Consider the following 57671-nt stretch of genomic DNA (forward strand, 5'->3'; position numbering starts at 1 on the left):
GGGTTGCGGACAGTGTCTGGTGGGTAGTTTGACTGGGGCGGTCTCCTCCCAAAGAGTAACGGAGGAGCACGAAGGTTAGCTAATCCTGGTCGGACATCAGGAGGTTAGTGCAATGGCATAAGCTAGCTTGACTGCGAGAGTGACGGCTCGAGCAGGTGCGAAAGCAGGTCATAGTGATCCGGTGGTTCTGAATGGAAGGGCCATCGCTCAACGGATAAAAGGTACTCCGGGGATAACAGGCTGATACCGCCCAAGAGTTCATATCGACGGCGGTGTTTGGCACCTCGATGTCGGCTCATCACATCCTGGGGCTGAAGTAGGTCCCAAGGGTATGGCTGTTCGCCATTTAAAGTGGTACGCGAGCTGGGTTTAGAACGTCGTGAGACAGTTCGGTCCCTATCTGCCGTGGGCGCTGGAGAATTGAGGGGGGCTGCTCCTAGTACGAGAGGACCGGAGTGGACGCATCACTGGTGTTCGGGTTGTCATGCCAATGGCACTGCCCGGTAGCTAAATGCGGAAGAGATAAGTGCTGAAAGCATCTAAGCACGAAACTTGCCCCGAGATGAGTTCTCCCTGAGACTTTAAGTCTCCTGAAGGAACGTTGAAGACGACGACGTTGATAGGTCGGATGTGTAAGCGCAGCGATGCGTTGAGCTAACCGATACTAATGAACCGTGAGGCTTAACCTTACAACGCCGAAGGTGTTTTGGCGGTGAGAGACACAAACAATATTCAGCCTGATACAGATTAACAGAATTTGCCTGGCGGCTTTAGCGCGGTGGTCCCACCTGACCCCATGCCGAACTCAGAAGTGAAACGCCGTAGCGCCGATGGTAGTGTGGGGTCTCCCCATGTGAGAGTAGGGAACTGCCAGGCATCAATTAAGAAGAACCCCGTACCGTAAGGTGCGGGGTTTTTTGCTTTGTGCGTAGAAAAAACCAGTAGCGCTGCGGGCTTGGTAGGCCGGATAAGGCAAAGCCGCCATCCGGCAACGCAGGCCGCACGATCCCACGGCAAAGAGAAGCAAGAATATAAAGAAGGGATTTATAAACGCAGAAAAGCAAAAACCCAGCCATAGGCTGGGTTCTTTAAATAGTGGTGCCCGGACTCGGAATCGAACCAAGGACACGGGGATTTTCAATCCCCTGCTCTACCGACTGAGCTATCCGGGCAACGGAGCGCATTAAACCGCAATCGCGCCTTATCGTCAACATTATTTCAGGAAAAGCTGTTCAACTGCTTAAGTTTGCGGCAATCTGTTCGTTTTCGCCGTGAAAATGCACAAATCTTCCAGACAATACCAGCCTGTGAGGCAATGCTGATAACAACAGGAGGGCAGTATGGCAAAAGACTGGCTTGAGCTCCGTCAGCATGCGGATACCGGTATTGAAACGATTAAAGCGCACTTCGAAGGCCATGCCTTCGATCCCCACTGGCACGATAGCTATCTGGTGGGGATTACCCTTTCAGGCACCCAGCAGTTCCACTGTCGTCGCGAACGTCACCGCAGCTATCCGGGTGATGCGTTCTTACTGGAGCCGGGTGAAATTCACGACGGCGACGCGCCTGTGGAAGGGGGCTTTACCTATCTGACCTTCTATCTTGACGAGCAATGGCTGACGCGCACCCTCCGGGGATTATATGAAGCCACGCCGGACCGCTACTCGCTTCACTTTGCTCAAACGCTAACGCGAGAACCTCAGCTGGTCCGTTCTATCGGCGAGACGTTTAACGCGCTGCATAGCGATGAGATGAAAATTGTGCAGCAAAGCACAATGGATAACCTGCTCTCTCAGATCACCTCCCATTGCCACTGGCGTAAGAAACTCCCGTCGCAGCTACAGAGCGCTGCCGTGGCGCACCGCGCACGTGACTATCTTTATGCGCATATCGGCGAGAACGTGGGGCTGTCAGACCTTGCGCGCGAGACGGGCACGGATCGCTTTACGCTGACGCGCTGTTTTAAGCGTGAGTTCAACCTGGCGCCGCACGCCTGGCTTATTCAGCTGCGTCTGGCAAAGGCGCGACAGCTGCTGGCGCACGGCGAGCAGCCTGTTAATGTCGCTACAGCGCTCGGCTTTGCAGACCAGAGCCATCTGGGACGCTGGTTCCAGCGCGCATACCGCATTTCCCCCGCCCACTACCGCCGGTTGTGCACAAACCTTCCAGACGTTTCCAGAAAATAACGGCACAGTGATGGCTCTAAGAAAAAAGGAGCCCCCTGTGAGCCTGATGCCTTATCTGCTGTTTGCCTTTGTTGCGTCGATAACGCCCGGTCCGACGAATATTCTTGTTCTCACCAACAGCCAGCACTTTGGCGTGAAAAATACCGTCCCTGCCATTTTGGGGGGATGTATTACGGCGAGTCTGATTGTGCTGGTATCGGGCGCTGGCGCCGGGGAGGTGTTGCGCCAGTTTCCTCTGATACGCCAGGCAATGAGCTGGGCAGGCGTACTGTGGCTCACCTGGATGAGCTGGCAGCTGTATCGCGCACCTGCGGCGAATATTGCTGAGAAGGCGCCTCATCGTTTCACGGCGCAAGCCGCAGCGCTGCTGCAGCTGGTGAATCCGAAAACGTGGATGATGGCGCTGGCGGTAGTGAGTCTTTTTGCCCCCGCGAGCATTCACCCGTTAAGAGATATTGCGCTGATGGCGCTATGGTTCTTACTGATTTCTGTGATGTGTTTGATGTGCTGGGCGTGGCTGGGGAAGGCGGTAAGCCGGGTGTTTCGCACCACCGTGGCGATGGTGCGGTTTCAGCGCCTGATGGCGCTATGTCTTCTCATCTCTGCCTGGGCGGGCATGCTGGTCTAGGTCAACGCCCCACCCATACGACACTGGGCAAAGCGCAGAATGTCTTCCGCCAGACGGTGCGCCGTATCCACATCTGCCTGGCTACGGTTCACCAGCATGCGGCTCAAACAGCCCTCCAGTACGAGCTCCATCTGCTTAGCGACCATTGCCGGGTCATCCACTTCAAGCGTTGTCAGCAGTTCATGGGTGAAGTCATGCGCCGCACGTTTTTGCTGATCCGCCAGCTGGTGTATTGGATGGCCAGGATCGGGGTAAAACGTACAGGCAGCAATAAACAGGCAGCCCGGATAACGATTGTTGCTGACGCATTCTGTCAGGGCGGTGTAGCGCGCCAGCAGCTTTTGCTCAGCCGTCAGATCTTCATTCAACATTAGCTGCCTGCGCCAGATATCCACCTGCTGGCTAAGATAGCGTAGGGCATCATAAAGCAGCGCCTCTTTATCCGGCCAGAAGCGCTTTAGCTCATCCAGAGGGTAATCGATACGGTCGGCTACCATCTCAAGCGTGGTGCTGGCGATCCCTTGAATCTCAAGTAGTTGCAGGGCTTGTCCCAGTACGTCTTCGCGTTGCACGGTTGTCTCCTCCGCTATTCCCAACGGTATGTCCCGTCTAAAGTGTTGTTTACGGTTGGCGATTGCGCAAATGCGCGCTGAATGCCGTTGCATCCATAAACCCGGTTACACGCTGTTCTGGCTGCTCTTCCCCTTGTTCATTAAAGAACAGAATGGTCGGCAGCCCGAGCACGGTAAGGTGTTTAAGCAGGGCCTTATCCTGCGCATTGTTGGCCGTGACGTTTGCCTGGAGCAACACCGTTTCTTTCAGGGCATTTTGCACCTGAGGATCGCTAAAGGTGTATTTTTCAAACTCTTTGCAGGCGACACACCAGTCGGCATAGAGATCGAGCATCACCGGTTTGCCTTTTGCCTGCGCCAGCGCGCTGTTGAGCTCATCGACGTTCTTAACGTGTATAAAGTTTAAATGTGCCTGCGTCTGGCCCACCGGTGAGCCGAACGCCCAGTCCTGAAGCGGACGCACACTCACCAACGCGGCGGCGAGCAGGAGAATTTGCACCAGACGCATCCACGCTTTTGTGGCCCCCAGGCTGACGATAAACGCCCATGAGAAGAACGCCACGCCGAGCATGGCCCACAGGCGCAGACCCCACGTGTCACCAATAATACGCTCCAGCAGGAACACCGGGAGCGCCAGAATGACAAAGCCAAACGCGGTTTTCACCGTCTCCATCCACGGGCCGCTCTTCGGCAGCAGGCGGTTGCCAAATACCGTCACCAGAATCAGCGGCAGGCCCATACCGAGCGCATAGAGATACAGCGTACCGCCGCCGAGCCACATGTTGCCGCTCTGGGCAATGTACAGCAGGATAGCGCTGAGCGGCGCGGTGGTGCAGGGGGAGCAAATCAACCCGGCGATGGCACCCATTGCGAATACGCCGCCCGCAGAGCCACCCTGCTGGCGATTGCTCATCAGCGTTAAGCGGGTTTGCAGCGAAGAGGGCAGCTGCAGCGTGAACAGGCCAAACATCGACAGCGCCAGCAGGATAAATACGACGGACAGGCCAATAAGCACGTAAGGATGCTGGAGCGCCGCCTGGAACTGTAGCCCGGCCGCGGCGACCACGAGCCCGAGCGCCGTGTAGGTGAGCGCCATACCCTGCACGTAGATAAACGCCAGCAGCAGGGCGCGGGCGGTAGAAAGACGCTGTTTGCCGCCCAGCACAATCCCGGAGATAAGCGGATACATCGGCAGCACACACGGGGTAAAGGCAATGCCGATGCCAATCAGTAAGGCCCAAAGCGCTGAGAAAGGAAGGTCGGAAGCAGCTTCGCCTTCACCCCTCACCCTGGCCCTCTCCCCTGAGGGGAGAGGGGAGGCAGCCGCTTTAACTTCACTAAGCGGAACGACCTTCGTTTCAGGTGGGTAGCAGAAGCCCGCGTCGGCACAGCCCTGATAGGTCACCGTCAGCGTGGCGTCCTTATCCGCCTGATTCACCGTGACGGGCACGCTCAGGCGCTGGCGATAGATTTCACTTTTACCGTAGAATTCGTCCTCGTGCCACTCGCCAGCGGGCATCTGCAGCGCGCCGACGCTAGCCTTTGCAGGCGTGATGCTGACCTGCTTGCGGTAGAGATAGTAGCCCTCTTTCACCTGCCAGGTCAGATTGAGATCGTGCTGGTCCTGCTGAAAATCGAAAACAAACGCCTGGTCGGCAGGAATAAAGTTTGAACGGCCGGGTGCGTCAAACAACCCGGCAAATACTGACGTGCTGCACAGCAGCAGGATCAGCGTAAAGAAGCGTTGAGCCATGAGAGATAGTCGTTATCGCCGTGGACCACTGGCAGCACCAGCAGCTCCGGGGTTTGGTAAGGATGATGAGACTTGAGGCAGTCAAGGAGCGCCTGCTGATTCGCCAGATTAGTTTTAAGTAACATCTGGACTTCATACTCCTGCTCCAGCTTGCCTTCCCAGTAATAGAGGGAGGTCGCGCCGGGGAGCAGCGTTACGCAGGCTGCCAGTTTTTCGGCCAGCACTTTGGCGGCGAGATCCTGGGCAGAGGCTTCATCAGGGGCGGTACATAGTACAACAACAGCATCAGGCGTGTTCACAAGTCGACCTCCTCATCACGAAAGTCTTCACTATATCACGCAAGGCGATTGGTCATTAATGAAACGGGCCGCAGAGCGGCCCGATTTTAACTATTTTTACAACGGCTAACCGTTTACAGCACAATGCCGCCGATGATAAAGCCGAGGACGACGCAAAGCGTAATCGCCACCACACCCGGGATCAGGAACGCGTGGTTAAACACGTACTTACCGATGCGGGTTGAGCCAGTATCGTCCATCTCAACCGCCGCCAGCAGGGTTGGGTAGGTTGGCAGAACGAACAGCGCAGAAACGGCGGCAAAAGAGGCAATCGCCGTCAGCGGTGCGACGCCTAACATCAGTGCAGCAGGCATCAACGCTTTGGTGGTGGCGGCCTGGGAGTAAAGCAGCGTCGCGGCAAAGAACAGTACCACTGCCAGCAGCCACGGGTAGTTGTGCAGCAGGTCACCCGCCACGGTCTGGATATCGCTAATATGCGCTTTCACGAAGGTGTCACCGAGCCACGCCACGCCCAGTACGCACACGCAGGCGCTCATACCGGATTTGAAGGTGCTGGCGTTCAGCACTTCGCTGGTGTCGATTTTACAGGTGATGCTAATCAGCGTCGCAATGGTCAGCATGAACACCACAATCGCTTCGTTACGCGGCAGCACCGGGTTCTGAATCAGCCCCACAGTGTCGCTGATGGCGGTCGCGTAGAACATCACGGCGACAATACCGATCAGGAACAGCAGCACGGAGCGTTTCGCGTGCGGCTTCAGTTCGAAGACCTGGCTACCGCGCAGGCTCACTTCACCTTTTGCCAGACGCTCCTGGTAAACCGGATCGTCTTTCAGCTCGGCGCCGAGGAAGTTACACAGCACGGCGGTAATCATCACCGCAATCAGCGTAACCGGAATACAGATCGCCAGCAGCGTCAGGTAGCTCACGCCCATTGGCTCAAGGATACCCGCGAAGAAGACTACGGCGGCAGAGATTGGCGACGCGGTAATGGCAATCTGAGACGCCACTACAGCAATAGAGAGCGGACGAGACGGGCGAATACCCTGCTCTTTTGCCACTTCAGTAATCACCGGCAGCGTGGAAAATGCCGTGTGGCCGGTTCCCGCGAGAATGGTCATAAACCAGGTCACCAGCGGGGCAAGGAAGGTTATATATTTCGGATGGCGGCGCAGCATGCGCTCCGCCAGGCTCACCAGGTAGTCCATACCGCCTGCGACCTGCATGGCCGCAATAGCAGCAATAACCGCCATGATGATTTCAATAACGTCAAAAGGGATTGCGCCGGGTTTAATCTGAAAGATAAGGGTAAGCACGAGCACCCCGAGGCCGCCGGCAAAACCAATGCCGATACCCCCGAGTCGCGCGCCCAAATAAATCGCCAACAGGACGATGACGAGTTCTGCTCCAAACATAAAGACCTGCCTTGCTTATTAACAAGTTGATATTGAATTGTTGTATTTAGGTAACGCCTAAAAAGAAAAAAGGCACGTCACTTGTGACGTGCCTTTCGGAAGCCTAGCCTGAACTGTTACTGTTCGCTTTCATCGGTATATCGTTTCGCTTTATATGCCGGGTGCATCAGGTTCTGGGCCGAGAAGATATCGTCCAGCTCAGCTTCGGTCAACAGCCCGCGCTCCAGCACGACTTCACGAACGCTCTTACCGGTTTCGGCACAAATCTTACCAACGATGTCGCCGTTGTGGTGGCCGATGAACGGGTTGAGGTAAGTGACGATCCCGATGGAGTTATAGACATAGCCTTCGCAGACTTCTTTATTCGCCGTGATGCCGTTAATGCATTTTTCCAGCAGGTTGTAGCAGGCATTGGTCAGGATGTGAATAGATTCAAACATCGCCTGGCCAATTACCGGCTCCATCACGTTCAGCTGCAGCTGACCCGCTTCAGAGGCCATGGTCACGGTCGTATCGTTACCGATGACTTTGAAGCACACCTGGTTCACCACTTCTGGCACAACCGGGTTCACCTTAGCTGGCATGATGGATGAACCGGCCTGCAGTTCTGGCAGGTTTATTTCGTTCAGGCCAGCGCGCGGACCGGAAGAGAGCAGGCGCAGGTCGTTACAGATTTTGGACAGTTTCACCGCCAGACGTTTCAGGGCGCTGTGTACCATCACGTAGGCACCGCAGTCGGAGGTGGCTTCAATCAGGTCTTCCGCAGGCACAACCGGCAGGTTAGACACTTCCGCCAGCTTCTGAACCGCCAGCTGCTGATAGCCATCCGGGGTGTTCAGACGCGTACCGATGGCGGTTGCGCCCAGGTTCACTTCCAGCAGCAGCTCGGAGGTGCGCAGCAGGTTTTTAGTTTCTTCGTTCAGCAGCACGTTAAACGCGTGGAACTCCTGGCCCAGCGTCATTGGCACCGCGTCCTGCAGCTGGGTGCGACCCATTTTCAGGATGTCCTGGAACTCAACCGCTTTACGCTGGAAGCCATCACCCAGTTGGTTGATAGCATCTACCAGTTTCACTACAGAGGCATACACCGCGATACGGAAGCCGGTAGGGTAGGCGTCGTTGGTGGACTGGCATTTGTTAACGTGGTCGTTCGGGTTCAGGTACTGGTATTCACCTTTCTGGTGACCCATCAGCTCCAGGCCAATGTTTGCCAGCACTTCGTTCGTATTCATGTTGACTGAGGTACCCGCGCCGCCCTGATAGACGTCAACCGGGAACTGGTCCATACATTTGCCGTTGTTCAGCACTTCATCGCAGGCAGCGATAATCGCATTTGCCGCGCTTTTCGGAATGGTTTGCAGCTCTTTGTTCGCTAGCGCTGCGGCTTTCTTCACCATCACCATGCCACGGACAAACTCAGGGATGTCGCTGATTTTGCTGTTGCTGATGTAGAAGTTTTCAATCGCTCTCAGAGTGTGAACACCATAGTAGGCATCCGCTGGAACTTCCCTGGTACCCAACAAGTCTTCTTCGATACGAATGTTGTTTAACATGTGAACCTTCTTTTCAAGCTGCCGATGGATTGTACTAAACACACAGTATTTATGTGGTTTTGAATATTTTCTGGCCGACGATTATTCCCTCAATCAGCCAGATGTTCGAGATCATATGCTGATGATAGCGAATTGCCGTAAGCTGGATCACTTATTATCGAGCCGATTCCATGATAATTATTAATCTGTGAAATGGGTCACCGCTTTAATATTTCCAAAAAAAATATCCGTGCAAACCGATTGAATTTTCGCTAACCGTCACCATCTCATACAAACGCGCGTCGCGAACACATTCAGACAGGGGCCCGACGGCACCTGCCCAACAGGAGATGCCAGTGCGCTGGATACCGTTTATTGCCTTCTTTCTCTATGTTTACATTGAGATTTCAATTTTTATCCAGGTTGCCCACGTGCTGGGCGTCCTGCTGACGCTGATTCTGGTGATTTTCACCTCGGTGATTGGTATGTCACTGGTGCGTAACCAGGGTTTCAAAAATTTCCTGATAATGCAGCAGAAGATGGCCGCAGGCGAAAGCCCGGCAGAAGAGATGATCAAAAGCGTGTCGCTGATTATTGCGGGCCTGCTGCTGATCCTGCCGGGGTTCTTCACCGACTTCCTCGGCCTGCTGTTGCTGTTGCCGCCGGTTCAGAAGCACCTGACCATGAAGCTGCTGCCGCATCTGCGCTTTAGCCGCATGCCGGGCGGCGGGTTCAGCACAGGGCCAGGCGATACTTTCGAAGGGGAGTATCAGCGTAAGGATGACCAGCGCGATCGTTTAGATCATAAAGACGATCGTTGATTTTTTTGGCCCGGTGACGCGTCGGTATGACCGGATACAAAGGTGACAGATCAGACCGGGAACATAGGTAACACTTTTTAGTCTATCCGGAGCACACTCTGGGTTTTTCGGTCATAGTACGCAAGCGTTATTCCGTTAAAGATGATGGCCTCAAGGCCATCATCTTGTTCTTCCAGCATGATGTACTCATCAGTCAGCGCTTCACTCAGGAACACCGTCCCCTTTTTCCCCATATAGAGTGTCCCCCTCGATTTCACCCTGTAGACCGTACCTCCTTCCGGATAAGCATATTCAGGAACCCTGCCATCCCAGTGACGGCCTGAAGGCTTCCACACCGTTCCGGGCGTTGCACCCGCCAGGGCTTCATGCGGCCTTTCGTAGTTAAACTCTTCCCGGTAGTCACTGAACCACCGCTGTTGTTCTTCCATCGTCATGAAGGTGTTGCCCTGTTTCACTGCACTTTTCAGCGAGCGGTGCATTCGCTCATGACGGCCGTTTTCTTCCGGATGCCCCTTTCTGATACGTTCCGGTCTGATGCCCAGCTTTATCAGCCAGACTGCAAGGCGACTTAACCCGGCGATACCTGTTCCCGCGAACGGCTGACCATTATCCGTTCTCAGGACTTCCGGCAGACCGTACTCCAGGAACGCATCCGTCAGGCACTGCCTGACGAAGGGCTCGCTCTCCCGGTCCGTTCCCCGGCAGCTCAGAAGATACCGGCTGTGATTGTCGGTCAGGGTGAAGGGATGGCAGTATTCCCGGCTCAGCAGCCTGAACTTGCCTTTAAAATCAGCACTCCAGACCTGATTGTTCTCACTGATGATGGTCAGAGGCTGCCGATTACCCGGTGTTCTGCGTTTTCGCTTTTTATCCGGAACCAGGCCTTCACGCTTGAGGATATCGCCGATAGTGCTGGCAGCAGGTACGGTAAAATCGACGTGATGATTGAGCAGCCACATCCGCAGTTTTTTAGGGCCCCAGTCAGGGTGTTTTTGACGCAGGGCAGTCAGGTGTCCGGCAATATCATCAGGAACCGTCCGGGAGTGGGAGTGTGGTGCACGCGATCGGTCAGAGAGAGATGACAGGTCAGAGGGGTCAAAACGCTGAAGCCATTTATAGCCGGTTTTACGGCTGATGCCAAAAAGGCGGCAAAGAGCGGAGAATGAGTCCGTACCTGCATGGCAGGCACGGATAAAATCAAGGCGTTGCATAGGTCGGGTCTCAGTCCAGGGCATAGCGAGTCTCCTCTTCTATGCCAGTTATAACTGTTACCCATGTATCCGGTCTAAAGTGTTACCCATGTTTCCGGTTCATACCCGTCGCTTACCGGGCCTGCAGATTTTACCGCTTCGGTAAAAACGCCCACAGCCCCGCCAGCATGACGATGGCGTACACAATCTTCCATCCCACCATCGCCAGCAGCAGCAGGCAAAGCACACCCCCGAAAACCGCCAGTGCCTTATAGCGCCCTTTCAGCAGACGACAACCCGCCAGCATGCACAGCAGGTAGATCATGATGAAAATGCCGTTGGCGTAGACGATCAGCGCATCAAGGTTGATGTCGAGAATATAAATGCACAGCGAGCTCAGTACACAGCAGCCCAGCACGGCATTCAGCGCATTAACCGGGAGTCGACGTTTAGACAAACGTGCAAGACGGCTCTCCGGTTTGTAGAGTGCCTGCGACCACACCAGACGGGCGAAGCTCTGGATATAAATATTGAGGCTGGCGAAGCAGGCGAGATAGCCAATCACGCAGGCCACCCATAGCGCCTTCACACCGAACAGTTCAACCACGATACCCGGTAGCGAAGCGGCAGCGGCTTTATCTTCGCCGAACGCGTTGAAGTGCAGCACCAGCACGGTACAGGCCCAATATACGGTGCCCGCCAGCAGCAGGCCAATCATCAGGGCGCGGGGAAAATCACGCTCGGGCTGTTTAAACTCGGAGGCCAGGTGCGCGAACGCTTCAAGACCAACGAAACACCAGAACATGACGGATAACGCAGCGAAAAACTGAGAATGGTCGATATCGTTTATCGCAGGGAAAGGGATATCCGCCACGGTAATGTCACCCGCAAACCAGATGGCGACGATCAGCGCGACGATCAACACGGCAACCAGCGTTTGCAGATTCGCGCTTGAACTGGCCCCGCGCGAGCCCACCCACCAGACAATCGCCAGCGTACCCAGTTCAGCCAACAGCAGCTGTTCGTCGTGCCAGCCAAACAGCGCCTGTCCAAAGCCGGTGGCGATATGCAGGGCTGCCGGAAGGCCAACGGGTATGACCGACAAAAACAGCCAGCCGGTCACGCGCTCCATACGCGGACCAAACGCCATGCCGACAAAATGCGCCACGCCGCCTGCGCTGGGGAAATGTCGTCCAAGGATGGCAAACACAATCGCCACCGGGAACACCAGCAGGATCAGCACCGGCCATGCCCAAAGGCTATTATTTCCGGCGACCAGCGCCGCCAGTGCCGGTACGGCAAACACGCCCGTCCCTAACAAGGAGGTTGAAAGCAGGCCAACGCCCTGCGCCAGCCCCAGCTCCTGCCTGAGTCCACTCATTTACCCTGTCCTGCCGCCATCAAAAGAGAGTGGATGGTAACACTTTCGCAAATTTTTTTTCGATTCCCCCTTGAAGGGGTAAAAAGCTATCCCCATCTCTCAGGGCACTAGTCGGAAAACCGCATGCGGGCCGGCGTCATCCATAACTGATAATGACTTTCTCAAAGGAGAGCTATCAATGAGTATTCGTCCGTTACATGATCGTGTGATCGTCAAACGTAAAGAAGTTGAAACCAAGTCTGCTGGCGGCATCGTTCTGACCGGTTCTGCAGCAGCCAAATCAACGCGTGGCGAAATCATCGCTGTCGGTAAGGGCCGCATCCTGGAAAACGGAACTGTGCAGCCGCTGGACGTTAAAGTTGGTGACATCGTAATTTTCAACGATGGCTACGGCGTGAAATCCGAGAAGATCGACAATGAAGAAGTGTTGATCATGTCCGAGAGCGACATTCTGGCAATTGTTGAAGCGTAATTTACGCACGAGAATTTGAGGAAATAAGAACATGGCAGCTAAAGACGTAAAATTCGGTAACGACGCTCGTGTAAAAATGCTCCGCGGCGTAAACGTACTGGCAGATGCAGTTAAAGTGACCCTGGGCCCGAAAGGCCGTAACGTAGTGCTGGATAAATCCTTCGGCGCGCCAACCATCACTAAAGATGGTGTTTCTGTAGCACGTGAAATCGAGCTGGAAGACAAGTTCGAAAACATGGGCGCGCAGATGGTGAAAGAAGTTGCCTCCAAAGCGAACGACGCTGCGGGTGACGGTACCACCACCGCGACCGTTCTGGCGCAGGCAATCATCACCGAAGGTCTGAAAGCCGTTGCTGCGGGCATGAACCCAATGGATCTGAAACGTGGTATCGACAAAGCTGTCGCATCCGCTGTTGAAGAACTGAAAGCGCTGTCCGTACCTTGCTCTGACTCTAAAGCCATTGCACAGGTTGGTACCATCTCCGCTAACTCCGACGAAACCGTAGGTAAACTGATCGCTGAAGCGATGGATAAAGTCGGTAAAGAAGGCGTGATCACCGTTGAAGACGGTACCGGTCTGGAAGACGAACTGGACGTGGTTGAAGGTATGCAGTTCGACCGCGGTTACCTGTCCCCATACTTCATCAACAAGCCGGAAACTGGCGCTGTTGAGCTGGAAAGCCCGTTCATCCTGCTGGCTGACAAGAAAATCTCCAACATCCGCGAAATGCTGCCAGTGCTGGAAGCCGTTGCGAAAGCAGGCAAGCCGCTGGTTATCATCGCTGAAGACGTTGAAGGCGAAGCGCTGGCGACTCTGGTGGTTAACACCATGCGCGGCATCGTGAAGGTGGCTGCGGTTAAAGCACCTGGCTTCGGCGATCGCCGTAAAGCAATGCTGCAGGATATCGCTACCCTGACCGGCGGTACCGTGATCTCTGAAGAGATCGGTATGGAGCTGGAAAAAGCGACCCTGGAAGACCTGGGCCAGGCAAAACGCGTTGTGATCAACAAAGACACCACCACCATCATCGATGGTGTGGGTGAAGAAGCCGCTATTCAGGGCCGTGTTGGTCAGATCCGTAAGCAGATCGAAGAAGCCACTTCCGATTACGACCGTGAAAAACTGCAGGAGCGCGTAGCGAAACTGGCTGGTGGCGTTGCGGTAATCAAAGTCGGTGCGGCGACCGAAGTTGAAATGAAAGAGAAGAAAGCACGCGTTGACGATGCCCTGCACGCGACCCGTGCTGCGGTAGAAGAGGGCGTGGTTGCGGGTGGTGGTGTCGCGCTGGTGCGTGTAGCTGCTAAACTGGCTGGCCTGACCGCACAGAACGAAGATCAGAACGTGGGTATCAAAGTTGCGCTGCGCGCAATGGAAGCCCCTCTGCGTCAGATCGTGTCCAACGCCGGTGAAGAACCGTCTGTGGTTGCAAACAACGTGAAAGCGGGCGAAGGTAACTACGGTTACAACGCTGCAACTGAAGAATACGGCAACATGATCGACTTCGGTATCCTGGACCCAACTAAAGTGACCCGTTCTGCTCTGCAGTACGCGGCATCTGTAGCTGGCCTGATGATCACTACCGAGTGCATGGTGACCGACCTGCCAAAAGGCGACGCGCCTGACTTAGGTGCTGCTGGTATGGGCGGCATGGGTGGAATGGGCGGCATGATGTAATCATGTTGTTCTGAACCTCTCAGAACGAACCCCGGGCAGAAATGCCCGGGGTTTTTTATTGCCGCTACTCAAATGTTCCTTTCACACACGCTACGCCTTCGCGCACCATCTGGCGGCCTTTCGCCCAGACCTCGCGGATCTTCAGGTCATCCGTCAGCACCAGGAAATCGGCATCGCATCCGGGCGCGATCCGCCCCTTATGCTTCAGCCCGAGAAACTCCGCCACGTTACGCGTAAACGGCAGAAGCGCTTCCTCCAGCGGCAGTTGATACTGGCTGACCAGCTGCTGTAGGGTTTCGGGCAGGGACTCGAAGCCCGCTACGCCAATGCCCACCAGATTGCCGTTTGCATCAAAAATCGGCTGGCTGCCGTTACCGTCCGAGCTGAGCGTAAGCCGGTTAAACGGCACCTGCGCTTCACGGGCCGTCACGATGGCGGTGGCGGCATCAAGGGGCTCTCGGATGCTGGTGGTAATGTCGATATAACCCCCTTCGCGGGCATAGTTCAGCGCGGCGAGGAACAGCGTCTGGTCGCGGTTAACGTGGGTTGGCAGCAGCTTCGTGCGGGGAACGTCGGCGTTATCGAGGATGTTATACAGCGGCTCCAGCAGCCTCGGGCTGTTGCCGAGGTGAAACACGGATATGCCCGCTTTGGCACCCAGCAGCCCGCCGACGCGCGACTGGGCGGCCATATTCGCGAGCTGGTCATCCGTCGGTGCGGAGGAGCGATGGTCGGAAATCGCGCATTTCACGCCGATGATTTTATCAATCAGTGCCACATCCTTTTCGACACTGCCGGTAATCGTCGGAGAAGGCAGCCCGTACGCGCCTGTCAGCATCCACGCGCTGATCCCTTCGTGCTCAAGCGCCCGCGTTTTTGCCAGCAGGGATTCGGGATGGCGGGTTACGCCGTCGGTACCCAGCAGTCCAACAACGGAGGTGATGCCCGCCGCCACAAGCGCGGATAACCGCACCTCCGGCGTCCGGGTGTGCGGGCCAGCTTCACCGCCGCCGCCGATCAGGTGCACGTGCTGATCGATAAAGCCCGGGCAAACCACCGCCCCGGCGAGATCGCTTTCAGGACAGTTAAGCTGCGTTGTTGCGCGATCCGTTTTTTCAATCGCGACGATTTTTCCCCCGGCGACCAGCAGATCGCAACGTCCCCGATCCTCCGGCGCGTAAAGGTGCACATTGCGGAAAAGATGGGGTTCCAGCACTGAAAAATCCATTTTTATCTCCTCAGAAGAGTAGCTGCATTACCCACATTGAGAGCAGGGCGTTAATGACGCAGACAGTAATGATGTGCGGGTAATATTTGGGGTTCACCCCTGCGGTACCCAGGCAGCGGCCCGTGTTTTGTACCGGATTGCCCATCAGATAGATGGCGGGAAGCAGGACGGTGGCATCGTGGCCGTTGAGCGTGCCGGCAGCCACCAGGCTGGCGCAGACCCCCACGCCGCCTCCCATACTCATCACTGAGGCCAGAAGGACCGTTGCCGCCGCGCCCGGAAGCCCCCACAGCGCCATGATCGGCTCGCAAATATTGCCAACAATATCCAGCAGGCCGGTCACCTTGAGCGCCTGAATGATGACAAACGCCATAACCACGTTAGGCAGCAGGCTGGTGGTGGCGATGGTAAAGCCTCGGCGGGCGCCATCAATAAACATGTCCATGATATTTTTACGCGGCTGGGCGATCATTTTTTTCCTCCTGAATACAACGATCTTCCATGTGGGCGATCCACAGGCGCAGGAAGTTCGCGCCAACAAATTTAAACACCAGTATGACGGCAAGCGGCGTAATCACCGGGACGGTAATGAAGGTAAAAAGTGCGGCACCGGAAGAAAAATAGTTGGTAATGATGGCGCTACCGCTGGTCTGGAAGGTGGCGAAAATGGCGCGCTCGCGATCGGTAATTGCCCCTTCGTCGGTCAACTCTTTGGTCATCCCTGCCGCGGCATCGGTATTTTGCAGGTTGGCGATGAGGGCCAGAGAGCAGATGCCCGGTACGCCAAGCAGTGGGCGCAAAATGGGCGTCATCAGCTGTTGTGCGGCACGCAGCCCGCCCAGCCCCTCGGTGACGGCAATGATCCCGAGCGACAAAATGACCGAAGGTGCCAGTTCAAGGGCAAATAAGAAACCGTCTTTCGCCCCCGTACCGCCCTCGCCGCGAAATGTTAGTGCGCCGTTCACCGGACCAAAGCTGCCGTTTAAGACGGTAAAATCCAGCACGCGCCACCATTCGGTACTTTTGGCGAAAAAGCCTGAGAAAAATACGATGGTGAGCACAAACGCCAGATAGCCCACCCATGTTACCTTTTCCTCTCCTGAGGATGATGCACTCATGAAACCCCCTGTTTTAATCGCGTACAAAAGTTGTACGTCGCAACACTAAAAACGATCGGGGGCTAAAACACGATATCCCAAAGGGCATTATCAGAATTCATTTATGATATCGGAGGAGTAGCGTACGGAATCTGGCTCGCAGAAATGCGCGGGGATTTTTCTTTTAGTCATCTTTTAGGTATAAGATTTACACACGGACAATTACTGTCCAGCTTATTGAAAACGAGGAATAACATGCGCGTAAAAGTCTGTGCAGGGATCGTAGGAGCAGCATTGCTGCTGGCGGGTTGTAGCTCCAGCAATGAACTGTCGGCAGCGGGCCAGGGCGTTCGCTTTGTGGAAGATAAGCCAGGCAGCGAATGCCAGCTGTTAGGCACGGCCACCGGTGAACAAAGTAACTGGATGTCGGGTCAGCACGGTGAAGAAGGCGGCTCTATGCGCGGCGCGGCGAATGCCCTGCGTAACCAGGCTGCAGCTATGGGGGGGAATGTGATTTACGGCGTGAGCAGCCCGACGCAAGGAATGCTTTCCAGCTTCGTGCCGACGGCCAGCCAGATGAGCGGCCAGGTTTATAAGTGCCCGAACTGAGTTTACTTGCTGATGGCGCTGCGCCCCACCTCGTAGGGCAGGTAAGCGTAGCGCCACCTGCCTTTTAGCGCTGCCGCAGCTGCAAATCCAGCGGCGTCTTACTCGGCTCTCCGCCAATCTCGCGTGCCAGTTTCGGCACCATATACCCTGAAACCAGCGTTAACAGCTCGCGCATAATCTGTCGGGCTTCCTCATCCGTCACCATGAAGTGTGCCGCACCCTGCACGCGATCCAGTACGTGCAGGTAATAGGGCATCACGCCTGCGTCAAACAAGGCGTTGCTGAGATCGGCCAGCACGCGGGCACTATCATTCACGCCGCGCAGCAGGACGCTTTGGTTGAGCAGCGTGACGCCCGCCTTACGCAGACGCGCCATCGCCGCGCGAAATTCATCGTCGATTTCGTTCGCGTGGTTGATATGGTTTACCAACAGCACCTGCAGACGGGACTGCTCCAGGCGCGCAACCAGGCCGTCGGTGATACGTGCCGGAATGACAATCGGTAAACGGCTGTGAATGCGCAGACGTTTGATGTGCGGGATGGCTTCAAGCTGCGTCAAAAGCCAGTCCAGCTCATGATCTTTTGCCATCAGCGGGTCACCGCCGGAAAAAATAATCTCATCCAGCTCTGGATGGGCGGCGATATAGTCCAGCGCAACCTGCCAGTTACGCTTATTTCCCTGGTTTTCGGCGTACGGGAAGTGCCGACGGAAGCAATAACGACAATTAACCGCGCAGCCGCCTTTTACCAGCAGCAGGGCGCGATTGAGATATTTGTGCAGTAAACCCGGCACCACGCTGTTCTGCTCTTCCAGCGGATCGGTGCTGTATCCCGGCGCTGTAATAAACTCATCCTGTGACGTAAGCGTCTGTTTTAATAAAGGATCGTCTGGATTGCCTTTTTCCATGCGCGCAACAAACGCGCGGGGAACGCGCAGGGCGAAAAGTCGCTTTGCCTCGCGGCCTGCAAGCAACTCCGGGTGCTGATCGAGGTCTAAAAGACGCAGCAATTCATCAGGACTGGTGATTACATCGGCAAGTTGCGATAACCAATCTTCTCTGGACGGGGTGTTTAGGGTTACAATATGCGCCATTTTGTGGCTTAGCTACCAGTTAACAAATTTAGAGGGCCTTATGGCAACGTACTATAGCAACGATTTTCGTGCTGGTCTTAAAATCATGATGGACGGCGAACCGTACGCGGTTGAAGCCAGCGAATTCGTTAAACCAGGTAAAGGCCAGGCATTCGCACGCGTTAAGCTGCGCCGCCTGCTGACCGGTACCCGTGTTGAGAAAACCTTCAAATCTACTGACTCCGCTGAAGGCGCTGATGTTGTCGATATGAACCTGACTTACCTGTACAACGACGGTGAGTTCTGGCACTTCATGAACAACGAAACGTTCGAGCAGCTGTCTGCTGACGCGAAAGCAATTGGCGATAACGCGAAGTGGTTGCTGGATCAGGCTGAGTGCATCGTGACCCTGTGGAACGGCCAGCCTATCGCTGTTACCCCACCAAACTTTGTTGAGCTGGAAATCGTTGAAACCGATCCAGGTCTGAAAGGTGATACCGCGGGTACTGGCGGCAAGCCAGCAACGCTCTCCACTGGCGCTGTGGTGAAAGTGCCACTGTTCGTTCAGATCGGTGAAGTGATCAAAGTGGATACTCGCTCCGGCGAATACGTATCCCGCGTGAAGTAATTTACGTCATGATTCGAGGCGCAGCGCCCGCTGCGCCTGATTTTTGCAGGCAGGGATGATGAAACGTACCGTTAAAATTCTGCTTCTGTTAGCGCTCTCCAGCGTACTGCTTTCCGGCTGTAACACCGCGCGTGGCATGGGGGAAGATATCCAGGACCTTGGACATATCATTTCCCACGCAGCCAGCTAGGCTCGTCTAATTTTCCTAAAAATGCTTCCTTTTCCGTCAACCGACGGGATCTTGTCTATTCTTAAGTTGCTATACACAAAACAACTTTGGCTATAAAAGGAAGATATTATGGTTAAGAAGACAATTGCAGCGATCTTTTCAGTCCTGGTACTTTCTTCAGTGTTAACTGCCTGTAATACCACGCGCGGCGTCGGTCAGGATATTTCTGAAGGCGGTAGCGCGATCTCTGGTGCGGCAACGAAAGCTCAGCAGTAATGAACACACGGTACGGGACCGAATGGGTTTCGTACCGTCAGCTTTCTGACTCCTGCAAGGATAAAAAGGGTGAAAAGCGCGTATCCATATGCAGTTTCATGCGGATATTTCGTTTATAGGTATAAACCGTTTTGCCATTGATACTCAGGTGAGCAGCAATTTTTTGATTGCTCGCGCCGTCCATCCACAATGTCAGCACTTTCTCTTCCTGTCGGGTTAGCAAGGGAGCGGCCACAGTGGGTCTGTGCGTGCTTGCGCCCGAGATTAACGCGTCATTAATAACCGCCGCGAGTTCCTCAAGACGGGCATTTTTCAACAGCGAAGACCAGACCGGGAAGTTCTCCAGCCAGGCCGTCATGTCCCTGTCCTCTCCTGATTGCAGCATAATAAAGGGTAACTTTTCGCTGGCGTTCAGCAAGGACGAGAATTGCTGAAAATGGTGAATATCCTGGCGGAAACCATGCAGGTCAGCGATAACCAGCGCGGGTTTCCATTGCAGAATGTGTTCTCTGGCAAGGAAGAGATTGTTCAGCCCGGTCACAACGTAGTGCCCCGGGAACAAACCGGAATGATTGAGCCATGCTTCGAACCCGGTACGGGTGAAGTGACAACGGTCAATCAAAAGAATTTTGAACATATTTTATTCGCAATCGGCTAGTGGTTTGGCTTCCTGCCATCAGAAAGCACATCATCATAGAGAAGTCCGATGAGTAATAAATGCCTGAACTCCGCGCCTTACTGCGGCTATTTCTGGGCTTAACGCGATCAGCAGAAATTGATTGAAAAAAAATCGCACGCTAACCAAAATATGGGGTGTTATCTGCCTTGCGGGACGACCCGTAAGCGCTTCCTTCATCGGGGACGGCCCCAACTTTTTTTAAGTTAAGGAGCCTGATATGTCCTGGATTATTCTTTTGATTGCTGGCCTGCTCGAAGTGGTGTGGGCGATTGGTCTCAAGTACACGCACGGATTTACCCGCCTGACGCCCAGCGTCATTACCGTTACTGCGATGATCGTGAGTATTGTTCTGCTCTCGTGGGCGATGCGTTCCCTGCCGGTGGGAACGGCCTACGCCGTCTGGACGGGGATCGGTGCCGTAGGCGCGGCGATTACCGGGATTTTGCTGCTGGGTGAGTCAGCGAGCCTGGCGCGCATTGCCAGCCTCGCTCTGATTGTGGCCGGTATCATTGGACTGAAGCTCAGCACCCATTAATGGGGCTGTTTTACCCAGATGAGTTTCGATACATCAAACCCCTGCCGGGTCGCGACGTCCAGCATCTGCTGTTTCATTTCTGACGAAATAGTTGGCGTGCGGGAAAGTATCCACAGATAGTCGCGATCCGGCCCGCAGACCAGCGCGTGACGGTACTCTCTGTCGAGCGCTATTACGTTATAGCCGCCATAAAACGGGCCGAAGAAAGAGACTTTGAGCGCGGCCCGTCGCGGGTCGCCAGTGAAGTAGGCTTTCCCAACCGACTGCTGCCACATCTCTCGATCGGGATTATAACCCCGGTTGATTACCTGAATACCGCCATCATCCATCAGGCTGTAATGTGCCGTGACCTTCTCCAGGCCTTGCTCAAACCGGTGATCGAGGCGTGCGATTTCGTACCATGTTCCGAGGAAGCGTTGTGCATCAAAAGGCGTGACGACGGTGACGCCAGGCGGTGGGGTAGGGGAACTGCAGGCAACAACTAAAAACGCGGCCGTCACCGCGGCGATAACAGGCAGAATGCGCATAGGAGTTTCCTTACTGTTTTTTGTTAAGTGTAGATGACAGCAGGAAAAAAGCGGAGCAATGTGCCGGATGTTTCGCCGGGTAAGCATTAGCGCTACCCGGCAATGTTTTACTGCATCGCGTCAAGAATACGGTATGCCGCCTCAACTCGCGCCGGGTTCGGATAGCTTTTATTTGCCAGCATCACAATGCCGAGCTGCTTTTCAGGAATAAATGCCACGTAGCTGCCAAACCCGCCGGTTGAGCCGGTTTTATGCACCCATGAGGCTTTTACCGGAGGCGCCGGAGGATTCACTTCTCTCGCGGGCAACGGTGCCAGGGCAACCTTGTTATCGCTGCCTCCGACAACGGTTTTTACATCGACCGGCCAGTTGAGCATCTCCCAGCCCAGCCCCTGATACATAGCACCCACGCGCCAGTAGCGGGACTGCGCCAGCGTAATGCCTTGCTTCAGGGATGTATCCTGCAGCGCGTCAGGGGCCATGTTGGCCATCACCCAGCTTGCCATATCCTGCACGTTGGTTTTCACGCCATACGCCTCTGCGTCCAGCATGCCCGGTGAAACGTGGACCGCTTTACCGTCACGATATCCCCAGGCGTAATGCGCCTCCTCCGCTTTCGGAACATTAATCCAGGTATGGTCGAGCTTGAGCGGCTTAAAGACCCGCGTCGTCATGGCCTGCTCATAGCCCATGCCGGAAGGTTTGGTCGCCAGCGCGCCAAACAAACCGATGCTGGCATTAGCATAAAGACGCGTGGTGCCCGGCTTCCACTGCGGCTGCCAGTTTTGATAGAAGCGCAGCAGGGAGGCGTTATCCGTGACCTCATCCGGTACCTGTAACGGCAGACCTCCTGCTGTATAGGTTGCCAGATCCAGCATGCGAATTCCCTGCCACTGCTTGCCTGTCAGTTCAGGCCAATATTTGGTTACCGGATCGCCCAGCGATATTTCGCCGCGGGCAATGGCATCGCCTCCCAGCACGCCGGTGAAGGTTTTACTTATAGAGCCCAGCTCAAACAGGGTTTGCGGGGTGACGGGCTTGTTCGCCGCGATGTCGGCTTTTCCGAAGGTAAAGTAGCGTGGCTGGCCCTGATAAATCACGGCCACCGCCATGCCAGGAATGGCCTGCGCTTTCATCAGCGGCGTAACGGTACGTTCCACCACGTCAGCCAGCTGTTTTTCTGACATCGGGGCAGCTAATACCGAGCAGGAGGTGCTGAGCAGCAGGGCGCAGCAAAGGGATTTTGTCATCATCATTTATCTTCCGTAATAGCAGGTCAAGGGAGTGTCCGGGCCCGACAGACCGCTGTAGTCTGTTGGATTTGACTATGGCTGACAAACGGTTAAATTTAGCATGAGCTGTTAATTTTTCTAACGGATGGAACGATGACCCGCAGCTATCTCCCGCTTAATTCGCTTCGCGCCTTCGAAGCGGCCGCCCGGCATCTCAGTTTTACGCATGCCGCGATAGAGCTGAATGTCACCCATTCAGCCATCAGTCAGCACGTTAAGGCGCTGGAACAGCATCTGAATTGTCAGCTGTTTGTCCGCGTTTCGCGCGGCCTGATGCTGACCACGGAGGGGGAAAATCTGCTGCCGGTGCTGAATGATTCATTCGATCGTATCGCCGGAATGCTGGATCGCTTTGCCAGCCAGCGCGCCCAGGAGAAGCTAAAAATCGGCGTGGTTGGGACTTTTGCTACGGGTGTTTTATTCTCTCAGCTCGCAGACTTTCGCCGCTGTTATCCGCATATCGATCTCCATCTTTCCACCCATAACAACCGCGTCGATCCGGCGGCTGAAGGGCTTGATTATACGATCCGCTACGGCGGTGGAGCGTGGCACGGCACCGAGGCGCACTTCCTGTGCCCCGCACCGCTGGCGCCGCTTTGCTCGCCCGGAATCGCCGCCGTGCTCCACTCTCCGACCGACATCCTGAAGTTTACCCTGCTGCGCTCTTACCGACGCGACGAATGGTCGGCATGGATGCAGGCGGCAGGCGAGCATCCTCCCTCGCCAACGCACCGGGTGATGGTATTTGATTCGTCTGTCACCATGCTGGAAGCCGCGCAGGCAGGTATGGGCATTGCCATTGCGCCTGTCGATATGTTTACCCATTTGCTGAACAGCGAGCGTATTGTGCAGCCGTTTACAACGCAAATTGATCTGGGCAGTTACTGGTTAACGAGACTGCAGTCGCGGGCTGAAACGTCCGCAATGCGTGAATTTGCCCAGTGGCTGGTGGGAAAGATGAAGAAATAAAAGGCCCGCCTGATGGCGGGCCAGAAGCGTCAGATAGTGACAACCGCAATCAGCGTCACCACGGTCAGGATGGTTGCCAGCCCGTAGAATACCCATTTACCGCTCGGCACATGGATTTTCAGGTCATGCATCGCATGGTGAATACGGTGCAGACCGCACCACAATGGCAGGACGATCATCAGAAAGATGAACACGCGGCCGATAAAGCTGCTCGCAAACGCCAGCACGCGCTCGTAGCTCAGCGCATCGCCCGGGAACAGCCCCAGCGGCAGCATAATGCCGACCAGCAGGATGATAACCGGGGCGATGATGGCACTCCACATGCCGCCTGCGCCAAACAGGCCCCAGAAGACCGGCTCGTCTGAACGTTTTGGATTTGGATTGATCACAGTAGTCTCCTTACCAGAACAGTGCGACAAACAGAACGACCACAGTGACCAGGATCGTCACTGCCCACAGCCCTTTAATGACTGGCTCCGGCCCCATTTTTTCGTCTTTTATGATGATATTCGCCGCTTTTGGCGCCAGTTCAAACCAGGTTTTGGTATGAAGCAGCGCCGCCGCGAGCGCGATCAGGTTCAGAACTACGATGATTGGGTTTTGCAGGAACCCCACAAAGCTGGCCCAGGTTTCCGGCCCGTGTTTGAGGGCGAAAACGCCGTACATCAGCTCAAGGCTGAACCAGACCGCCGGTACCGCCGTGCCTTCACGCAGCATATAGAAGCGATAAAACGGCAGGTTTTTCCACCAGGTGGACGGCACTGGCCGCACGTAGGCTTTGCGTTTAGTCGTCATTATGCACTCCTTAGCGTGGTTTCAGGGTAGCGATAAGAAAGTCTTTCGAGCTTTCCACTTTACCCTGTTGAATGGCGGCGGCCGGGTCGACGTGCTTTGGACAGACTTCGGAGCAGTAGCCCACAAAGGTACAGGTCCAGACGCCGTTCTGACCGTTAAGCTGCGCCATACGTTCTTTTTTACCGTGGTCGCGGCTGTCTTCGTTATAGCGGTGCGCCAGGGTAATGGCGGCCGGGCCGATGAACTCCGGGTTCAGGCCAAACTGTGGACAGGCGGCGTAGCACAGGCCGCAGTTGATGCAGCCAGAGAACTGATGGTATTTCGCCATCTGCGCCGGCGTCTGGGTGTTCGGACCCTGGTCCGGCGTGCGTGGGTTGCCGATGATGTACGGCTTAATCGCTTCCAGACTTTCGATAAAGTGGGTCATATCGACCACCAGATCGCGCTCGATCGGGAAGTTGCCCAGCGCTTCAACCTTGATGCCCTTAGTGTAATCGCGCAGGAAGGTTTTACACGCCAGCTTCGGTACCTTGTTGACCATCATGCCGCAGGAGCCACAGATCGCCATGCGGCAGGACCAGCGGTAGCTCAGGTCCGGCGCCAGGTTGTCTTTGATATAGCCGAGCGCATCCAGCAGGGAGGTTTGCTCGTCATAGGGCACTTCATAGAAAGCGCTGTGGGGGGCGGTATCCACTTCCGGGTTGTAGCGCACCACTTCAACTTTCAGTTTTTGCATCTCAGCCATTCGCCTTCTCCTTCTTCTCGGCGGCTTCTGCTTCTGCGCCGTACACGCGTTTAGCCGGTGGCAGCGTGGTGATTTTCACGTCGCTGTAATCCAGACGCGTGGTGCCATCCGCATCGCGCCAGGCGAGAGTGTGTTTCAGGAAATTGACGTCGTCACGTTCGGTACAGCCTTCGTCCAGACGCTGGTGTGCGCCGCGAGACTCTTTACGCGCCAGCGCAGAGTGCGCCATACATTCTGCGACGTTCAGGCCGTGGCCCAGCTCAATGGTATAGAGCAGGTCGGTATTGAAGACGCTGGAGGTGTCGGTGATGCGCACGCGCTTGAAGCGCTCCTGCAGTTCCGCCAGCTTGTCGACGGTTTTCTGCATCAGTTCCGGCGTACGGTAGATACCGCAGCCTTCTTCCATCGACAGGCCCATCTCGTCGCGGATCTTCGACCAGTTCTCGTTACCTTCCTGGTTCACCAGATCCTTCAGGCGTTTTTCAACGTCTGTGACCTGCGCATCCAGCGCTGCGCCGTTTGCTTCGCCTGCGGTCGCCGCACGCTCCATCGCACGCTCGCCCGCCATGCGGCCAAAGACGACCAGCTCTGCCAGCGAGTTAGAGCCCAGGCGGTTGGCGCCGTGCAGGCCGACGGAGGAACACTCGCCTACGGCGAACAGCCCTTTAATGCGGGTTTCACACTGTTGGTCGGTTTCAATCCCGCCCATGGTGTAGTGCGCGGTTGGGCGTACCGGAATCGGCTCTTTCACCGGATCGACGCCGACGTAAGCTTTCGCCAGTTCGCAGATGAACGGCAGACGCTCCAGCAGTTTCTTCTCGCCCAGGTGACGCAGATCGAGATAGACCACGTCGCCGCGCGGCGTGGAGATGGTGTTGCCCTTGCGCCACTCGTGCCAGAAGGCCTGAGAGACTTTGTCGCGCGGGCCGAGTTCCATGTATTTGTTCTTCGGCTCGCCGAGAGGGGTTTCCGGGCCCATGCCGTAATCCTGCAGATAGCGGTAGCCGTTTTTGTTGACCAGGATACCGCCTTCGCCGCGGCAGCCTTCCGTCATCAGAATGCCCGAGCCCGGCAGACCGGTTGGGTGATACTGTACAAACTCCATATCGCGCAGCGGCACGCCGTGGCTCAGCGCCATGCCCATGCCGTCACCGGTGACGATGCCGCCGTTGGTGTTGTAGCGATAGACGCGTCCCGCACCGCCCGTTGCCATCACCACCGCATTGGCACGGATCTGGACGAGGGTGCCTTCCATCATGTTCATCGCCACCAGGCCACGTGCATGACCGTCATCGACCAGAATGTCGAGGACGAAATGTTCATCAAAGCGCTGGATTTGTGGGAACTGAAGAGAGGTCTGGAACAAGGTGTGCAGCATGTGGAAGCCGGTCTTATCGGCGGCGAACCAGGTACGTTCGATTTTCATCCCCCCGAAGCGACGAACGTTGACGCTGCCGTCCGGACGGCGGCTCCACGGACATCCCCACTGTTCAAGCTGGGTCATTTCAGTTGGACAATGGTGCACGAAGTAGTCAACGACATCCTGTTCGCAAAGCCAGTCGCCCCCTGCAACCGTGTCGTGGAAATGGTATTCGAAGCTGTCATGATCCTGCGCAACGGCGGCGGACCCTCCTTCTGCTGCCACCGTGTGGCTGCGCATTGGATAGACTTTTGAAATCAATGCGATTTTAGCGTCAGGATTAGCTTGTGCTGCAGCAATCGCAGCACGTAATCCAGCCCCGCCAGCGCCTATTACGGCAAGATCGGCTTGAAAAGTTTGCACGACATTCCTCCAGATTTTTGTTATTTCGCAACGCGACAAACTAAAGGTAGTTCACCCGTCCACGCGGACGATTGCGAAAGCGTTTCCACTGCTCCTTTATGGGTAAAAGAGTATAACCGTGTAGACGTCAGGGAAATTTGACGTGTTCGATTTTTTTGCTGTTCTGTGCGGTGATTTATCATTGTGATTGATGAATTGCGTCACGAAATAATCCACTTAAATGAAATGCGCTTTTTTACTGCGCAAAATTTGTCTCTGTCCCTGCTAACGAGTAGACTTCGTGCCCTTGTCTGAAATCGGAGAAAAACTCATGAGCGAAACGGCCACCTGGCAGCCGAGCGCATCCATCCCAAATCTGTTAAAACGCGCCGCAATTATGACGGAGATCCGCCGTTTCTTTGCCGACCGCGGCGTCCTGGAGGTGGAAACCCCGTGCATGAGTCAGGCAACGGTAACGGATATTCATCTGGTCCCGTTTGAAACCCGTTTTGTTGGCCCTGGCCACTCTCAGGGCATGAATCTGTATCTGATGACCAGCCCGGAATATCACATGAAGCGCCTGCTGGCGGCGGGGTGTGGTCCGGTGTATCAGCTGTGCCGCAGCTTCCGTAATGAAGAGATGGGGCGTCACCATAACCCGGAATTCACCATGCTGGAGTGGTACCGCCCGCATTATGATATGTACCGCCTGATGAACGAGGTGGACGATCTGCTGCAGCAGGTGCTGGACTGTTCAGAAGCCGAAACGCTCTCCTATCAACAGGCCTTCCAGCGCCATCTGGAAATCGATCCGCTGTCGGCGGACAAAGCTCAGCTGCGTGAAGTGGCGGCAAAACTGGATCTGAGCAACGTGGCGGATACCGAGGAGGATCGCGACACGCTGCTGCAGCTGCTGTTCACCTTCGGCGTGGAACCGCAGATTGGTAAAGAACGTCCGACGTTTGTCTATCACTTCCCCGCAAGCCAGGCGTCTCTGGCGCAGATCAGCACCGAAGATCACCGCGTGGCAGAGCGTTTTGAGGTCTATTACAAAGGCATCGAGCTGGCGAACGGCTTCCACGAGCTGACCGACGCGCGCGAACAGCAGCAGCGTTTCGAGCAGGATAACCGCAAGCGCGCCGCGCGCAGTCTGCCGCAGCAGCCGATTGATACTAACCTGCTGGAAGCCTTAAAAGCGGGCCTGCCGGATTGCTCCGGCGTGGCGCTGGGGGTTGACCGTCTGGTCATGCTGGCGCTGGACGCCGAGCATCTCGGCGATGTGATTGCCTTTACGGTCGATCGCGCCTGAAAAAATGCCGGGTGGCGCAGCGCTTACCCGGCATACATTACCTGTGGCAATATTCCTTTCCATTTCCGCACGGCAACATTAAAAACTGCCATTTTCTCTGTACACAGGTCTTTTTCTTAAATTGCCTCGTATAGCCACAATATTAGTCTGGTCATCTGCTACCATCCGCGCAGTTTAATTCCTCTTCGGATGGTTATATGTCCCACTCACTCAAAAAGATGACCCTCACCGGGCTCATCCTGATGATTTTTACGTCAGTCTTTGGCTTTGCCAATAGCCCGTCGGCTTTCTATCTGATGGGCTACAGCGCGACGCCGTTTTATATCGTTTCTGCTCTGTTCTTCTTTATCCCGTTTGCGCTGATGATGGCGGAGATGGGCTCGGCTTACCGGAAAGAAGAGGGCGGTATCTATTCATGGATGAACAACAGCATCGGTCCGCGTTACGCATTTATCGGCACGTTTATGTGGTTCTCCTCCTACGTCGTCTGGATGGTCAGCACGGCGGCCAAAGTCTGGGTGCCGTTCTCAACGTTTCTTTTCGGGGCGGATAAAACGCAGATATGGTCTCTGGCGGGGCTAAGCTCCACGCAGGTGGTCGGTATTCTGGCGGTGTGCTGGATGGTGGTGGTCACGCTGGTAGCGGCAAAAGGCATCAACAAAATTGCCCGTATCACCGCCGTTGGCGGTATTTCCGTGATGTGCCTGAACCTGGTGCTGCTGCTGGCGAGTATCGCCATTCTGTACCTGAACGGCGGGCACTTCGCGCAGGAGGTGAACTTCGTATCATCGCCTAATCCGGGCTACCAGTCAGGGCTGGCCATGCTCTCCTTCGTGGTGTTTGCCATTTTTGCCTACGGCGGTATTGAAGCGGTAGGCGGGCTGGTCGATAAGACCGAGAACCCGGAAAAGAATTTCGCCAAAGGGATTATTTTTGCCGCCATCGTCATCTCCATCGGCTACTCGCTGGCGATTTTCCTCTGGGGCGTCAGTACCAGCTGGCAGCAGGTGTTGAGTAACGACACCACTAACCTCGGGAACATCACCTACGTGCTGATGAAAAGCCTGGGGATGACGTTGGGTAACGCCATGCACCTGACGCCGGAAGCATCGGCCACCATGGGGATATGGTTTGCGCGCATTACCGGCCTGTCGATGTTCCTTGCCTATACAGGCGCGTTCTTTACGCTGATCTACTCGCCGCTGAAAGCGATCATTCAGGGCACGCCAAAAGCGCTGTGGCCGGCACGCATGACGCAGCTGAATACCGCAGGAATGCCTGCCAACGCCATGTGGATGCAGTGTCTGCTGGTGTGCGTGTTCATTCTGCTGGTGTCATTTGGCGGTGATACCGCGTCTGCGTTCTATAACAAGCTGACCCTGATGGCGAACGTGTCGATGACGCTGCCGTACCTGTTCCTCACCCTGGCGTTCCCGTTCTTTAAGGCGAAGCGGGACCTTGAGCGTCCGTTTGTGATCTTCAAAACCCGCGCGGCAACGCTGCTGGCAACAACGGTGGTGGTGCTGGTCGTGGCGTTTGCCAACATCTTTACCGTTATTCAGCCCGTGGTTGAGGCAAACGACTGGAACAGCGCGCTGTGGATGGTCGGTGGGCCGATCTTCTTCTCGCTGCTGGCGATGGGAATTTATGAGAATTACCGTCGGCGTTCAATGGCGTACGTCGCGGAAGTGGCGTAGCGGTAAAATGCCCCTCCCGAAAGGGAGGGGAGAAAGATTACAAGCTGCCCGCCGGGCGCGATCTTGCTGCCGACGTGAGCGTTTTACCCATCTTGCGTCCGTCCATACTTTCCAGACGCATCTGGAACGGTGGGAACGGCATATCAATACCGTGCTCGCGGAAGCCCGCCAGAATCAGCTGGTGGATCTCATGGCGCAGCGGCATACGGTGCCCCATTTCGGCAGCGTAAATACGCAGTTCGAAAATCTGGATCCCCTGCTGTAAATCGACCAGGAACACTTCCGGTACGGGATTATCGAGCACCAGCGTACAGCGTTCGGCGGCGGTGTAGAGGATCAGCGTGACCTCTTCGCTGTTGGCATCCGACGGCGCCGGTACCGTCAGAACCACGCGCGTAACGGAGTCCGACAGCGACCAGTTGATAAACTGCTCGGTAATAAACGCCTTGTTCGGCACGATGATCTCTTTACGGTCCCAGTCGCTGATCGTGGTGGCACGGGTGTTGATCTTCGTTACGCTCCCGGTCAGATCGCGGATCGTCACCGTATCGCCAATACGAATCGGCTTTTCAAACAGGATGATCAGGCCGGACACAAAGTTAGCGAAAATCTCCTGCATGCCAAAGCCAAGGCCAAACGTCAGCGCGGCTACCAGCCATTGCAGTTTAGACCACTCAATACCAATCATTGAGAAACCAACCATCCCGCCAAACAGCAGTATCAGGTATTTCGTAATGGTCGTAATGGCGTATCCCGTGCCGGGGGTTAAATCCAGATGCTGCAGCAGCGCCAGCTCCAGCAGTGCCGGGAAGTTACGCACCAGTTGGGTGGTGATGATCAGCACCAGAATGGCAATCAGCACCGCGCCTAAGGTGATCGGCTCCAGGCTTTCAACGCCCTGCACCGTGGACGTCACGTCCCACAGAGAGATATTCTCCAGGAAGCCAAACGCGGAATGAATTTCTGACCACAGGAAAATCACCGACAGAAGGGCAATCAGCATCAGGAGGGAGCGCACCAGGCGCAGAGACTGGGTACTGATTGCATCCAGATCCAGTTCGACCTCGTCGGCATCCATCGTGCCTTCCGTGCTGTTGACATGGGTTGGCTCTTCCTCACCCCGGGCACGCTGAGCGAGGATCTCCGCCCGGCGATGCTTGGCGCGGTCGAAGGCCAGACGACGGCGCTGGATCAGCATCCCGCGACGGATCACGTGATACACCACCAGCAGCAGGAACCAGATCGCCACCGACGTTTCCAGTCGCGCCAGAAGTGCCTGCGAGGTTGCCAGGTAACCTACCGCGGCTGCCAGCATCGCAATCAAAGGGGCGCTCAGCAGGAGGTTCCAGAGCAGCCGGTTGAACATGTTTTCGCCGCTGCCAGATTTATCCAGATAGAGCGGTATCCCCGCGCGTTTCAGGCTGAGCGTCACGATGGCCAGCGCGCCGCAGATCAGCATAAAGCAGAGGCGGCCCAGCGAGCCTGAAAATTCCCGGTCGTTGAGATTATCAAACATGATCAGCGCCATAATCAGCGGCACAATCAGCCCGATGCTCATCAGGTAGTAGCGCATGGCGCGCGCCACGCGGTTACGCGGCCAGCCAAAGTGGGCAATGAACAGGCCATTCGGCCGTGCGAACGTGGCGCAAATCATCACCACCCACAGCAGCGGCACCGTAGCGGTGACGCCATCGCCAATGGCGACCGCGAGCGGATAGGGCCAGGCTTCCCGCAGGCCGTAGCCAAGCGTCATCCACAGCACCGGCAGCGGAGACGCGACGAGAATCGACCAGAACACGGTGCGCAACGTCAGCCAGAAGTGATCCTGAGTGACTTTCCCCACCCGCGCGCTGGAACGCTCCAGGAAGCGGGTGAAATGTCTGCGCGAGTAAATGCTGAAGCCCACCAGAACCAACGCGCCCAGCAGCGGGATTATCGTCTCTTTACTGGTCAGCATCATCACGCTGGCCTGTCCGAGCTGACTGAAGGTGTCCAGCGAAATCAGGCGGCGCAGATCCTGAACGATCTCAATTGGCCACGAGAAGGTCATCGGACGCACGTCGGACGTCCAGAAGAGATAACGGTGCGTCGCCTCGTTCACCTCTTTCAGCGCGTCTTCCAGCTGGCTGTTAGAGACCTTAAGCTTAGTCAGTTCCAGAATCAGCGTATCCCCGCCCTGCAGCAGGGAGTTCAGCAGCTCGCGCTGGGTGCGCAGCTGGGCTTCCAGAATACGGTTTTGCTCGCTGGTCAGGGGTTGTCCGTCAGCCTGACGGATCTGGCGAATTTGCGGCTGCTTATTGAGAAGATCTTCAAAGTGCAGTCGCTGCACGCGCAGCTGGGCCATCTCGGTATCCAGCTGCTGCGGCTTCGGCATTTCCGGCAGGCGTGCGACCTGGGCGCGTAACGCTTCGCCCAGCAGGTTTGATGACCCGAGCCACTGGGACTGCTCGCGCAGGGTGTTGAGCGCCTGGCGCACCTGCAGGGTTTGATTCGTCGCCTGGCGCTGCTGGGAGGCAACCAGATCCATACGCTGCGCCTGCTGATTCAGTGCGGCAGAAAGCTCGCGGTTGACCTTAAACTGATCGACGATACCTTCTGGCAGATTGGCACTGTTTTCGGCCAGCAGCTCGGTGCTTTCAAGCGCACGCTCGGCTTCGCGCTGACGCTGGCTGTTAAGCAAATTACGCAGGGCCTGAAGATACGCATCCAGCTGCTCGCTCTGCTTCTGAGCGAGTTCAGAGCGCATCCGCGCCAGCTCCTGGCGGTTGTTGGCGGAAAGCTGCGCCAGCTCCAGCTCATCCACAAGGGCCTTCAGACGAGCTGATTCCGCCTGCAGACCCAGATTTTGCGCCTGAGCCTGCGGCGTATTGCCGCTTTGCGTCCCCACGCGACGCTCAACGTCGTTAAGCTGGCGGCGGGCGTCGGTTTGCTGCTGCGGAAGCTGACTGAGGGAGTCGGCAATTTCACGCGCCCGCTCCTGCTCCTGCTGAGCCTGGCGGCTCTTTTCCAGAAGCTGGCTGCTCACCTGCAGGATTTCCTGATTCAGGGCGTCGGTGGTCATGCCTTCCGGCACATTGCGCGGCTCATCGCGCAGATTAGCGAGCTGCGCGCGCAGCGTTTGCGAGAGTTTAGGGAAGTTGTCGATAACCTGCTGATACTGCTGAGCGCGCTCAAGCGAGCCTTTCCGCTCTTCAAGCGCGTTCAGTGCGGACTGGAGCGACTCAACGGTCTCTGGCTGAGCGGGTTTGGCCGCTTTCGCCTGCTCCAGTTCCTGGGTTATCTGTTTGGCGTCGGGGGCTGTCGCTGCGTACGCCCCCATGCTGAGGCACCAGGCCATCAGTAAAACGATAATCGGGCGCACGTCAGCGATCCTTCTGTTGTTAGCCTTCGTCTTTTTTGTCGTCAACCAGCGGGCTGGCGTCGTGCTCGGCGTCAATCTCTTCTTGCGGCAGCGGAGCAGGTTCTGCGTCCGGCGTCACGAAGGTTTCGGTAGAGACCGCCAGCGGTTGGCCAAGTTTAGTGACCGACAGGCTTTCGAGCTGTTCAGCCAGCTTCACTTTACCCGGTGCAAACAGGTTGATGACGGTCGAACCCAGCTTGAAGCGGCCCATCTCCTGACCTTTCAGCAGGGCGACAGAGCCTTCCTCTTCACCGGCAGGCCACGTCCAGCGCTTGATTACGCCATCACGCGGAGGGGTGATGGTGCCAGCCCAGACGGTTTCAATACTGCCGACAATGGTCGCGCCCACCAGAATCTGCGCCATAGGGCCGAATTCAGTATCGAACAGGCAGATGACGCGCTCGTTACGGGCAAACAGGTTCGGTACGTTTTGCGCGGTCAGGTGGTTTACGGAGAACAGATCGCCCGGCACGTAGATCATCTCACGCAGGATACCGTTACACGGCATATGCACGCGGTGGTAGTCGCGCGGTGACAGATAGGTGGTGGCAAAGGTGCCGTTGCGGAACAGATCCGCCATCAGGTAATTGCCCGCCAGCAGCGCTTCCAGGCTGTAGTTATGGCCTTTCGCCTGCAGGATTTTGTCGTCTTCGATGTTACCCAGCTGGCTGATCACCCCGTCTGCTGGCATCACCAGGACGTTAGGATCGGTGTTCAGCGGGCGCACTTCGTCGCGTAGCGGGCGCACGAAAAACTCGTTGAACGTGCGGTAGCTGGCGGTGTCCGGCTTCTGCGCTTCTTTCATGTCGACCTTGTAATACTTCACGAAAAGGTCGATGACCAGTTTGGTCAGCCAGCCCGCGCGTTTGCTTGCGCCCCAGCCCGCCAGGCGAGTGAGCCACAGTTTTGGCAGAATGTATTGAAGCGAAAGTTTAAATGCGTTTAACAAGGTAGCCTCCAGGCCATTGTTTTGTCGTTCCTGATCCGGCGGTAAGCCGCCGGAACCTGAAAAAAGGGGACGATTTTAGCGATGCTTAGCTTAGTTGTCAGTTGTCAGAATCAGAAAAGTTTTTACGCGTTTTTACCTGATCCATGCTCTCAAGAATGCGGTGGTAATTGTCGAAGCGGGTCTCCGCAATCTCACCTTTCTCAACCGCTTCGCGGATAGCGCAGCCTGGATCGTTATCGTGTTTACAGTCGCGGTATTTGCAAGCGCCTAAATAATCATGGAATTCGACAAATCCATTAAAGATTTGTTCCGGCTCAAGATGCCATAAACCGAATTCACGCACGCCCGGGGAGTCGATGACATCGCCGCCGTGCGGGAAGTGATACAGACGCGAGGCGGTAGTGGTGTGCTGGCCCAGACCCGAGACGTCAGACACATCGTTGGTGAGGATCTCCTGCTGGAGGCCGAGCAGATTGTTCAGCAGGCTCGATTTACCTACGCCGGACTGGCCCGCAAAAATGCTGATGCGATCGGTAAGCGCCTCTTCCAGCGGTTTGAGGCCATCTTTGGTATGGCTGGAGACCATCAGGACGCGATAGCCAATCTTGCGATAGATATCCATCTGTTCATTAACGAAAGCCATGCCTTCGTCATCCAGCAGATCGATTTTGTTCAGCACGATAATAGGTTCAACCTGCAGCGTTTCGCACGCGACGAGGTATCGGTCGATAATATTGAGCGAAAGTTCAGGCAAAATCGCCGATACGATAACAATCTGGTTAATGTTGGCGGCAATCGGCTTCACCCCATCGTAAAAATCGGGACGGGTTAACACGGACGTACGTTCATGAACCGCTTCAACGATACCTTTTACCGTAACGCCTTCCGCCGCCTCTTTACCCGGACGCCAGACGACGCGGTCACCGGTCACCAGAGAACGAATGGTCCGGCGGATGTTGCAGCGGTGGATTTCACCATCGGCGGATTCCACGTCAGCGTGCATACCGAAACGGCTGATGACTACGCCTTCCGTTGGTTCGCCAAACAGGTTGTCGTCGTAATCGACCTTCTCCGAAGTGGTTTTAAGACGGCGCTGGTGATTGGCATTCACACGGCGCTGCTGCCCTTTGGAGAGTTTATTTTTACTCAATCGCACTGGCTCCTGGTCGCCCGTAAGGGGCAAAACCTCTATGATACACTCTAATTAATACTAGTTAACCTGCTACTGCCGGTTATGCGAGAAGGGTGGAAAATAACATGAGCGCGGATGAAAACAACCTGATTTGGATCGATCTCGAAATGACCGGGCTGGATCCCGAGCGCGATCGCATTATTGAGATTGCAACCCTGGTCACCGATGCCAACCTGAATATCCTGGCCGAAGGGCCAACGATTGCGGTGCATCAGTCCGACGACCAGCTGGCGCTGATGGACGAGTGGAACGTGCGCACCCATACCGGAAGCGGGCTGGTGGAGCGCGTGAAGGCCAGCACGTTGGGTGACCGCGAGGCGGAACTGGCGACGCTCGAATTTCTGAAGCAGTGGGTGCCGGCGGGTAAATCGCCGATCTGCGGGAACAGCATCGGCCAGGATCGCCGTTTCCTGTTTAAGTATATGCCGGAGCTGGAGTCTTACTTTCACTACCGCTATCTGGATGTCAGTACCCTGAAAGAGCTGGCGCGTCGCTGGAAACCAGAAATCCTTGATGGCTTCAAAAAGCAAGGAACGCACCAGGCGATGGACGATATCCGCGAGTCTGTGGCGGAACTCGCGTACTACCGCGAAAACTTTATTAAGCTGTGATTTTGAGATCCGGCGCCTTGCGTGGCCGGGATTTTGTCGTTAAATTGTTCAGCTTGCCGATTAAATAAGCATTTGAACTGAATTTCGAAAAAATCACTTTCAGGGGGGTTGCAGCTAAAAGGATTTCTCGTATAATGCGCCTCCCGTAACGACAGAGAATTACACGTTACGACAGCAACAAAAGCAGTACAGATTTGCGGGAATAGCTCAGTTGGTAGAGCACGACCTTGCCAAGGTCGGGGTCGCGAGTTCGAGTCTCGTTTCCCGCTCCAAAATTTGAAAAGTGCTTCTCAAGCACGGACTGCCCAAGCGGGAATAGCTCAGTTGGTAGAGCACGACCTTGCCAAGGTCGGGGTCGCGAGTTCGAGTCTCGTTTCCCGCTCCAAAATTTGAAAGTGCTTCTAAAGCACGGACCACCCAAGCGGGAATAGCTCAGTTGGTAGAGCACGACCTTGCCAAGGTCGGGGTCGCGAGTTCGAGTCTCGTTTCCCGCTCCAAATTCTTCTTAATCTCTAAAATATCCACAGCGAAAAGACACGCTGGGGACGTTTTCTATTGCATCTGAAATACTCTTGTAAACAGAGTTATCCACAGAATTCGCGCTTTACCCAAACCGTACAGAAAGTTAGCAGGGTGAATAATATCTTCCCAAGTCACTGTATTAAGTGGATAAAATTTCATTTCAAAATGTTATTGAGATCACTTGACCTCTTCTCAAGTCCAGATGGCGCTTGAGTTTTTATTTTTATTCACAGGCTGTGAATATATCACGCATCCCGCGTGAGCCCTTTTTCAATCACCCTCACCAGCCGCTGTTTCTGAGGAAGCTGCACCTCGACCACGCAGGCGTTGCGCTTCTCGATTTGCTGCGCAATCGCCCATTCTATGTGTTCATCAAGAAGTGGGTGCTCACCTCTACGACTTTCAAGCGCATGAATATTTGCTTCATCCCACGGGGCATTGCCCAGCGCGACGGCCACGTTTCGCAGCCAGCGCAGGTGGCCGATACGCCGAATGGCGGAACCTTCCGTCACCTTCAGAAACCAGGCTTCGGTCCAGGCGAACAGCTCGATCAGCGGCGGGGCATGTAACGCCTTGCGCGGACTGAAGTCTTCTTCATCCGTCAGCTGCGAATAGCGGTTCCACGGGCAGATCAGCTGGCAGTCGTCGCAGCCGTAGATGCGGTTGCCGATAAGTGGACGAAATTCTTCCGGGATCGCTCCTTCGAGCTCGATGGTGAGATAGGAAATGCAGCGGCGCGCATCAACAGTATACGGCTCAACGATGGCGCCAGTCGGGCAGATGGTCATGCAGGCCACGCAGCGGCCACAGCCTTCCTCTACCGGGCCGTCTACCGGCAGGGGTAAATCAATCAGCAGTTCACCGAGGAAGAAGAACGATCCGGCGTCGCGGCTAAGGATAAGTGAGTGCTTACCTGTCCAGCCAAGCCCGGCTTTTTCGGCGATCGGGCGCTCAAGAATAGGCGCGGAATCGACAAAGGGTCTAAAATTCAGCGAAACACAGTGCTGCTGAATAGTTTCCCCGAGTTTTTTTAAACGGTTACGCAGTAGCTTATGGTAATCACGCCCCAGGGCGTACCGGCTGACGTAACCCAAAGAGGGATTTTTTAGCGTGCGCGCAAAGGCCGCGTTGGCAGGCAGGTAGTTCATGCGCACGCTGATGACGCGCAATGTACCCGGTAAAAGCTCATGTGGACGGGCACGCATCATGCCGTGACGCGCCATCCACTCCATTTCGCCGTGGTATTGTTTGTCCAGCCAGGCCTGCAGTTTTGGCTCGCTGGCAGAGAGGTCGGTATCGGTAATGCCTACCTTCTGGAAGCCAAGCTCAGCACCCCACTGTTTTATTTTTTGCGCTAATTCATTGAGATCGAGGGGCTGTGACATGACGGACCATACGGTGAAGAAAAACCCCGCAAGTATACCACATTCCATCTGGCATGCGGATGACCTCCGGTGCGCCGAAAAAGAGGCCGCAGACAGCCTCGGCATTACTCTTTATGAACTGATGCAGCGCGCGGGGGAGGCGGCGTTTAACGTTGCTCGCGGCGCGTACCCGCAATCCACTCACTGGCTGATTTTGTGTGGGCACGGCAATAACGGCGGCGACGGCTACGTTGCTGCGCGTCTCGCGGTTGCGGCCGGTATCCGCGTTACCTTGCTGGCGCTGGAAAGTGATAAGCCCCTGCCGGAAGAGGCCGGCGCGGCGCGGGAGGCATGGCTGAATGCAGGCGGCGTGATTCATGCCCCTGATATCGTCTGGCCGGAAGATGTTGATCTGATTGTTGATGGTCTGCTGGGGACCGGGCTACGCAGCGCGCCTCGCGAGAACATCGCCGCGCTTATTGAACACGCTAACGGGCACTCCGCGCCGGTAGTGGCGCTGGACATTCCGTCGGGCCTGATCGCGCAGACCGGCGCGACGCCTGGCGCCGTTATTCAGGCTGCGCACACCGTGACCTTTATCGCTCTGAAGCCGGGCTTGTTAACCGGAAAAGCCCGGGATGTGGTTGGCGTATTGCACCATAACGCCCTGGGGCTGGAGAGCTGGCTCGCAGGGCAGGAAACGCGCCTGTCGCGCTTTGATGCCTCGCAGCTAAAAGAGTGGCTTCCGCCGCGCCGCCCAACGTCCCATAAGGGCGACCACGGCAGGCTGGTGATTATTGGTGGCGATCGCGGTACGGCAGGTGCGGTTCGCATGGCCGGTGAGGCGGCACTGCGCAGCGGTACCGGATTAGTGCGAGTACTCACTCGCATCGAGAACATTACGCCAATCATTACAGCTCGGCCGGAACTGATGGTCCATGAGCTTACGCCCCAGACGCTTGAAGAAAGCCTCGAATGGGCGGATGTGGTGGTCATTGGTCCCGGTCTTGGACAGCAGGCATGGGGTAAACAGGCCCTGCAAAAGGTCGAAAATTTTCGTAAACCGATGCTGTGGGATGCCGACGCGCTTAACCTTCTGGCAATAAACCCGGATAAGCGTCACAATCGCATTCTGACGCCACACCCCGGCGAAGCCGCGCGCCTGCTTAACTGCAGCGTGGCAGAAATTGAAAGCGATCGCTTACTTTCTGCTCAGCGTCTGGTAAAACGTTACGGAGGTGTTGCCGTTTTGAAAGGGGCAGGAACCGTTGTCGCCAGTGACGAGACGCAGGGCATTATTGATGCCGGAAATGCGGGCATGGCGAGCGGCGGCATGGGCGATGTGCTTTCAGGCATCATTGGCGCATTGCTTGGACAGAAACTTCCCCTTTATGATGCAGCCTGTGCGGGCTGCGTGGCCCACGGCGCGGCAGCTGACAGGCTTGCTGCGCGAGAGGGTACACGCGGTATGCTGGCCACCGATCTCTTTTGCACGCTGCGGCGTGTTGTTAACCCGGATGTGATTGACGTAGAAAATGACTAATCGAGCGATTCCTTTACCTGATGAACAAGCCACTTTAGATCTCGGCAAGCGCGTGGCGCAGGCCTGTCAGGGGGCAACCGTCATTTATCTGTATGGTGATTTAGGTGCGGGTAAAACCACCTTCAGCCGGGGTTTTTTGCAGGCGTTAGGGCATAACGGGAATGTGAAAAGCCCAACCTACACGCTGGTCGAGCCGTACACCCTCGACAATCTTATGGTGTACCACTTTGATTTATATCGCCTTGCGGATCCTGAGGAGCTGGAATTTATGGGGATCCGTGATTATTTTGCCAACGACGCCATCTGCCTGGTGGAGTGGCCGCAACAAGGTGCGGGTGTGTTACCTGACCCGGATGTCGAAATTCACTTAGATTACCAGGCGCAAGGGCGTGAGGCTCGCATCAGTGCGGTTTCCTCATCAGGGTGTTCCTTACTGGCGCGTCTCGCCGGTTAAGAGTAGGGATGACGGGATGATTAGTCGCGTTAAAGGTTGGGTGTTGGCTGCGACGGTGCTGCTGTGCGCGCAGGCCGGGGCGGCAAGCCTTTCGGATATTCAGGTGTCAAACGGCGAAAGCCAGGCCCGGATCACGTTCAGCTTTATGGGTGACCCTGAATATGCGTTTTCACAGCCAGACAGCCGCAGCGTGGCGCTGGATATCAAACAGACTGGCGTGATCCAGGGGTTACCGCTGCGGTTCAGCGGTAACAACCTGGTGAAAAGTATCCGTTCGGGTACCCCGCAGGACAGCCAGTCGCTGCGTCTGGTGGTCGATCTGACCGAAAAGGGTAAAACGAAGGCGGTGAAGCAGCAAAACGGGGCGAACTATACGGTGGTCTTCACCATCAATGCCGATGTTCCGCCGCCTCCGCCGCCACCGGTTGTCGCGAAACGCGTGGAAGAGCCGGTCTATACGCCGCGCCCATCGGAACCTGCGCGTAATCCGTTTAAATCTCAGAACGATCGCATCACCGCGGCAACCAGCAGCAATACGGTAACGCGTCCGGCGTCCAGCGCGCGGCGTGCGGTCAGCGGTGATAAAGTGATTATCGCCATTGATGCCGGGCACGGTGGTCAGGACCCTGGTGCGATTGGCCCGGGCGGCACGCGAGAGAAAAATGTCACTATTGCAGTGGCCCGCAAGCTGCGGACGTTGTTAAACGACGATCCGATGTTTAAAGGCGTACTGACGCGCGACGGCGACTATTTTATCTCTGTGATGGGCCGCTCAGACGTGGCGCGTAAGCAAAACGCCAATTTCCTGGTCTCCATTCACGCGGATGCCGCACCGAACCGTAACGCGACGGGCGCCTCGGTATGGGTCCTGTCGAACCGTCGGGCGAACAGCGAAATGGCAAACTGGCTGGAAGAGCATGAGAAACAGTCTGAACTGTTAGGCGGCGCGGGTGATGTGCTGGCTAACAGCCAGTCTGACCCGTATCTCAGCCAGGCGGTGCTGGATTTACAGTTCGGTCATTCTCAGCGCGTCGGGTATGATGTCGCCACTAACGTATTGAATCAGCTGCAGGGCATCGGAGCATTGCATAAGCGTCGCCCGGAACATGCGAGCCTGGGCGTTCTGCGTTCGCCGGATATTCCGTCAATTTTGGTGGAGACGGGCTTTATCAGCAATAACAGCGAAGAGCGCCTGCTGGGCAGCGACAGCTACCAGCAGCAAATTGCCGAAGCGATATACAACGGTTTACGTAAATATTTTGAGGCGCATCCTCTGCAGTCCGCGCCGCAGGGCGGGGCAGCCCAGACGGCCAGCGCCGCGCAGCCGGGTGAGTTGACCGCCACAAATTAAGGAGAATTCATGCCGATTCAGGTTCTGCCGCCGCAGCTCGCGAACCAAATCGCCGCCGGTGAGGTGGTGGAACGCCCTGCGTCGGTAGTGAAAGAGCTGGTGGAAAACAGCCTCGATGCGGGCGCAACCCGCATTGATATTGATATTGAACGCGGCGGCGCGAAGCTTATCCGCATTCGCGACAACGGCTGCGGGATCAAAAAAGAGGAGCTGGCGCTGGCGCTGGCGCGTCATGCCACCAGTAAAATTGCCTCTCTGGATGACCTGGAAGCGATTATCAGCCTCGGTTTTCGCGGCGAAGCGCTGGCCAGTATCAGTTCGGTTTCTCGTTTAACGCTGACCTCCCGCACCGCTGAACAGCAGGAAGCCTGGCAGGCCTACGCTGAAGGGCGGGATATGGACGTGACGGTCAAACCCGCGGCGCACCCTGTCGGTACCACGCTGGAAGTTCTGGATCTGTTCTACAACACTCCCGCCCGCCGCAAGTTTATGCGTACCGAAAAAACCGAGTTCGGCCATATCGACGAGATCATCCGCCGAATTGCGCTCGCCCGTTTCGACGTCACCATCAACCTCAGCCATAACGGCAAGGTAATGCGCCAGTACCGCGCGGTGGCTGAAGGTGGGCAGAAAGAGCGACGTTTAGGGGCTATCTGCGGGACGCCGTTCCTGGAACAGGCGCTGGCTATCGAGTGGCAGCACGGCGATCTGGCTTTACGTGGCTGGGTGGCCGATCCGCATGCCAGCAGCGCGGCGTTCTCTGAAATTCAGTATTGCTACGTTAACGGCCGTATGATGCGCGACCGCCTCATTAACCACGCCATTCGCCAGGCCTGCGAAGATAAGCTCGGGGCAGATCAGCAACCTGCCTTTGTACTTTATCTGGAGATCGACCCGCATCAGGTGGATGTCAACGTCCATCCTGCCAAGCATGAGGTGCGGTTCCATCAGTCGCGTCTGGTACATGATTTTATCTACCAGGGCGTGCTGAGCGTACTGCAACAGCAGCTTGAACCCACACTGCCGCTGGAAAAAGAAGACTCCGCACCGCGCCCCATTCCGGAAAATCGTGTCGCTGCGGGTCGCAACCATTTTGCGGAGCCTGCCGTCGCGCGTGAACCGGACGCCCCGCGTTTCTCCTCAGCAGGGGCCGCACCGCGTCCGACGGGCGCGAACTACCCGAACGCTCAGTCCGGCTATCAAAAGCAGCAGGGGGCGCTGTACCGTAAACTGCTGGAAACGCCGGCTGTCGAGCGCAAAGAACACGTTGCGGTGGCGACACCTTCCCTTGAAGGCCATAGCCAGAGTTTTGGCCGGGTGCTGACGATTATCGCACCGGATATGGCGCTGCTTGAGCGCGACGGCAAACTGTTGCTTCTGGCGCTGCCGGTTGCCGAACGCTGGCTCAAGCAGGCGCAGCTGACGCCGGGGGAAAATGTGGCCTGTGCGCAGCCGCTGTTAATCCCGGTTCGCCTGAAAATATCCCATGAAGAAACAAGGGTATTGCAGCGTGCAGAGGCCCAGCTGGCGCAAATGGGCATTGAAATTGTGCTTGAACCACAACATGTGACAATTCGCGCAGTGCCTTTACCCTTACGCCAACAAAATTTACAAAACTTGATTCCTGAACTGATAGGCTACCTGGCGCAGCAGACATCGTTTGAGGCTGCCAACACCGCGCAGTGGATCGCCCGCCATCTGGCCAGCGAACATTCACCGTGGAGTATGGCGCAGGCGATTACCGTGCTTGCGGAGGTGGAACGCCTCTGCCCACAGCTGGTGAAAGCGCCGCCGGGTGGGTTATTACAACCTGTTGATTTAAAAACGGCGATGACCGCCCTGAAACATGACTGACGTAAGTAAGGCGAGCCTGCCAAAGGCAATTTTTTTAATGGGCCCAACGGCCTCGGGCAAAACGGCGTTAGCCATTGAGTTACGTAAAGTTTTGCCTGTAGAGTTGATTAGCGTTGATTCCGCCCTCATCTATCGAGGGATGGACATCGGCACGGCGAAGCCCGGCGCAGATGAACTGCGTGCGGCACCGCACCGTTTGCTGGATATTCTCGACCCGGCAGAGGCTTACTCAGCAGCGGATTTCCGCCGGGATGCCTTAGCCGAGATGGCCGAGATCACCGCCGCGGGGCGTATACCGCTGTTGGTTGGCGGAACCATGCTCTACTTCAAGGCGCTGCTTGAAGGGTTGTCTCCTTTACCTTCCGCGGACCCTGAGGTGAGAGCAAAGATTGAGCAGCAGGCGGCAGAGCAGGGATGGGACGTATTGCATAAGCAACTGGCGGAGGTTGACCCGGTTGCGGCAGCGCGGATCCATCCAAATGATCCGCAAAGGCTTTCCCGGGCACTGGAAGTTTTTTTCATTTCGGGTAAAACTTTAACGGAACTGACGCAAACGTCAGGAGACGCTCTGCCGTATCAGGTGCATCAGTTCGCCATCGCCCCGGCGAGCCGTGAACTGCTCCATCAACGAATTGAGCAGCGTTTTCATCAGATGTTGGCTTCAGATTTTGAAGCAGAAGTGCGGGCGCTATTTGCCCGTGGAGATTTGCATACGGATATGCCTTCCGTTCGTTGTGTGGGATACCGCCAGATGTGGTCGTATCTTGAAGGTGAGATTTCATACGATGAAATGGTTTATCGAGGTGTTTGCGCCACGAGACAGTTAGCGAAGCGCCAGATCACCTGGTTGCGCGGTTGGGAGGGAGTTCACTGGTTAGACAGTGAAAAACCGCAACAGGCGTTAAACGAGGTGATTGAGGTTGTTGGTGATATCGCCCACTGAATGTGTACAATTGAGACGTATCGTGCGCAATTTTTCAGAATCGCAAGGTTCTAAGTACAAAACAAGCATATAAGGAAAAGATAGAATGGCTAAGGGGCAATCTTTACAAGATCCGTTCCTGAACGCATTGCGTCGGGAACGTGTTCCAGTTTCTATTTATTTGGTGAATGGTATTAAGCTGCAAGGTCAGATTGAGTCTTTCGATCAGTTCGTGATCCTGTTGAAAAACACGGTCAGCCAGATGGTCTACAAGCACGCTATCTCTACTGTTGTTCCGTCCCGTCCGGTCTCTCATCACAGCAATAACGCTGGCGGCGGCACAGGCAGTAACTACCATCACGGCAGCAACGCGCAGGGTTCTTCAACGCCAGCGCAGGACAGCGACGAGACCGAATAAGGTTTCAGCTGTTATCCACACGGGGAGCCAGGGATCCTGCGTTCCCCGCTGATCTTTTTAGAGAGGTTTACGCTTGTTTGACCGTTATGATGCCGGTGAGCAGGCGGTGCTGGTACACATCTATTTTTCGCAAGACAAAGATATGGAAGACCTCCAGGAGTTTGAATCTCTGGTCTCTTCCGCCGGTGTCGAAGCAATGCAGGTGATTACCGGTAGCCGTAAAGCGCCGCACCCAAAGTATTTTGTTGGTGAAGGTAAAGCAGTAGAAATTGCGGATGCCGTAAAAGCAACCGGCGCGTCAGTCGTGTTGTTTGATCATGCGCTGTCTCCAGCCCAGGAGCGCAACCTGGAAGCTCTCTGCGAATGCCGTGTTATCGATCGCACGGGATTGATTTTAGATATTTTTGCTCAGCGTGCCCGAACCCACGAGGGGAAACTGCAGGTTGAGCTGGCGCAGTTGCGCCATCTGGCGACGCGTCTGGTGCGTGGCTGGACCCACCTTGAAAGACAAAAAGGCGGGATTGGTTTGCGCGGTCCGGGTGAAACCCAGCTCGAAACCGACCGCCGTTTGCTGCGTGGCCGTATTACCCAGATCCTCTCACGTCTGGAACGTGTAGAGAAACAGCGTGAACAGGGGCGTCGGGCGCGAACCAAAGCCGACATCCCAACGGTGTCGCTGGTGGGCTATACCAACGCCGGTAAATCCACCCTGTTTAACCAGATAACCGAGGCCCAGGTGTATGCCGCAGACCAGCTGTTTGCGACCCTGGACCCGACGCTGCGCCGCATTGACGTTGCAGACGTGGGTGAAACAGTGCTGGCGGATACCGTAGGGTTTATCCGCCATCTGCCGCACGATCTGGTGGCGGCGTTTAAGGCGACGTTGCAGGAGACGCGTCAGGCGACCCTGCTGCTGCACGTGATTGATGCGGCTGACGTACGCGTGCAGGAGAACATCGACGCGGTGAACGTGGTGCTGGAAGAAATTGACGCCCACGAAATTCCCACGCTGTTGGTGATGAATAAGATCGATATGCTGGAGGATTTCGAACCGCGTATCGACCGAGATGAAGAGAACAAACCGATTCGGGTCTGGCTTTCTGCTCAGGCCGGTATTGGTGTGCCACTGCTTTTCCAGGCTTTGACAGAACGTCTTTCCGGTGAGGTAGCTCAGCACACGCTGCGACTGCCGCCACAGGAAGGCAGGCTGCGCAGCCGGTTTTATCAGCTTCAGGCGATAGAAAAAGAGTGGATGGAGGATGACGGCAGCGTGGGGATGCAGGTGCGTATGCCGATCGTTGACTGGCGTCGCCTCTGTAAACAAGAACCTGCGCTGGCGGACTATATCGTCTGATCAGAAAGGGGAAGCCTGAAAAATTCGCCCTTGCATAACAAATATGGAGCATATACATGGCGTGGAATCAGCCCGGTAATAACGGACAAGACCGCGACCCGTGGGGAAGCAGCAATAATCAAGGCGGCAACTCTGGGGGAAATGGCAACAAAGGTGGTCGCGAGCAGGGGCCGCCGGATCTGGATGATATCTTCCGCAAGCTGAGCAAAAAGCTTGGTGGCCTTGGCGGAGGAAAAGGTTCAGGCTCGGGTGGCAGTTCCAGCCAGGGACCGCGCCCGCAATTAGGTGGCCGCCTGGTGGGCATCGTTGCTGCCGGGCTGGTGATCGTCTGGGCAGCCAGCGGATTCTACACCATTAAAGAAGCAGAACGCGGCGTGGTCACCCGTTTCGGTAAGTTCAGCCATCTGGTTGAGCCGGGCCTGAACTGGAAACCGACCTTCATTGACGACGTTACTGCAGTCAACGTGGAGTCCGTCCGTGAACTGGCCGCCTCCGGCGTGATGCTGACCTCTGACGAAAACGTGGTGCGCGTCGAGATGAACGTGCAGTACCGCGTGACCGATCCTGAGCGTTATCTGTTTAGCGTGACCAGCGCCGATGACAGCCTGCGTCAGGCGACCGACAGCGCCCTGCGTGGTGTAATCGGCAAATACACGATGGACCGCATCCTGACCGAAGGTCGTACCGTTATTCGTAGCGATACCCAGCGCGAGCTGGAGGAGACGATTCGTCCTTACAACATGGGTATCACCCTGCTGGACGTCAACTTCCAGGCTGCGCGTCCGCCGGAAGAGGTGAAGGCCGCGTTTGATGATGCGATTGCCGCCCGTGAAAACGAACAGCAGTACATTCGCGAAGCAGAAGCGTACACCAACGAAGTGCAGCCGCGTGCTAACGGTCAGGCGCAGCGTATTCTGGAAGAGGCGCGTGCGTATAAGACCCAGACCATCCTGGAAGCTCAGGGTGAAGTGGCTCGTTTTGCGCGCATCCTGCCGGAATACAAAGCCGCGCCGGAAATTACCCGCGAGCGTCTGTATATCGAGACCATGGAAAAAGTGCTGAGCCACACCCGCAAAGTGTTGGTTAACGACAGTAAAGGTGGAAACCTGATGGTTCTGCCGCTGGATCAGATGCTGAAAGGCGGTTCTGCGCCGGCAGCGAAAGACACCAGCGGAGCAAACAACCTGCTGCGTCTGCCGCCAGCCTCATCAGGCAGCTCCAGCGCGAACACAACGCCTTCTTCGAACGATGGTGACATTATGGACCAACGCCGTGCTAACGCGCAGCGTAACGACTACCAGCGTCAGGGGGAATAAGGATGCGTAAGTCAGTTATTGCGATCGTCGTCATCGTACTGGTCGTGCTGTATACCTCGATCTTTGTGGTGAAAGAGGGCGAGCGTGGGATCAAATTCCAGTTCAGCAGCGTCGTGCGTGACAGTGACAAACGTCCGGTGATTTACGAGCCGGGTCTGCACTTCAAGGTGCCGTTTATTCAGTCAGTGAAAACGCTGGATGCGCGTATCCAGACCATGGATAACCAGGCTGACCGTTTCGTGACCAAAGAGAAGAAAGACCTGATCGTTGATTCTTATATCAAATGGCGCATCAGCGATTTCAGCCGCTACTTCCTGGCAACGGGCGGTGGTGACGTTTCTCAGGCGGAAGTGCTGCTGAAACGTAAGTTCTCTGACCGTCTGCGTTCTGAGATTGGTCGTCTGGATGTGAAAGACATCGTGACCGATTCCCGTGGTCGTCTGACGCTGGAAGTACGCGATGCGCTGAACTCCGGTACTGCGGGCACGGAAGACGAAGTGGAAACGCCAGCAGCGGATGACGCGATTGCTAAAGCCGCTGAACGCGTTCAGGCTGAAACCAACGGTAAAGTTCCGGTGATCAACCCGAACAGTATGGCAGCGCTGGGTATCGAAGTGGTTGACGTGCGTATCAAGCAGATCAACCTGCCAGCTGAAGTGTCCGAGGCGATCTACAACCGTATGCGCGCCGAGCGTGAAGCGGTAGCCCGTCGTCACCGTTCACAGGGCCAGGAAGAGGCCGAAAAACTGCGTGCGGCAGCGGACTATGAAGTGACCAAGACGCTGGCGGAATCTGAGCGTCAGGGCCGTATCCTGCGCGGTGAAGGCGATGCGGAAGCCGCGAAGCTGTTCGCCGATGCCTTCAGCCAGGATCCAGACTTCTACGCCTTTATCCGTAGCCTGCGCGCGTACGAGAATAGCTTCAAGAGCAACCAGGATGTGATGGTGCTCAGCCCGGACAGCGATTTCTTCCGTTATATGAAGACGCCGACCAACGCAACGCGATAAACTCAGCTCGTTTGAGTATTCAAACCACCGCTCCCAACGGAGCGGTGGTTTTCTTTTATAAGGATGAAAAATGAATTCAACGATCTGGCTTGCGCTGGCCCTGGTTCTGGTGCTGGAAGGCCTCGGTCCGATGCTCTATCCGCGCGCATGGCGTCGTATGATCGCGACCATGAGCCAGCTGCCGGATAATATCTTGCGTCGTTTCGGCGGCGGTCTTGTGGTTGCCGGTATCGTTATCTACTACATGTTGAGGAAAACGATTGGCTGATCAAAAACTAGCCGCAGTTGGCATATTTTAGGGTCAAAAAGTGCTGTATATCTGAAAAAGCGATGGTAGAATCCATTTTTAAGCAAACGGTGATTTTGAAAAAAATGGGTAACAACGTCGTCGTACTGGGCACCCAATGGGGTGACGAAGGTAAAGGGAAGATTGTTGATCTTCTGACTGAACGGGCTAAATATGTTGTACGCTACCAGGGCGGTCACAACGCAGGCCATACTCTCGTAATCAACGGTGAAAAAACCGTCCTCCATCTTATTCCATCAGGCATTCTTCGCGATAACGTCACCAGCATCATCGGTAACGGCGTTGTGCTGTCTCCTGCTGCGCTGATGAAAGAGATGAAAGGTCTGGAAGACCGTGGTATCCCTGTTCGTGAGCGTCTGCTGCTCTCCGAAGCCTGCCCGCTGATCCTGGACTATCACGTGGCGCTGGACGTAGCGCGTGAAAAAGCGCGCGGCGCGAAAGCAATCGGCACCACCGGTCGTGGTATCGGCCCGGCTTACGAAGATAAAGTTGCACGTCGCGGTCTGCGCGTGGGCGACCTCTTCGACAAAGCGACCTTCGCTGAAAAACTGAAAGAAGTGATGGAATATCACAACTTCCAGCTGGTGAACTTCTACAAAGCTGACGCTGTTGACTACCAGAAAGTGCTGGATGACGTCATGGCGATTGCAGACATTCTGACCGGTATGGTTGTTGATGTATCCGATCTGCTGGACCAGGCGCGCAAGCGTGGCGATTTCGTCATGTTCGAAGGTGCGCAGGGTACGCTGCTGGACATCGACCACGGTACCTATCCGTACGTAACCTCTTCTAACACCACTGCGGGTGGCGTGGCGACCGGCTCTGGCCTGGGTCCACGTTATGTGGATTACGTTCTGGGCATCATCAAAGCGTACTCCACTCGCGTGGGTGCGGGTCCATTCCCGACCGAACTGTTTGATGAAACCGGCGAGTTCCTGTGCAAGCAGGGTAACGAGTTTGGCGCGACTACCGGTCGTCGTCGTCGTACCGGCTGGCTGGATGCGGTTGCAGTGCGTCGTGCAGTGCAGATCAACTCCTTGTCTGGCTTCTGCCTGACCAAGCTGGACGTGTTGGACGGCCTCAAAGAAGTGAAAATCTGCGTAGGCTACCGTATGCCAGATGGCCGTGAAGTGACCACCACTCCGCTGGCCGCTGATGACTGGGAAGGCATCGAGCCAATCTACGAAACCATGCCGGGCTGGTCTGAGACCACCTTCGGTGTGAAAGAGCGTAGCGGCCTGCCGCAGGCGGCGCTGGATTACATCAAGCGCATCGAAGAACTGACCGAAGTGCCGATCGATATTATTTCTACCGGCCCGGATCGTACTGAAACGATGATTCTGCGCGACCCGTTCGACGCATAATCTTCGTGACTGCTGGCCTGCGGGGAGACCCGCAGGCCGGATAAGCGTAGCGCCAACCGGCGACCGCTCCTGGATCTCCGCTTTTTCGCCCCGTCTGTCAAATAAATTAGCCCCTAACTATCTGGCTGGTTTATCATCATTAATGAATATCTCAGCGGTTTGACCGCGTTTTCCCTTTTTCCTGAGGTTGATGTGCAGTTAACAAGTTTCACCGATTACGGCTTACGCGCGCTGATTTACATGGCGTCGTTACCCGAAGGGAAGATGACCAGTATCTCTGAAGTGACAGAGGTATACGGTGTATCCCGTAATCATATGGTCAAAATAATCAATCAACTTAGCCGTGCCGGATACGTTGCTGCCGTCCGCGGGAAGAATGGAGGGATCCGTCTTGGTAAACCGGCACAGAGTATTCGTATCGGGGATGTGGTACGCGAGCTGGAGCCCTTGTCTCTGGTGAACTGCAGCAGCGAGTTCTGCCACATTACGCCCGCTTGCCGCCTGAAACAGGCGCTTTCTAAGGCCGTGCAAAGTTTTCTCAAGGAACTGGATAACTACACGCTGGCCGATTTGGTTGAAGAGAATCAACCGCTTTATAAATTATTGCTGGTGGAATGAAGAAAATTTCCACCGGAGCTGACAACGGAGGAACCGACATGTCACAAGATCCTTTCCAGGAACGCGAAGCCGAAAAATACGCGAATCCTATTCCCAGCCGCGAGTTCATCATTGAACACTTAACAAAACGCGAAAAACCCGCCAATCGTGAAGAACTTGCCGTTGAATTAAATATTGAAGGTGAAGAGCAAATTGAAGCCCTTCGCCGCCGCCTGCGCGCCATGGAGCGCGACGGGCAGTTGGTCTTTACCCGCCGCCAGTGCTACGCGCTGCCTGAACGCCTCGACCTGCTGAAAGGCACCGTGATTGGTCACCGTGACGGCTTTGGCTTCCTGCGAGTGGAAGGCCGTAAAGACGATCTGTATCTCTCATCCGAACAGATGAAAATGTGTATCCACGGCGACCAGATCCTGGCGCAGCCGCTGGGTGCCGACCGTAAAGGCCGCCGCGAGGCGCGCGTGGTTCGCGTGCTGGTGCCGAAAACCAGCCAGATTGTGGGCCGCTACTTTACCGATGCGGGCGTGGGTTTTGTTGTGCCGGACGACAGCCGTCTGAGCTTCGATATTCTGATCCCACCTGAAGAGGTGATGGGCGCGCGCATGGGCTTTGTGGTGGTGGTGGAACTTACCCAGCGCCCAACCCGTCGCACCAAAGCGGTCGGGAAAATCGTCGAAGTGCTGGGCGATAACATGGGCACCGGCATGGCCGTCGATATGGCGCTGCGCACGCATGAGATCCCGTACGTCTGGCCGAAAGCGGTCGAGGAGCAGATTGAAAACCTGCGTGAAGAAGTGCCGGAAGAGTCCAAAGCGGGCCGTGTGGATCTGCGCTCCCTGCCGCTGGTCACCATTGATGGTGAAGATGCCCGCGACTTCGATGACGCCGTCTACTGCGAGAAAAAACGCGGCGGCGGCTGGCGTCTGTGGGTGGCGATTGCTGACGTAAGCTACTACGTTCGTCCGCACACGCCGCTGGATAACGAAGCGCGCAGCCGCGGTACGTCGGTCTACTTCCCGTCTCAGGTTGTACCGATGCTGCCGGAAGTGCTCTCAAACGGCCTGTGTTCCCTGAACCCGCAGGTTGACCGCCTATGTATGGTTTGCGAGATGACTATCTCCACCAAAGGGCGCTTAACGGGCTACAAATTCTACGAAGCGGTGATGAGCTCGCACGCGCGTCTGACCTATACCAAGGTCTGGCATATGCTGCAGGGCGACCAGGATCTTCGCGAGCAGTACGCGCCGCTGGTTAAGCACATCGAAGAGCTGCATAACCTCTACAAAACGCTGGATCAGGCGCGCGAAGAGCGCGGCGGGATCTCCTTTGAGAGCGAAGAAGCGAAGTTTATCTTCAATGCGGAACGCCGCATTGAGCGTATCGAGCAGACCCAGCGTAACGATGCGCACAAGCTGATCGAAGAGTGTATGATTCTGGCGAACATCTCGGCGGCGAGATTTGTTGAGAAAGCCAAAGAGCCTGCGCTGTTCCGTATCCACGATAAGCCGTCGACGGAAGCCATCACCGCGTTCCGCTCCGTGCTGGCTGAACTGGGTCTGGAGCTGCCTGGCGGTAACAAGCCAGAGCCGCGTGATTACGCCGAGCTGCTGGAGTCCATTGGCGACCGTCCTGACGCAGAAATGCTGCAGACGATGCTGCTGCGCTCTATGAAGCAGGCTATTTACGATCCGGAAAACCGGGGGCACTTCGGCCTGGCGCTGCAGTCTTACGCGCACTTTACCTCGCCGATCCGCCGCTATCCTGACCTGTCCCTGCACCGTGCGATCAAGTATCTGCTGGCGCAGGAGCAGGGTCATAAAGGGAACACCACCGAAACCGGCGGGTATCACTATTCGATGGAAGAGATGCTGCAGCTGGGCCAGCACTGTTCCATGACCGAACGCCGTGCTGATGAAGCCACGCGTGACGTAGCGGACTGGCTGAAGTGTGACTTTATGCTGGACCAGGTGGGCAATGTCTTTAAAGGCGTGATTGCCAGCGTTACCGGCTTTGGTTTCTTCGTTCGTCTGGATGAGCTGTTTATCGACGGCCTGGTGCACGTCTCCAGCCTGGATAACGACTACTACCGCTTCGACCAGGTCGGCCAGCGCCTGATTGGCGAATCTGGAGGCCAGACCTATCGTCTGGGCGACCGTGTGGAAGTGAAGGTTGAAGCCGTGAATATGGACGACCGTAAAATCGACTTCAGCCTGATCTCCAGCGAGCGCGCGCCGCGTAACGTCGGTAAAACCGAGCGTGAAAGGGCGAAAAAGGGCGGCAACGGTAAAGCGAGCGGTAAACGTCGCCAGGCAGGTAAAAAGGTAAACTTCGAGCCGGACAGCGCGTTCCGCGGCGAGAAGAAACAGAAGCCGAAGGCGGCGAAGAAAGAAGCCCGTTCAGCGAAAAAGCCTTCCGCGAAAACGCAGAAAATTGCTGCCGCCACCAAAGCGAAGCGCGCGGCCAAGAAAAAGCAGGCGGAGTAATTCTCCCCTCACCCTGACCCTCTCCCCAACCGGGAGAGGGGAAATACTTATTACGAGAACCATCAATGAGTGAAATGATTTACGGCATCCACGCGGTGCAGGCCCTTCTCGAGCGCGCACCGGAGCGTTTTCAGGAAGTCTTTATTCTGAAAGGGCGTGAAGATAAGCGTCTGATGCCGCTGATCCACGCGCTGGAAGCGCAGGGCGTGGTGATCCAGCTGGCTAACCGCCAGTTCCTGGATGAGAAAAGCGAAGGCGCGGTTCACCAGGGAATCATTGCCCGCGTGAAGCCTGGCCGTCAGTATCAGGAAAATGATCTGCCGGATTTGATTGCCGGGCTGGATAACCCGTTCTTCCTGATCCTCGATGGCGTAACCGATCCGCATAACCTCGGCGCGTGCCTGCGCAGCGCCGATGCGGCGGGCGTGCACGCGGTGATCGTGCCGAAAGATCGCTCCGCGCAGCTGAACGCGACTGCGAAGAAAGTGGCCTGCGGCGCGGCGGAAAACGTTCCGCTGATCCGCGTGACCAACCTGGCGCGCACCATGCGTATGCTGCAGGAAGAGAACATCTGGATCGTCGGTACCGCCGGTGAAGCGGATCATACTCTGTACCAGAGCAAAATGACCGGCCGTCTGGCGCTGGTTATGGGAGCGGAAGGCGAAGGCATGCGTCGTCTGACCCGCGAACACTGCGACGAGCTGATTAGTATCCCGATGGCGGGCAGCGTGTCGTCTCTGAACGTTTCCGTTGCGACGGGCATCTGCCTGTTTGAAGCGGTGCGCCAGCGGGGAGCATAAACAGCAAGGCCGTCCACAGGACGGCCTTTTGTGTTTTCTCCCTCTCCCCGTGGGAGAGGGCCGGGGTGAGGCACCAGACGGTGACAAACTCACTCTTCTAGCGACCGCAAATGGTCATCCTTCCTCAGCGTCATCAGCGCGAAAATACTCACTACCGCCGTCGCCATCACGTAATACGCCGGAATATCCAGGTTGCCCGTCTGCTTAATCAGCCCGGTAATGATTAGCCCTGCACATCCCGAGAAAATTGCGTTCGACAAAGAGTAGGCCAGCCCCAGCCCCGTATAGCGCACGCGAGTCGGGAACATCTCAGATAGCATTGCCGGGCCCGGCCCCGCCAGCATGCCCACCAGACCGCCTGCAATGAGTACCACACCAGCCTTCACCGCCAGCGTGCTCGACTCCGCCTGAAGAATTTTCAGCAGCGGCAGGGCGAGGATCAGCAGCAGCGCGGTAGCGATAATCATCACCGTGCGGCGGCCAATCCTGTCGCTCAGGATCCCGGCCGGGATAATCGTCAGCGCAAAGCCGATATTTGAAATCACCGCGATCAGCAGCGCCTGGTTAAAGCCGGTGTGCAGCGCTGACTGCAGGTAGGTTGGCATAATTACCAGATAGGTATATCCCGCCGCGGACCAGACCATCACGCGCCCAATGCCCATCAGGATGGTTTTGAGCGTGGCGGAAGTGCTGGCCTGAGCAGCAGCCGGTTTTTCCTGCTGCTGCACAAAGCTCGGCGTCTCTTCCATACTCACCCGCAGCCATAGCGCGACCGCACCCATCGGCAGGGCAAGGAAGAACGGAATGCGCCAGCCCCAGTCATGCAGGTCTTCAGGGGTAAGAACGGCAGAGAGCAGCGCGACAATAGCAGCGCCCGCTAACAGCCCGAGCGCTACGGTAAAGGACTGCCACGCGCCGTACAGGCCGCGCTTGCCGCGCGGGGCGAACTCGGTCATCAGCGAGACCGCACCACCGTACTCGCCGCCCGCGAACAGCCCCTGCAGGATGCGCAGCAGCGTAATGATTAACGGCGCAGCAATGCCGATACTGGCGTAGACGGGCACGATGCCGATGGCCGTGGTGGCGAGCGTCATCAGCACCAGCACAATAATCAGCGTCGGTTTTCGCCCAATCCTGTCGCCAATACGGCCAAATATCACCGCACCCAGCGGACGGAAGAAGAAGGCGATGGCAAACGAGGCCCAGGTGAGGATCAGACTGGTCAGTCCCGCCTCTCCCTCAAGCTGGAAGAAGTTCTTCGCAATCACGGTCGCCAGAAAACCGTAGACCGCAAACTCATACCACTCGATGAAGTTACCAATGGAGCCTGCAATTAATGCACGCTTGTGCGCATCCTGTTGCATAACGATCCTCACAAAGACGGGTTAAGAATAAATTATTCAACATAAGCGGGGTAATGAAATAGTTTATTCTTATGTTCTGTGAGCTATTTCACGAATGATATCAGCGGGATCACCACCGTGTGACCTCACTCCCATGCAGCGTGCACGCGGTCTGTCCATACTTACCTTCATTGCCACTGAAGGAGGGAGACAGCATGCACTGGCAGACCCATACCGTTTTTAATCAACCTGCCCCACTCTCTAACAGCAACCTTTTCCTTTCAGACTGTGCCCTGCGTGATGCGGTGGCGCGTGAAGGGGCCGAGTGGGATATAGAACTCCTCGCCAGCATTGGTCAGCAGTTGGGTACGGCGGAATCGCTGGAGCTGGGCAGGCTCGCGAACGTGAATCCACCGGAGCTATTACGCTACGACGCCACCGGAGAGCGGCTGGATGACGTTCGCTTTCACCCCGCGTGGCACCTGCTGATGCAGGGGCTCTGCGCCAACCGGGTACATAATCTGGCCTGGGAAGAGGAGGCGCGTAAAGGGTCGTTTGTCGCCAGGGCCGCACGCTTTGTGCTCCATGCTCAGGTAGAAGCGGGGACGTTATGCCCGGTGACCATGACCTTTGCCGCCACGCCGCTGTTGCAGCAGTCGCTGCCCAAACCGTTTCATGGCTGGTTAACGCCGCTGATGAGCGATCGCTACGATCCCCATCTCGCGCCGGGTGGGCAAAAGCGCGGCCTGCTGATCGGCATGGGGATGACGGAAAAGCAGGGCGGCTCGGACGTGCTCAGCAACACCACCAGAGCGGAAAAATGCAGCGACGGCAGCTACCGGCTGGTGGGGCATAAATGGTTTTTCTCCGTACCACAAAGCGATGCGCATCTGGTGCTGGCCCAGGCGAAAGGCGGCCTTTCCTGCTTTTTTGTTCCGCGTTTCTTGCCGGACGGACAGCGCAACGCCGTGCGCCTTGAGCGTCTGAAAGAGAAGCTTGGCAACCGCTCCAACGCCAGCAGTGAGGCGGAGTTCCTCGACGCTTCCGGCTGGCTGCTGGGGGAAGAGGGCGAAGGGGTACGGCAGATCCTCAAAATGGGCGGTCTGACGCGCTTCGACTGCGCCCTGGGCAGCCACGGGCTAATGCGCCGGGCGTTATCCGTGGCGCTGTACCATGCCCATCAACGTCAGACCTTCGGCAAAAATCTTATCGATCAGCCGTTAATGCGCGAAGCGTTAAGCCGCATGGCGCTGGTGCTGGAGGGGCAAACGGCGCTGCTGTTCCGCCTGGCCAGGGCGTGGGATAACCGTACCGATCCGCAGGAGGCCGCCTGGGCAAGGCTTTTTACCCCGGCTGCAAAATTTAGCGTGTGCAAAGCGGGCATTCCGTTTGTCGCGGAGGCGATGGAGGTGTTGGGCGGCGTAGGGTATTGCGAGGAGAGTGAACTTCCGCGCCTGTATCGCGAGATGCCGGTGAACAGCATCTGGGAAGGATCGGGAAATATCATGTGCCTGGACGTGCTGCGCGTGCTGGCGAAGCAGCCAGGGATCCACGACCTGCTTGCCGATGAGTTTGCCCAGGTGAAAGGACAGGACCGACACTTTGACCGCAGCTGGCGGCAGCTTCAGCAAAAGCTGCGTAAACCGCAGGAGGCACAGGGGAGGGAGATCGCGCGGCAGCTCTTTTTGCTGGGCGCCGGAAGCCAGATGCTGCGGCACGCATCGCCGCCCGTGGCGCAGGCGTGGTGCCGCATGATGCTGGATACCCGTGGCGGTACGCTGATGAGCGAGCAGGTGCAAAGCGATCTGCTGCTGCGCGCCACGGGCAGGGTTGGCTAGCGTTTAAGCTGGAACAGGCTGACCAGTTGGGTAAGGTGTGACCCTTTCTCGCGCAGCGTGCGTGCGGTTTGCTCGCTGCGTGAGATGCGATCGGCGTTGATATGCGACGCTTCGCCAATGTGGGTCATCGCAAGATTGACCTGGCCGATCCCCGCGGACTGCTCGCGTGACGCATGGTTAATCTCCGTGACCAGCTGGCTGATGTTGTCGATATGAACGATGATGGAATCCATCGCCAGACGCGTCTGTTCAGACAGCGCGTGGCCTTCGCCCACTTTTCGTAGCGTATCGCCAATCAGCTGTTCAATCTCCTTCACCGCGTTAGCGCTGCGTCCTGCCAGGGCGCGAACTTCCTGCGCGACCACCGCAAACCCTTTTCCGTGCTCCCCTGCGCGTGCTGCTTCAACCGCCGCATTCAGCGCCAGAATATTGGTCTGGAACGCGATGGACTCGATTACGCGCGTGATGTCTTCGATGCGTTTTGATGCTTCGCGAATGTCGTCCATCGTGGCAACCGCATGGGTTACCGTTTCACCACCCTGATGAACCGCGCGTGAGGTTTCACCTACCAGCTGCTGCGTTTGCTCCATGTTGGCGGCATTTTGCTGCACGGTCGCGGCCAGTTGCTCCATGCTGGCGGAGGTTTCTTCCACGCTGCTGGCCTGCTTGTTGATCTGCTCGGAGATGTCTCCGGTATCGGAGGCCAGCGCATTGGTGCCCAGATGTATCTCGCCCGCGGCTTCACGGACCTGCAGGACAATTTTTTGTAGCCCATCGCCAATACCGTTGATGGCATCGACCAGCTGGCCAACCTCATCCTGACGAGTGACGGGCAGGCTGGAGCGCAAATCGCCAGCGGCATACTGGCGGGCCAGGTCAATCACGTTACGCAGCGGACGGGTCAGCATCCGGCGAATAAGCACTACAAACAGGCCCGCGAAGAGGACTGACAACGCTACGCCGGCCAGCAGGAAACGGTCGCGCATGGCGTTAACGCTCGCGAGCAGGACTGATTTATCCACTTCACCGACGATGGTCCAGTTCCAGCCGGGCAGCGGCGTATAGGCCATTTTCAGCGTGCGGCCGTCGTCGCTTACGCGTTCCAGCGTACCTGAGGAATCGCTCAGCAGCTGCTGTTGGGTGGCGCTATCCCACTTCGGCTGTTTTCCCTCTTCGCTGGCATGGAACAGATACTGACCGCGCGTTTTGCCGTTGCTGCGGTCCAGCACAAAGAAGTGCCCGCTCTCGCCCAGGCGGCGGTTAAGGATTTTCTCGCGCATGACGTTCCAGGAGTGAGTGATATCCACCCCAACGAAGATGATCCCAATGACCTGGCCTTCACTATCCTTAA

53 protein-coding genes, 4 tRNA genes and 2 rRNA genes (2 of these 59 cut by a window edge) are annotated in these 57671 nt (G+C 56.2%); 34 read left to right on the top strand and 25 right to left on the bottom strand.

Annotated elements, in window-relative coordinates; genetic code table 11:
* Both ACR42C_RS01795 and rrf read left to right on the top strand, forming a co-directional pair.
* Positions 1–689, top strand: a 23S ribosomal RNA gene (locus tag ACR42C_RS01795); it begins 2216 nt to the left of the window's first position.
* A gap of 71 nt (positions 690–760) precedes the next feature.
* Positions 761–876 (top strand): 5S ribosomal RNA (gene rrf / locus ACR42C_RS01800).
* 220 nt (positions 877–1096) lie between these two features.
* Here rrf and ACR42C_RS01805 read toward each other — a convergent pair.
* Positions 1097–1172, bottom strand: a tRNA-Phe gene (locus tag ACR42C_RS01805).
* Between the two features lie 168 nt (positions 1173–1340).
* Between ACR42C_RS01805 and ACR42C_RS01810 the strand changes: the two genes are divergently transcribed.
* Together ACR42C_RS01810 and ACR42C_RS01815 are read left to right on the top strand one after the other, a co-directional pair.
* Complete coding sequence (locus ACR42C_RS01810; protein ID WP_479984674.1) at positions 1341–2186, top strand: AraC family ligand binding domain-containing protein; 846 nt, start codon at positions 1341–1343, stop codon at positions 2184–2186.
* 37 nt (positions 2187–2223) lie between these two features.
* Positions 2224–2814 (top strand): LysE family translocator, encoded by a 591-nt coding sequence (locus ACR42C_RS01815; protein WP_316379824.1) that lies wholly within the window; start codon positions 2224–2226, stop codon positions 2812–2814.
* Here ACR42C_RS01815 and ACR42C_RS01820 read toward each other — a convergent pair.
* The 5 genes from ACR42C_RS01820 to aspA all read right to left on the bottom strand — a co-directional run bounded on the left by ACR42C_RS01820 (position 2811) and on the right by aspA (position 8406).
* Positions 2811–3386, bottom strand: coding sequence for a transcriptional regulator (locus tag ACR42C_RS01820; protein ID WP_316379823.1), 576 nt, complete (start codon positions 3384–3386; stop codon positions 2811–2813). The two genes, ACR42C_RS01815 and ACR42C_RS01820, sit on opposite strands and share 4 nt — an antisense overlap.
* 49 nt (positions 3387–3435) lie before the next feature.
* On the bottom strand, positions 3436–5139 hold the full coding sequence (locus ACR42C_RS01825; protein WP_479984675.1) for a protein-disulfide reductase DsbD: 1704 nt from the start codon (positions 5137–5139) through the stop codon (positions 3436–3438).
* A complete protein-coding gene (cutA, locus tag ACR42C_RS01830) occupies positions 5115–5438 on the bottom strand; it encodes a divalent cation tolerance protein CutA (RefSeq protein ID WP_014168278.1) in 324 nt (107 codons plus the stop codon). Before cutA ends, ACR42C_RS01825 begins: the two co-directional genes overlap by 25 nt.
* A 113-nt stretch (positions 5439–5551) precedes the next feature.
* The gene (locus tag ACR42C_RS01835) at positions 5552–6853 is read right to left on the bottom strand and encodes an anaerobic C4-dicarboxylate transporter (RefSeq protein ID WP_479984676.1); all 1302 of its coding nucleotides are present in this window, start codon (positions 6851–6853) and stop codon (positions 5552–5554) included.
* 116 nt (positions 6854–6969) lie between these two features.
* The gene (gene aspA / locus ACR42C_RS01840) at positions 6970–8406 is read right to left on the bottom strand and encodes an aspartate ammonia-lyase (RefSeq protein WP_003855923.1); all 1437 of its coding nucleotides are present in this window, start codon (positions 8404–8406) and stop codon (positions 6970–6972) included.
* Positions 8407–8741: 335 nt separating this feature from the next.
* On the opposite strand from aspA, the gene ACR42C_RS01845 reads away from it, so the two are divergent.
* On the top strand, positions 8742–9206 hold the full coding sequence (locus tag ACR42C_RS01845) for an FxsA family protein (protein WP_192984689.1): 465 nt from the start codon (positions 8742–8744) through the stop codon (positions 9204–9206).
* A 77-nt stretch (positions 9207–9283) separates the two neighbouring features.
* Here ACR42C_RS01845 and ACR42C_RS01850 read toward each other — a convergent pair whose 3' ends face one another.
* Both ACR42C_RS01850 and yjeH read right to left on the bottom strand, forming a co-directional pair.
* Positions 9284–10441, bottom strand: a complete 1158-nt coding sequence (locus tag ACR42C_RS01850) for a DDE-type integrase/transposase/recombinase (protein ID WP_316380356.1) — start codon at positions 10439–10441, stop codon at positions 9284–9286.
* Positions 10442–10547: 106 nt separating this feature from the next.
* Complete coding sequence (gene yjeH, locus ACR42C_RS01855; RefSeq protein ID WP_479984677.1) at positions 10548–11777, bottom strand: L-methionine/branched-chain amino acid transporter; 1230 nt, start codon at positions 11775–11777, stop codon at positions 10548–10550.
* A gap of 178 nt (positions 11778–11955) precedes the next feature.
* On the opposite strand from yjeH, the gene ACR42C_RS01860 reads away from it, so the two are divergent.
* Both ACR42C_RS01860 and groL read left to right on the top strand, forming a co-directional pair.
* Positions 11956–12249 carry a co-chaperone GroES gene (locus ACR42C_RS01860; protein ID WP_003855929.1) on the top strand — a complete coding sequence of 98 codons (294 nt, stop codon included), beginning with the start codon at positions 11956–11958 and terminating at the stop codon, positions 12247–12249.
* Positions 12250–12280: 31 nt separating this feature from the next.
* On the top strand, positions 12281–13924 hold the full coding sequence (groL, locus tag ACR42C_RS01865; protein ID WP_023310114.1) for a chaperonin GroEL: 1644 nt from the start codon (positions 12281–12283) through the stop codon (positions 13922–13924).
* A gap of 64 nt (positions 13925–13988) precedes the next feature.
* Here the strand turns inward: groL and iadA are convergent, their stop codons facing one another.
* The 3 genes from iadA to ACR42C_RS01880 are packed head-to-tail and all read right to left on the bottom strand — an operon-like array spanning position 13989 to position 16270.
* A complete protein-coding gene (gene iadA, locus ACR42C_RS01870; RefSeq protein WP_479984678.1) occupies positions 13989–15152 on the bottom strand; it encodes a beta-aspartyl-peptidase in 1164 nt (387 codons plus the stop codon).
* 10 nt (positions 15153–15162) lie between these two features.
* A complete protein-coding gene (locus tag ACR42C_RS01875; RefSeq protein ID WP_028015231.1) occupies positions 15163–15624 on the bottom strand; it encodes a YjiG family protein in 462 nt (153 codons plus the stop codon).
* The gene (locus ACR42C_RS01880; protein ID WP_116344020.1) at positions 15605–16270 is read right to left on the bottom strand and encodes a nucleoside recognition domain-containing protein; all 666 of its coding nucleotides are present in this window, start codon (positions 16268–16270) and stop codon (positions 15605–15607) included. The genes ACR42C_RS01875 and ACR42C_RS01880 overlap by 20 nt, the downstream gene beginning before the upstream one ends.
* Before the next feature lie 234 nt (positions 16271–16504).
* On the opposite strand from ACR42C_RS01880, the gene ACR42C_RS01885 reads away from it, so the two are divergent.
* Positions 16505–16858 (top strand): DUF4156 domain-containing protein, encoded by a 354-nt coding sequence (locus ACR42C_RS01885; RefSeq protein ID WP_014882205.1) that lies wholly within the window; start codon positions 16505–16507, stop codon positions 16856–16858.
* A 64-nt stretch (positions 16859–16922) separates the two neighbouring features.
* On the opposite strand, the gene epmB is transcribed toward ACR42C_RS01885, so the two are convergent.
* The gene (gene epmB, locus ACR42C_RS01890; protein ID WP_126326199.1) at positions 16923–17951 is read right to left on the bottom strand and encodes an EF-P beta-lysylation protein EpmB; all 1029 of its coding nucleotides are present in this window, start codon (positions 17949–17951) and stop codon (positions 16923–16925) included.
* Positions 17952–17991: 40 nt separating this feature from the next.
* On the opposite strand from epmB, the gene efp reads away from it, so the two are divergent.
* From efp to ecnB, 3 genes are all read left to right on the top strand, one after another.
* Complete coding sequence (efp, locus tag ACR42C_RS01895) at positions 17992–18558, top strand: elongation factor P (RefSeq protein WP_003855940.1); 567 nt, start codon at positions 17992–17994, stop codon at positions 18556–18558.
* A 58-nt stretch (positions 18559–18616) separates the two neighbouring features.
* The gene (locus ACR42C_RS01900) at positions 18617–18748 is read left to right on the top strand and encodes an entericidin A/B family lipoprotein (protein ID WP_028015234.1); all 132 of its coding nucleotides are present in this window, start codon (positions 18617–18619) and stop codon (positions 18746–18748) included.
* Between the two features lie 108 nt (positions 18749–18856).
* Positions 18857–19003 carry a lipoprotein toxin entericidin B gene (gene ecnB / locus ACR42C_RS01905; RefSeq protein WP_003025482.1) on the top strand — a complete coding sequence of 49 codons (147 nt, stop codon included), beginning with the start codon at positions 18857–18859 and terminating at the stop codon, positions 19001–19003.
* Between the two features lie 37 nt (positions 19004–19040).
* Here the strand turns inward: ecnB and ACR42C_RS01910 are convergent, their stop codons facing one another.
* Positions 19041–19640 carry a helix-turn-helix transcriptional regulator gene (locus ACR42C_RS01910; RefSeq protein WP_479984679.1) on the bottom strand — a complete coding sequence of 200 codons (600 nt, stop codon included), beginning with the start codon at positions 19638–19640 and terminating at the stop codon, positions 19041–19043.
* Between the two features lie 259 nt (positions 19641–19899).
* Here ACR42C_RS01910 and sugE point away from each other — a divergent pair, with 259 nt between their 5' ends.
* Positions 19900–20217, top strand: a complete 318-nt coding sequence (sugE, locus tag ACR42C_RS01915; protein WP_061099494.1) for a quaternary ammonium compound efflux SMR transporter SugE — start codon at positions 19900–19902, stop codon at positions 20215–20217.
* On the opposite strand, the gene ACR42C_RS01920 is transcribed toward sugE, so the two are convergent.
* Positions 20214–20744, bottom strand: coding sequence for a lipocalin family protein (locus tag ACR42C_RS01920; protein ID WP_116344017.1), 531 nt, complete (start codon positions 20742–20744; stop codon positions 20214–20216). The genes sugE and ACR42C_RS01920 overlap by 4 nt on opposite strands.
* Before the next feature lie 107 nt (positions 20745–20851).
* Positions 20852–21997, bottom strand: a complete 1146-nt coding sequence (blaACT, locus tag ACR42C_RS01925; protein ID WP_479985176.1) for an ACT family cephalosporin-hydrolyzing class C beta-lactamase — start codon at positions 21995–21997, stop codon at positions 20852–20854.
* A 132-nt stretch (positions 21998–22129) separates the two neighbouring features.
* On the opposite strand from blaACT, the gene ampR reads away from it, so the two are divergent.
* On the top strand, positions 22130–23005 hold the full coding sequence (gene ampR, locus ACR42C_RS01930; RefSeq protein ID WP_479984680.1) for a LysR family transcriptional regulator AmpR: 876 nt from the start codon (positions 22130–22132) through the stop codon (positions 23003–23005).
* A gap of 29 nt (positions 23006–23034) precedes the next feature.
* On the opposite strand, the gene frdD is transcribed toward ampR, so the two are convergent.
* From frdD to frdA, 4 genes are read right to left on the bottom strand one after another with little or no spacing between them, the layout of a single operon-like run.
* A complete protein-coding gene (frdD, locus tag ACR42C_RS01935) occupies positions 23035–23394 on the bottom strand; it encodes a fumarate reductase subunit FrdD (RefSeq protein WP_000609653.1) in 360 nt (119 codons plus the stop codon).
* A 10-nt stretch (positions 23395–23404) separates the two neighbouring features.
* Entirely contained in the window at positions 23405–23800 is a 396-nt protein-coding gene (gene frdC / locus ACR42C_RS01940) for a fumarate reductase subunit FrdC (RefSeq protein WP_116344015.1), read from the bottom strand.
* Positions 23801–23810: 10 nt separating this feature from the next.
* A complete protein-coding gene (locus ACR42C_RS01945) occupies positions 23811–24545 on the bottom strand; it encodes a succinate dehydrogenase/fumarate reductase iron-sulfur subunit (protein ID WP_041911494.1) in 735 nt (244 codons plus the stop codon).
* Entirely contained in the window at positions 24538–26328 is a 1791-nt protein-coding gene (gene frdA, locus ACR42C_RS01950; protein WP_116344014.1) for a fumarate reductase (quinol) flavoprotein subunit, read from the bottom strand. The genes ACR42C_RS01945 and frdA overlap by 8 nt, the downstream gene beginning before the upstream one ends.
* Before the next feature lie 310 nt (positions 26329–26638).
* Between frdA and epmA the strand changes: the two genes are divergently transcribed.
* The gene (gene epmA / locus ACR42C_RS01955) at positions 26639–27616 is read left to right on the top strand and encodes an elongation factor P--(R)-beta-lysine ligase (protein WP_479984681.1); all 978 of its coding nucleotides are present in this window, start codon (positions 26639–26641) and stop codon (positions 27614–27616) included.
* Between the two features lie 197 nt (positions 27617–27813).
* Positions 27814–29313: a glutamate/gamma-aminobutyrate family transporter YjeM gene (gene yjeM / locus ACR42C_RS01960; protein ID WP_316379818.1), complete on the top strand. Its 1500-nt coding sequence runs from the start codon at positions 27814–27816 to the stop codon at positions 29311–29313.
* A 37-nt stretch (positions 29314–29350) separates the two neighbouring features.
* Here yjeM and mscM read toward each other — a convergent pair whose 3' ends face one another.
* The 3 genes from mscM to rsgA form a co-directional block, all read right to left on the bottom strand.
* Entirely contained in the window at positions 29351–32674 is a 3324-nt protein-coding gene (mscM, locus tag ACR42C_RS01965; RefSeq protein ID WP_479984682.1) for a miniconductance mechanosensitive channel MscM, read from the bottom strand.
* A 19-nt stretch (positions 32675–32693) separates the two neighbouring features.
* Positions 32694–33662 (bottom strand): archaetidylserine decarboxylase, encoded by a 969-nt coding sequence (gene asd, locus ACR42C_RS01970; protein WP_479984683.1) that lies wholly within the window; start codon positions 33660–33662, stop codon positions 32694–32696.
* Between the two features lie 97 nt (positions 33663–33759).
* Positions 33760–34812, bottom strand: a complete 1053-nt coding sequence (gene rsgA / locus ACR42C_RS01975) for a small ribosomal subunit biogenesis GTPase RsgA (protein WP_204320753.1) — start codon at positions 34810–34812, stop codon at positions 33760–33762.
* A gap of 107 nt (positions 34813–34919) precedes the next feature.
* On the opposite strand from rsgA, the gene orn reads away from it, so the two are divergent.
* The 4 genes from orn (at position 34920) to ACR42C_RS01995 (ending at position 35962) form a co-directional block, all read left to right on the top strand.
* Complete coding sequence (orn, locus tag ACR42C_RS01980) at positions 34920–35465, top strand: oligoribonuclease (RefSeq protein ID WP_028015247.1); 546 nt, start codon at positions 34920–34922, stop codon at positions 35463–35465.
* 196 nt (positions 35466–35661) lie between these two features.
* Positions 35662–35737 (top strand) — tRNA-Gly (locus ACR42C_RS01985).
* Positions 35738–35774: 37 nt separating this feature from the next.
* Positions 35775–35850 (top strand) — tRNA-Gly (locus ACR42C_RS01990).
* A gap of 36 nt (positions 35851–35886) precedes the next feature.
* Positions 35887–35962, top strand: a tRNA-Gly gene (locus ACR42C_RS01995).
* Positions 35963–36232: 270 nt separating this feature from the next.
* On the opposite strand, the gene queG is transcribed toward ACR42C_RS01995, so the two are convergent.
* Positions 36233–37372 (bottom strand): tRNA epoxyqueuosine(34) reductase QueG, encoded by a 1140-nt coding sequence (queG, locus tag ACR42C_RS02000; RefSeq protein ID WP_479984684.1) that lies wholly within the window; start codon positions 37370–37372, stop codon positions 36233–36235.
* On the opposite strand from queG, the gene nnr reads away from it, so the two are divergent.
* From nnr to rlmB, 14 genes are all read left to right on the top strand, one after another.
* Positions 37371–38894 (top strand): bifunctional ADP-dependent NAD(P)H-hydrate dehydratase/NAD(P)H-hydrate epimerase, encoded by a 1524-nt coding sequence (gene nnr, locus ACR42C_RS02005; protein ID WP_479984685.1) that lies wholly within the window; start codon positions 37371–37373, stop codon positions 38892–38894. The genes queG and nnr overlap by 2 nt on opposite strands.
* Entirely contained in the window at positions 38887–39348 is a 462-nt protein-coding gene (tsaE, locus tag ACR42C_RS02010; RefSeq protein ID WP_028015250.1) for a tRNA (adenosine(37)-N6)-threonylcarbamoyltransferase complex ATPase subunit type 1 TsaE, read from the top strand. Before nnr ends, tsaE begins: the two co-directional genes overlap by 8 nt.
* Positions 39349–39364: 16 nt before the next feature.
* Positions 39365–40699 (top strand): N-acetylmuramoyl-L-alanine amidase AmiB, encoded by a 1335-nt coding sequence (gene amiB, locus ACR42C_RS02015; protein ID WP_116343617.1) that lies wholly within the window; start codon positions 39365–39367, stop codon positions 40697–40699.
* Positions 40700–40708: 9 nt separating this feature from the next.
* Positions 40709–42553: a DNA mismatch repair endonuclease MutL gene (mutL, locus tag ACR42C_RS02020; RefSeq protein ID WP_479984686.1), complete on the top strand. Its 1845-nt coding sequence runs from the start codon at positions 40709–40711 to the stop codon at positions 42551–42553.
* Positions 42546–43496: a tRNA (adenosine(37)-N6)-dimethylallyltransferase MiaA gene (gene miaA / locus ACR42C_RS02025; RefSeq protein WP_116343615.1), complete on the top strand. Its 951-nt coding sequence runs from the start codon at positions 42546–42548 to the stop codon at positions 43494–43496. Before mutL ends, miaA begins: the two co-directional genes overlap by 8 nt.
* Before the next feature lie 85 nt (positions 43497–43581).
* Positions 43582–43893, top strand: coding sequence for an RNA chaperone Hfq (hfq, locus tag ACR42C_RS02030; RefSeq protein ID WP_008502919.1), 312 nt, complete (start codon positions 43582–43584; stop codon positions 43891–43893).
* A 73-nt stretch (positions 43894–43966) separates the two neighbouring features.
* The gene (hflX, locus tag ACR42C_RS02035; protein WP_023331851.1) at positions 43967–45247 is read left to right on the top strand and encodes a ribosome rescue GTPase HflX; all 1281 of its coding nucleotides are present in this window, start codon (positions 43967–43969) and stop codon (positions 45245–45247) included.
* Positions 45248–45303: 56 nt separating this feature from the next.
* A complete protein-coding gene (gene hflK / locus ACR42C_RS02040) occupies positions 45304–46563 on the top strand; it encodes an FtsH protease activity modulator HflK (RefSeq protein WP_028015254.1) in 1260 nt (419 codons plus the stop codon).
* Positions 46564–46565: 2 nt separating this feature from the next.
* Entirely contained in the window at positions 46566–47570 is a 1005-nt protein-coding gene (gene hflC, locus ACR42C_RS02045) for a protease modulator HflC (RefSeq protein WP_061099477.1), read from the top strand.
* 70 nt (positions 47571–47640) lie between these two features.
* Positions 47641–47838, top strand: coding sequence for a DUF2065 domain-containing protein (locus ACR42C_RS02050; RefSeq protein WP_003855996.1), 198 nt, complete (start codon positions 47641–47643; stop codon positions 47836–47838).
* A gap of 104 nt (positions 47839–47942) precedes the next feature.
* A complete protein-coding gene (locus ACR42C_RS02055; RefSeq protein WP_024907332.1) occupies positions 47943–49241 on the top strand; it encodes an adenylosuccinate synthase in 1299 nt (432 codons plus the stop codon).
* 192 nt (positions 49242–49433) lie between these two features.
* Positions 49434–49859, top strand: coding sequence for a nitric oxide-sensing transcriptional repressor NsrR (gene nsrR / locus ACR42C_RS02060; protein WP_061099476.1), 426 nt, complete (start codon positions 49434–49436; stop codon positions 49857–49859).
* Between the two features lie 38 nt (positions 49860–49897).
* Positions 49898–52339 (top strand): ribonuclease R, encoded by a 2442-nt coding sequence (gene rnr, locus ACR42C_RS02065; protein WP_163330671.1) that lies wholly within the window; start codon positions 49898–49900, stop codon positions 52337–52339.
* Between the two features lie 65 nt (positions 52340–52404).
* Positions 52405–53139 (top strand): 23S rRNA (guanosine(2251)-2'-O)-methyltransferase RlmB, encoded by a 735-nt coding sequence (gene rlmB / locus ACR42C_RS02070; RefSeq protein WP_116343612.1) that lies wholly within the window; start codon positions 52405–52407, stop codon positions 53137–53139.
* An 89-nt stretch (positions 53140–53228) separates the two neighbouring features.
* On the opposite strand, the gene ACR42C_RS02075 is transcribed toward rlmB, so the two are convergent.
* Positions 53229–54503: an MFS transporter gene (locus ACR42C_RS02075; RefSeq protein WP_166709858.1), complete on the bottom strand. Its 1275-nt coding sequence runs from the start codon at positions 54501–54503 to the stop codon at positions 53229–53231.
* Positions 54504–54697: 194 nt separating this feature from the next.
* Between ACR42C_RS02075 and ACR42C_RS02080 the strand changes: the two genes are divergently transcribed.
* Positions 54698–56320 (top strand): isovaleryl-CoA dehydrogenase, encoded by a 1623-nt coding sequence (locus ACR42C_RS02080; RefSeq protein WP_302219127.1) that lies wholly within the window; start codon positions 54698–54700, stop codon positions 56318–56320.
* Here the strand turns inward: ACR42C_RS02080 and ACR42C_RS02085 are convergent.
* Positions 56317–57671, bottom strand: partial view of a methyl-accepting chemotaxis protein gene (locus tag ACR42C_RS02085; RefSeq protein ID WP_166709862.1) — the 3' portion only. 577 nt of this gene lie beyond the right edge of the window; the window shows 1355 of its 1932 coding nt (coding positions 578–1932); the start codon falls outside the window, past its right edge — the gene reads right to left on this strand; it ends in the stop codon at positions 56317–56319. The genes ACR42C_RS02080 and ACR42C_RS02085 overlap by 4 nt on opposite strands.

The organism is Enterobacter sp. MG-EB028 (assembly GCF_056673305.1).

Bases quoted from the DNA above. Each gene is read 5' to 3' on its own strand.
- ACR42C_RS01810 (WP_479984674.1), top strand. From the start codon at position 1,341: ATGGCAAAAGACTGGCTTGAGCTCCGTCAGCATGCGGATACCGGTATT.
- ACR42C_RS01825 (WP_479984675.1), bottom strand. From the start codon at position 5,139: ATGGCTCAACGCTTCTTTACGCTGATCCTGCTGCTGTGCAGCACGTCA.
- ACR42C_RS01835 (WP_479984676.1), bottom strand. From the start codon at position 6,853: ATGTTTGGAGCAGAACTCGTCATCGTCCTGTTGGCGATTTATTTGGGC.
- aspA (WP_003855923.1), bottom strand. From the start codon at position 8,406: ATGTTAAACAACATTCGTATCGAAGAAGACTTGTTGGGTACCAGGGAA.
- ACR42C_RS01850 (WP_316380356.1), bottom strand. From the start codon at position 10,441: ATGCCCTGGACTGAGACCCGACCTATGCAACGCCTTGATTTTATCCGT.
- yjeH (WP_479984677.1), bottom strand. From the start codon at position 11,777: ATGAGTGGACTCAGGCAGGAGCTGGGGCTGGCGCAGGGCGTTGGCCTG.
- ACR42C_RS01860 (WP_003855929.1), top strand. From the start codon at position 11,956: ATGAGTATTCGTCCGTTACATGATCGTGTGATCGTCAAACGTAAAGAA.
- groL (WP_023310114.1), top strand. From the start codon at position 12,281: ATGGCAGCTAAAGACGTAAAATTCGGTAACGACGCTCGTGTAAAAATG.
- iadA (WP_479984678.1), bottom strand. From the start codon at position 15,152: ATGGATTTTTCAGTGCTGGAACCCCATCTTTTCCGCAATGTGCACCTT.
- ACR42C_RS01875 (WP_028015231.1), bottom strand. From the start codon at position 15,624: ATGATCGCCCAGCCGCGTAAAAATATCATGGACATGTTTATTGATGGC.
- ACR42C_RS01880 (WP_116344020.1), bottom strand. From the start codon at position 16,270: ATGAGTGCATCATCCTCAGGAGAGGAAAAGGTAACATGGGTGGGCTAT.
- ACR42C_RS01885 (WP_014882205.1), top strand. From the start codon at position 16,505: ATGCGCGTAAAAGTCTGTGCAGGGATCGTAGGAGCAGCATTGCTGCTG.
- epmB (WP_126326199.1), bottom strand. From the start codon at position 17,951: ATGGCGCATATTGTAACCCTAAACACCCCGTCCAGAGAAGATTGGTTA.
- efp (WP_003855940.1), top strand. From the start codon at position 17,992: ATGGCAACGTACTATAGCAACGATTTTCGTGCTGGTCTTAAAATCATG.
- ACR42C_RS01900 (WP_028015234.1), top strand. From the start codon at position 18,617: ATGAAACGTACCGTTAAAATTCTGCTTCTGTTAGCGCTCTCCAGCGTA.
- ecnB (WP_003025482.1), top strand. From the start codon at position 18,857: ATGGTTAAGAAGACAATTGCAGCGATCTTTTCAGTCCTGGTACTTTCT.
- ACR42C_RS01910 (WP_479984679.1), bottom strand. From the start codon at position 19,640: ATGTTCAAAATTCTTTTGATTGACCGTTGTCACTTCACCCGTACCGGG.
- sugE (WP_061099494.1), top strand. From the start codon at position 19,900: ATGTCCTGGATTATTCTTTTGATTGCTGGCCTGCTCGAAGTGGTGTGG.
- ACR42C_RS01920 (WP_116344017.1), bottom strand. From the start codon at position 20,744: ATGCGCATTCTGCCTGTTATCGCCGCGGTGACGGCCGCGTTTTTAGTT.
- blaACT (WP_479985176.1), bottom strand. From the start codon at position 21,997: ATGATGACAAAATCCCTTTGCTGCGCCCTGCTGCTCAGCACCTCCTGC.
- ampR (WP_479984680.1), top strand. From the start codon at position 22,130: ATGACCCGCAGCTATCTCCCGCTTAATTCGCTTCGCGCCTTCGAAGCG.
- frdC (WP_116344015.1), bottom strand. From the start codon at position 23,800: ATGACGACTAAACGCAAAGCCTACGTGCGGCCAGTGCCGTCCACCTGG.
- ACR42C_RS01945 (WP_041911494.1), bottom strand. From the start codon at position 24,545: ATGGCTGAGATGCAAAAACTGAAAGTTGAAGTGGTGCGCTACAACCCG.
- epmA (WP_479984681.1), top strand. From the start codon at position 26,639: ATGAGCGAAACGGCCACCTGGCAGCCGAGCGCATCCATCCCAAATCTG.
- yjeM (WP_316379818.1), top strand. From the start codon at position 27,814: ATGTCCCACTCACTCAAAAAGATGACCCTCACCGGGCTCATCCTGATG.
- orn (WP_028015247.1), top strand. From the start codon at position 34,920: ATGAGCGCGGATGAAAACAACCTGATTTGGATCGATCTCGAAATGACC.
- nnr (WP_479984685.1), top strand. From the start codon at position 37,371: ATGACGGACCATACGGTGAAGAAAAACCCCGCAAGTATACCACATTCC.
- queG (WP_479984684.1), bottom strand. From the start codon at position 37,372: ATGTCACAGCCCCTCGATCTCAATGAATTAGCGCAAAAAATAAAACAG.
- tsaE (WP_028015250.1), top strand. From the start codon at position 38,887: ATGACTAATCGAGCGATTCCTTTACCTGATGAACAAGCCACTTTAGAT.
- amiB (WP_116343617.1), top strand. From the start codon at position 39,365: ATGATTAGTCGCGTTAAAGGTTGGGTGTTGGCTGCGACGGTGCTGCTG.
- mutL (WP_479984686.1), top strand. From the start codon at position 40,709: ATGCCGATTCAGGTTCTGCCGCCGCAGCTCGCGAACCAAATCGCCGCC.
- miaA (WP_116343615.1), top strand. From the start codon at position 42,546: ATGACTGACGTAAGTAAGGCGAGCCTGCCAAAGGCAATTTTTTTAATG.
- hfq (WP_008502919.1), top strand. From the start codon at position 43,582: ATGGCTAAGGGGCAATCTTTACAAGATCCGTTCCTGAACGCATTGCGT.
- hflK (WP_028015254.1), top strand. From the start codon at position 45,304: ATGGCGTGGAATCAGCCCGGTAATAACGGACAAGACCGCGACCCGTGG.
- hflC (WP_061099477.1), top strand. From the start codon at position 46,566: ATGCGTAAGTCAGTTATTGCGATCGTCGTCATCGTACTGGTCGTGCTG.
- ACR42C_RS02050 (WP_003855996.1), top strand. From the start codon at position 47,641: ATGAATTCAACGATCTGGCTTGCGCTGGCCCTGGTTCTGGTGCTGGAA.
- ACR42C_RS02055 (WP_024907332.1), top strand. From the start codon at position 47,943: ATGGGTAACAACGTCGTCGTACTGGGCACCCAATGGGGTGACGAAGGT.
- rnr (WP_163330671.1), top strand. From the start codon at position 49,898: ATGTCACAAGATCCTTTCCAGGAACGCGAAGCCGAAAAATACGCGAAT.
- rlmB (WP_116343612.1), top strand. From the start codon at position 52,405: ATGAGTGAAATGATTTACGGCATCCACGCGGTGCAGGCCCTTCTCGAG.
- ACR42C_RS02075 (WP_166709858.1), bottom strand. From the start codon at position 54,503: ATGCAACAGGATGCGCACAAGCGTGCATTAATTGCAGGCTCCATTGGT.
- ACR42C_RS02080 (WP_302219127.1), top strand. From the start codon at position 54,698: ATGCACTGGCAGACCCATACCGTTTTTAATCAACCTGCCCCACTCTCT.